This window comes from Pseudomonas sp. S2_C11 (genome assembly GCF_054668395.1).
The window spans coordinates 5,040,023-5,097,693 of record NZ_CP162765.1; the positions used below are offsets into that span (position 1 = coordinate 5,040,023).

45 protein-coding genes, 1 tRNA gene and 2 pseudogenes (2 of these 48 running past the window's edge) are annotated in these 57,671 nt (G+C 60.5%); 27 read left to right on the forward strand and 21 right to left on the reverse strand.

Annotated features, from left to right (window positions below):
* On the forward strand, positions 1 to 500 hold the 3' portion of the coding sequence (locus AB4N48_RS22675) for a methyl-accepting chemotaxis protein (RefSeq protein WP_371915145.1). It extends 265 nt beyond the left edge of the window; only the last 500 of its 765 coding nucleotides appear in the window; its start codon lies off the left edge, out of view; the stop codon is at positions 498 to 500.
* A 107-nt stretch (positions 501 to 607) separates the two neighbouring features.
* On the opposite strand, the gene AB4N48_RS22680 is transcribed toward AB4N48_RS22675, so the two are convergent.
* From AB4N48_RS22680 to AB4N48_RS22700, 5 genes are all read right to left on the reverse strand, one after another.
* Positions 608 to 1,210 (reverse strand): DUF924 family protein, encoded by a 603-nt coding sequence (locus AB4N48_RS22680; protein ID WP_056787260.1) that lies wholly within the window; start codon positions 1,208 to 1,210, stop codon positions 608 to 610.
* A 3-nt stretch (positions 1,211 to 1,213) separates the two neighbouring features.
* Positions 1,214 to 2,224 (reverse strand): class 1 fructose-bisphosphatase, encoded by a 1,011-nt coding sequence (locus tag AB4N48_RS22685; protein WP_016772098.1) that lies wholly within the window; start codon positions 2,222 to 2,224, stop codon positions 1,214 to 1,216.
* 340 nt (positions 2,225 to 2,564) lie between these two features.
* Positions 2,565 to 3,929, reverse strand: a complete 1,365-nt coding sequence (locus tag AB4N48_RS22690) for a DUF3999 domain-containing protein (RefSeq protein WP_460094347.1) — start codon at positions 3,927 to 3,929, stop codon at positions 2,565 to 2,567.
* Entirely contained in the window at positions 3,926 to 7,507 is a 3,582-nt protein-coding gene (locus AB4N48_RS22695) for a DUF2339 domain-containing protein (protein ID WP_460094349.1), read from the reverse strand. Before AB4N48_RS22695 ends, AB4N48_RS22690 begins: the two co-directional genes overlap by 4 nt.
* A gap of 251 nt (positions 7,508 to 7,758) precedes the next feature.
* The gene (locus AB4N48_RS22700; RefSeq protein WP_016772100.1) at positions 7,759 to 10,209 is read right to left on the reverse strand and encodes a glycogen/starch/alpha-glucan phosphorylase; all 2,451 of its coding nucleotides are present in this window, start codon (positions 10,207 to 10,209) and stop codon (positions 7,759 to 7,761) included.
* A 259-nt stretch (positions 10,210 to 10,468) separates the two neighbouring features.
* On the opposite strand from AB4N48_RS22700, the gene AB4N48_RS22705 reads away from it, so the two are divergent.
* Positions 10,469 to 10,906: a YkgJ family cysteine cluster protein gene (locus AB4N48_RS22705; protein ID WP_016772101.1), complete on the forward strand. Its 438-nt coding sequence runs from the start codon at positions 10,469 to 10,471 to the stop codon at positions 10,904 to 10,906.
* A gap of 213 nt (positions 10,907 to 11,119) precedes the next feature.
* Here the strand turns inward: AB4N48_RS22705 and typA are convergent, their stop codons facing one another.
* On the reverse strand, positions 11,120 to 12,940 hold the full coding sequence (typA, locus tag AB4N48_RS22710; RefSeq protein ID WP_016772102.1) for a translational GTPase TypA: 1,821 nt from the start codon (positions 12,938 to 12,940) through the stop codon (positions 11,120 to 11,122).
* A 139-nt stretch (positions 12,941 to 13,079) separates the two neighbouring features.
* Positions 13,080 to 14,534 carry a tRNA uracil 4-sulfurtransferase ThiI gene (gene thiI / locus AB4N48_RS22715; protein ID WP_024011233.1) on the reverse strand — a complete coding sequence of 485 codons (1,455 nt, stop codon included), beginning with the start codon at positions 14,532 to 14,534 and terminating at the stop codon, positions 13,080 to 13,082.
* Positions 14,535 to 14,861: 327 nt separating this feature from the next.
* Between thiI and glnA the strand changes: the two genes are divergently transcribed.
* From glnA to ntrC, 5 genes are all read left to right on the forward strand, one after another.
* Positions 14,862 to 16,268, forward strand: coding sequence for a type I glutamate--ammonia ligase (gene glnA, locus AB4N48_RS22720; protein ID WP_016772104.1), 1,407 nt, complete (start codon positions 14,862 to 14,864; stop codon positions 16,266 to 16,268).
* A 336-nt stretch (positions 16,269 to 16,604) separates the two neighbouring features.
* On the forward strand, positions 16,605 to 17,117 hold the full coding sequence (locus AB4N48_RS22725; RefSeq protein WP_406228058.1) for a DUF4124 domain-containing protein: 513 nt from the start codon (positions 16,605 to 16,607) through the stop codon (positions 17,115 to 17,117).
* Positions 17,114 to 17,737: a DUF4124 domain-containing protein gene (locus AB4N48_RS22730; RefSeq protein ID WP_122747959.1), complete on the forward strand. Its 624-nt coding sequence runs from the start codon at positions 17,114 to 17,116 to the stop codon at positions 17,735 to 17,737. Before AB4N48_RS22725 ends, AB4N48_RS22730 begins: the two co-directional genes overlap by 4 nt.
* 230 nt (positions 17,738 to 17,967) lie before the next feature.
* On the forward strand, positions 17,968 to 19,053 hold the full coding sequence (glnL, locus tag AB4N48_RS22735; protein WP_024011230.1) for a nitrogen regulation protein NR(II): 1,086 nt from the start codon (positions 17,968 to 17,970) through the stop codon (positions 19,051 to 19,053).
* On the forward strand, positions 19,050 to 20,486 hold the full coding sequence (gene ntrC, locus AB4N48_RS22740; RefSeq protein WP_016772108.1) for a nitrogen regulation protein NR(I): 1,437 nt from the start codon (positions 19,050 to 19,052) through the stop codon (positions 20,484 to 20,486). The genes glnL and ntrC overlap by 4 nt, the downstream gene beginning before the upstream one ends.
* 609 nt (positions 20,487 to 21,095) lie before the next feature.
* On the opposite strand, the gene AB4N48_RS22745 is transcribed toward ntrC, so the two are convergent.
* The 4 genes from AB4N48_RS22745 to AB4N48_RS22760 all read right to left on the reverse strand — a co-directional run bounded on the left by AB4N48_RS22745 (position 21,096) and on the right by AB4N48_RS22760 (position 29,017).
* Entirely contained in the window at positions 21,096 to 23,567 is a 2,472-nt protein-coding gene (locus AB4N48_RS22745; RefSeq protein ID WP_460094350.1) for a leucine-rich repeat domain-containing protein, read from the reverse strand.
* Positions 23,568 to 23,813: 246 nt separating this feature from the next.
* Entirely contained in the window at positions 23,814 to 26,279 is a 2,466-nt protein-coding gene (locus AB4N48_RS22750; RefSeq protein ID WP_460094352.1) for a leucine-rich repeat domain-containing protein, read from the reverse strand.
* A 119-nt stretch (positions 26,280 to 26,398) separates the two neighbouring features.
* Complete coding sequence (locus AB4N48_RS22755) at positions 26,399 to 28,390, reverse strand: leucine-rich repeat domain-containing protein (RefSeq protein WP_460094353.1); 1,992 nt, start codon at positions 28,388 to 28,390, stop codon at positions 26,399 to 26,401.
* A gap of 186 nt (positions 28,391 to 28,576) precedes the next feature.
* Positions 28,577 to 29,017, reverse strand: coding sequence for a hypothetical protein (locus AB4N48_RS22760; protein WP_056787242.1), 441 nt, complete (start codon positions 29,015 to 29,017; stop codon positions 28,577 to 28,579).
* Between AB4N48_RS22760 and AB4N48_RS22765 the strand changes: the two genes are divergently transcribed.
* Positions 29,016 to 29,471: a tRNA (cytidine(34)-2'-O)-methyltransferase gene (locus AB4N48_RS22765; RefSeq protein ID WP_150637976.1), complete on the forward strand. Its 456-nt coding sequence runs from the start codon at positions 29,016 to 29,018 to the stop codon at positions 29,469 to 29,471. The genes AB4N48_RS22760 and AB4N48_RS22765 overlap by 2 nt on opposite strands.
* Positions 29,472 to 29,566: 95 nt before the next feature.
* Here AB4N48_RS22765 and secB read toward each other — a convergent pair whose 3' ends face one another.
* From secB to AB4N48_RS22780, 3 genes are read right to left on the reverse strand one after another with little or no spacing between them, the layout of a single operon-like run.
* A complete protein-coding gene (gene secB, locus AB4N48_RS22770) occupies positions 29,567 to 30,052 on the reverse strand; it encodes a protein-export chaperone SecB (RefSeq protein ID WP_016772114.1) in 486 nt (161 codons plus the stop codon).
* A 57-nt stretch (positions 30,053 to 30,109) separates the two neighbouring features.
* Complete coding sequence (grxC, locus tag AB4N48_RS22775) at positions 30,110 to 30,364, reverse strand: glutaredoxin 3 (protein ID WP_016772115.1); 255 nt, start codon at positions 30,362 to 30,364, stop codon at positions 30,110 to 30,112.
* A 1-nt stretch (position 30,365) separates the two neighbouring features.
* The gene (locus AB4N48_RS22780) at positions 30,366 to 30,779 is read right to left on the reverse strand and encodes a rhodanese-like domain-containing protein (RefSeq protein WP_016772116.1); all 414 of its coding nucleotides are present in this window, start codon (positions 30,777 to 30,779) and stop codon (positions 30,366 to 30,368) included.
* Positions 30,780 to 30,932: 153 nt separating this feature from the next.
* On the opposite strand from AB4N48_RS22780, the gene gpmI reads away from it, so the two are divergent.
* The 5 genes and pseudogenes from gpmI (at position 30,933) to AB4N48_RS22805 (ending at position 37,620) form a co-directional block, all read left to right on the forward strand.
* On the forward strand, positions 30,933 to 32,462 hold the full coding sequence (gpmI, locus tag AB4N48_RS22785) for a 2,3-bisphosphoglycerate-independent phosphoglycerate mutase (RefSeq protein WP_256808494.1): 1,530 nt from the start codon (positions 30,933 to 30,935) through the stop codon (positions 32,460 to 32,462).
* 254 nt (positions 32,463 to 32,716) lie between these two features.
* A pseudogene (locus AB4N48_RS22790) lies at positions 32,717 to 34,001 on the forward strand (murein hydrolase activator EnvC family protein).
* A 31-nt stretch (positions 34,002 to 34,032) separates the two neighbouring features.
* Positions 34,033 to 35,352 carry a S41 family peptidase gene (locus tag AB4N48_RS22795; RefSeq protein WP_039756590.1) on the forward strand — a complete coding sequence of 440 codons (1,320 nt, stop codon included), beginning with the start codon at positions 34,033 to 34,035 and terminating at the stop codon, positions 35,350 to 35,352.
* Positions 35,353 to 35,354: 2 nt separating this feature from the next.
* Complete coding sequence (locus AB4N48_RS22800; protein WP_460094354.1) at positions 35,355 to 36,131, forward strand: divergent polysaccharide deacetylase family protein; 777 nt, start codon at positions 35,355 to 35,357, stop codon at positions 36,129 to 36,131.
* A 115-nt stretch (positions 36,132 to 36,246) separates the two neighbouring features.
* Positions 36,247 to 37,620, forward strand: coding sequence for a Vps62-related protein (locus tag AB4N48_RS22805; RefSeq protein WP_460094355.1), 1,374 nt, complete (start codon positions 36,247 to 36,249; stop codon positions 37,618 to 37,620).
* On the opposite strand, the gene AB4N48_RS22810 is transcribed toward AB4N48_RS22805, so the two are convergent.
* The 7 genes from AB4N48_RS22810 to AB4N48_RS22840 form a co-directional block, all read right to left on the reverse strand.
* The gene (locus AB4N48_RS22810; protein ID WP_256808503.1) at positions 37,601 to 38,356 is read right to left on the reverse strand and encodes a substrate-binding periplasmic protein; all 756 of its coding nucleotides are present in this window, start codon (positions 38,354 to 38,356) and stop codon (positions 37,601 to 37,603) included. The two genes, AB4N48_RS22805 and AB4N48_RS22810, sit on opposite strands and share 20 nt — an antisense overlap.
* A 73-nt stretch (positions 38,357 to 38,429) precedes the next feature.
* Positions 38,430 to 39,200, reverse strand: coding sequence for an imidazole glycerol phosphate synthase subunit HisF (gene hisF / locus AB4N48_RS22815; RefSeq protein ID WP_007897430.1), 771 nt, complete (start codon positions 39,198 to 39,200; stop codon positions 38,430 to 38,432).
* 9 nt (positions 39,201 to 39,209) lie between these two features.
* On the reverse strand, positions 39,210 to 39,947 hold the full coding sequence (gene hisA, locus AB4N48_RS22820) for a 1-(5-phosphoribosyl)-5-[(5-phosphoribosylamino)methylideneamino]imidazole-4-carboxamide isomerase (protein WP_056787231.1): 738 nt from the start codon (positions 39,945 to 39,947) through the stop codon (positions 39,210 to 39,212).
* Between the two features lie 42 nt (positions 39,948 to 39,989).
* On the reverse strand, positions 39,990 to 40,250 hold the full coding sequence (locus AB4N48_RS22825; RefSeq protein ID WP_460094356.1) for a DUF2164 domain-containing protein: 261 nt from the start codon (positions 40,248 to 40,250) through the stop codon (positions 39,990 to 39,992).
* Positions 40,251 to 40,889: an imidazole glycerol phosphate synthase subunit HisH gene (gene hisH / locus AB4N48_RS22830; protein WP_056787225.1), complete on the reverse strand. Its 639-nt coding sequence runs from the start codon at positions 40,887 to 40,889 to the stop codon at positions 40,251 to 40,253.
* The gene (gene hisB, locus AB4N48_RS22835) at positions 40,889 to 41,482 is read right to left on the reverse strand and encodes an imidazoleglycerol-phosphate dehydratase HisB (protein ID WP_016772125.1); all 594 of its coding nucleotides are present in this window, start codon (positions 41,480 to 41,482) and stop codon (positions 40,889 to 40,891) included. Before hisB ends, hisH begins: the two co-directional genes overlap by 1 nt.
* A 273-nt stretch (positions 41,483 to 41,755) precedes the next feature.
* The gene (locus AB4N48_RS22840; protein ID WP_460094357.1) at positions 41,756 to 43,420 is read right to left on the reverse strand and encodes an OFA family MFS transporter; all 1,665 of its coding nucleotides are present in this window, start codon (positions 43,418 to 43,420) and stop codon (positions 41,756 to 41,758) included.
* Between the two features lie 228 nt (positions 43,421 to 43,648).
* On the opposite strand from AB4N48_RS22840, the pseudogene AB4N48_RS22845 reads away from it, so the two are divergent.
* The 14 genes and pseudogenes from AB4N48_RS22845 to AB4N48_RS22910 form a co-directional block, all read left to right on the forward strand.
* A pseudogene (locus AB4N48_RS22845) lies at positions 43,649 to 43,865 on the forward strand (acetyl-CoA sensor PanZ family protein); the annotation flags it as partial.
* Between the two features lie 78 nt (positions 43,866 to 43,943).
* Positions 43,944 to 46,160, forward strand: a complete 2,217-nt coding sequence (locus AB4N48_RS22850) for an AsmA family protein (protein WP_460143620.1) — start codon at positions 43,944 to 43,946, stop codon at positions 46,158 to 46,160.
* A complete protein-coding gene (gene mutY, locus AB4N48_RS22855; protein ID WP_460094359.1) occupies positions 46,157 to 47,224 on the forward strand; it encodes an A/G-specific adenine glycosylase in 1,068 nt (355 codons plus the stop codon). The genes AB4N48_RS22850 and mutY overlap by 4 nt, the downstream gene beginning before the upstream one ends.
* Positions 47,221 to 47,493, forward strand: a complete 273-nt coding sequence (locus AB4N48_RS22860; RefSeq protein ID WP_016772129.1) for an oxidative damage protection protein — start codon at positions 47,221 to 47,223, stop codon at positions 47,491 to 47,493. Before mutY ends, AB4N48_RS22860 begins: the two co-directional genes overlap by 4 nt.
* A 91-nt stretch (positions 47,494 to 47,584) precedes the next feature.
* Positions 47,585 to 47,660, forward strand: a tRNA-Phe gene (locus AB4N48_RS22865).
* A gap of 402 nt (positions 47,661 to 48,062) precedes the next feature.
* Complete coding sequence (gene sbnA, locus AB4N48_RS22870; RefSeq protein ID WP_460094360.1) at positions 48,063 to 49,037, forward strand: 2,3-diaminopropionate biosynthesis protein SbnA; 975 nt, start codon at positions 48,063 to 48,065, stop codon at positions 49,035 to 49,037.
* A 5-nt stretch (positions 49,038 to 49,042) separates the two neighbouring features.
* On the forward strand, positions 49,043 to 50,074 hold the full coding sequence (gene sbnB / locus AB4N48_RS22875; RefSeq protein WP_460094361.1) for a 2,3-diaminopropionate biosynthesis protein SbnB: 1,032 nt from the start codon (positions 49,043 to 49,045) through the stop codon (positions 50,072 to 50,074).
* Positions 50,068 to 51,849: an FAD/NAD(P)-binding protein gene (locus AB4N48_RS22880; protein WP_460094362.1), complete on the forward strand. Its 1,782-nt coding sequence runs from the start codon at positions 50,068 to 50,070 to the stop codon at positions 51,847 to 51,849. Before sbnB ends, AB4N48_RS22880 begins: the two co-directional genes overlap by 7 nt.
* The gene (locus tag AB4N48_RS22885) at positions 51,846 to 52,460 is read left to right on the forward strand and encodes a glutathione S-transferase family protein (protein ID WP_150637956.1); all 615 of its coding nucleotides are present in this window, start codon (positions 51,846 to 51,848) and stop codon (positions 52,458 to 52,460) included. The genes AB4N48_RS22880 and AB4N48_RS22885 overlap by 4 nt, the downstream gene beginning before the upstream one ends.
* A 15-nt stretch (positions 52,461 to 52,475) precedes the next feature.
* Entirely contained in the window at positions 52,476 to 53,900 is a 1,425-nt protein-coding gene (locus AB4N48_RS22890) for an L-lactate permease (RefSeq protein ID WP_150637955.1), read from the forward strand.
* A gap of 27 nt (positions 53,901 to 53,927) precedes the next feature.
* Positions 53,928 to 55,406, forward strand: coding sequence for an aminotransferase-like domain-containing protein (locus AB4N48_RS22895; protein WP_252885149.1), 1,479 nt, complete (start codon positions 53,928 to 53,930; stop codon positions 55,404 to 55,406).
* Positions 55,407 to 55,428: 22 nt separating this feature from the next.
* Positions 55,429 to 55,773, forward strand: coding sequence for a hypothetical protein (locus AB4N48_RS22900; protein WP_056787206.1), 345 nt, complete (start codon positions 55,429 to 55,431; stop codon positions 55,771 to 55,773).
* 279 nt (positions 55,774 to 56,052) lie between these two features.
* Positions 56,053 to 57,111 carry a PDDEXK nuclease domain-containing protein gene (locus AB4N48_RS22905; protein WP_460094363.1) on the forward strand — a complete coding sequence of 353 codons (1,059 nt, stop codon included), beginning with the start codon at positions 56,053 to 56,055 and terminating at the stop codon, positions 57,109 to 57,111.
* A 106-nt stretch (positions 57,112 to 57,217) separates the two neighbouring features.
* A protein-coding gene (locus tag AB4N48_RS22910; protein ID WP_256584334.1) for an alpha/beta hydrolase family protein crosses the window boundary here: on the forward strand, positions 57,218 to 57,671 show its 5' portion. It continues 482 nt past the right edge of the window; only the first 454 of its 936 coding nucleotides appear in the window; its start codon is at positions 57,218 to 57,220; its stop codon lies off the right edge, out of view.

Sequence of the window (57,671 nt, forward strand, 5' to 3'; positions counted from 1 at the left end):
AAGTGATCACCAGCATTTCCCAGCAGACCAACCTGCTCGCACTCAACGCCGCCATTGAAGCCGCGCGTGCCGGTGAGGCCGGACGCGGTTTCGCCGTGGTCGCCGACGAGGTGCGCAACCTCGCGCACCGCACCCAGGATTCGGCGCAGCAAGTGCAGAAGATGATCGAAGAGCTGCAGGTCGGCGCACGCCAGGCGGTGAGCATCATGACCGAGAGCCAACGCGAGAGCGAAAGCAGCGTCGGCATCGCCAACCAGGCCGGCGAGCGTCTGGGCAGCGTGACCCAGCGCATCGGCGAAATCGACGGCATGAACCAGTCGGTGGCCACCGCGACTGAAGAGCAGACTGCTGTGGTCGAGTCGATCAACGTTGATATCAACGAGATCAACACGCTGAATCAGGAAGGCGTGGAAAACTTGCAGGCGACGTTGCGCGCGTGTTCGGACCTTGAGCAGCAGGCGGCGCGGTTGAAGCATCTGGTCGGCAGCTTCAGGATCTAAGCTGCAGCCTCAGGCCTCTTCGCGAGCAGGCTCGCTCCCACAGTGGAATGCATTTCAATTGTGGGAGCGAGCCTGCTCGCGAAAGCGGCATAAGCCGCACTGAAGATTCAGAATCTTGAGCCGGGCCTGGACAGAAACTCCAATTCCTCAGCCGTAGACTCCCGCCCCAACACCGCATTGCGATGCGGAAACCGGCCAAACCGGGCAATCACCTTCTGATGCCGCTCGGCATAGTCCAGGTTATCGGCAAACACCGCCCGCTCCGACTCTGGCTGTTCAGCCACCAATTCAATAAATCTGGAAACGGCTTCATTCTGCACCGCGAGGTTTTCGCAGTGTTCGAACACCAGATAAATGAACACACGCTGAATCGGTTTCAACTGCCGATCAAAATCCGCTGCAATGCCTTGCGCGACAAGCTTCTGTGCGCGCAGATCACCGGAAAATGCTTTGGGGGTGTCGCGATAGATCATGCGTGGCAGTTGATCAAGCAACAGCACCACCGCCAGCCAGCCTTCGGGACATTGCGTCCACTCAGTCAATTCGCCGGCCAGGGCCTGATCGACAAAGACCCCGAAACGCGTCTGCGCTTCGAGGTCCTGGCTGTTTCGCTTGCCGAACCACAACTTGCCCTTTTCGGCCGCCACTTCGTTCGCTGATTCGGCGTGTCCGAACCACCAGTCGAGCAACGGCTGCCAGGGCGCGTGCATGGTTTATTCCTTGTGGTAGGCCGTGGCGCGGGCGACTTCTTCTTTCGAACCGAGGAACACTGCAACGCGCTGGTGCAGGCCTTCCGGCTGGATGTCGAGAATGCGCTGGTGACCGTCGGTGGACGCGCCGCCGGCTTGTTCGACGAGGAACGACATCGGGTTAGCTTCGTACATCAAGCGCAGCTTGCCCGGTTTGGACGGCTCGCGGCTGTCGCGCGGGTACATGAACAGACCGCCGCGGGTCAAGATGCGGTGTACGTCGGCAACCATCGCCGCGACCCAACGCATGTTGTAGTTCTTCTTCAACGGGCCTTCTTCACCAGCCAGCAGCTCGCCGACATAGCGCTGCACCGGGGCTTCCCAGTGGCGCTGGTTGGACATGTTGATGGCGAATTCCTGGGTGGTTTCCGGGATGGTGATGTCTTCGTGAGTCAGTACGAAGCTGCCCATTTCGCGGTCCAGGGTGAAGCCTTTGACGCCGTCGCCCAGGGTCAGCACCAGCATGGTCTGCGGGCCGTAGATGGCGTAACCGGCGGCCACTTGCTGGGTGCCTGGCTGCAGGAACGCTTTTTCGTTCAGCGGCTCGTTCTGGCTCAGGTACTCGTTCGGGCAACGCAGTACCGAGAAGATCGTGCCGACCGGGGCATTGATGTCGATGTTCGACGAGCCGTCCAGTGGGTCGAACACCAGCAGGTACGCGCCTTTCGGGTATTTGCCCGGGATCTGGTAGGCGTTGTCCATTTCTTCGGACGCCATGCCGGCCAGGTGACCGCCCCATTCGTTGGCTTCGAGCAGGATCTCGTTAGAGATCACGTCGAGCTTCTTCTGCACTTCGCCTTGCACGTTCTCGGTGCCCATGCTGCCCAGAACACCACCCAGGGCGCCTTTGGACACGGCGTGGCTGATCTCCTTGCAGGCACGCGCCACCACTTCGATCAAAAAGCGCAGATCGGCAGGAGTGTTGTTGCTGCGGGTCTGCTCAATCAAATAGCGACTCAAGGTAACGCGGGACATGGACGGCTCCGGTGGAATGGGGGGCGGAAAACCCGCGCAGTTTACAGGGAGTCTGAAAACCTAGCGAGCGAAGACGCCGGCTAACGTGCGCCTGGGTGTATTTGCCTGTATGAGACGTGATTGTCGGTGGAGAGTTCAGGTGTCGGGTTGAGCGTAGTTGGAAATGGGGCGGGTGGTGGTTGAGTGATAGCGGCAGTCTGATGAATTTTTGTTGTTTGACCGGCCGCCATCGCTGGCAAGCCAGCTCCCACAGGATGTGTGGTGTACACAAAATATGTGAACGACCGAGATCACTGTGGGAGCTGGCTTGCCAGCGATTGGCGCGCAGCGCCGGCCATGCTCAGGTATTGGCTGGCGGTTTGCGCAACAGGCTGAACGCCATCGCCCCGAGAAACACCACACTGAGCAGCAACACTGCCCACAAGCCGAACTTCTTCCAATTAGTCCCGGCCACCGCAGCCGTCGTCGCCGCCGAAGTTTGCGTGGCCTTCGCTTCGTCCTGCACCGTCGCCTTGCCCAGGCTCGCCAGCTTTTCTGGCTTGAAATCCGGAATCAACGTTGCCAGCGGCAGGTTCGCCGTTTTCACCGTGGCATTGCCCAAGGCCAGGCTGTACGGCCCTTCGCCCCGGGCGAGGAAGATCACCTGCGTGGCGCGCACCGCGTATTTCAGGTCCGGCGCCTGCTCACCCAGACCGCCGCCGCGCTCATCCACGGTCAGCTTGAGTTGCTGCACGGTCTGCCCGGACAGCGGGATTTCGTTCTGGACCACGTCCTGATTGTTCTGGCTCAGGCGATACAGCAAACCGCTGCTCAGTGGCTGCCACGGCAAGTTGCTCTCGCGCCGGCCGGCCAACGTGACCGGCGCCAGACTGTTCGGCTGTTTCAGCTCGATCTGCACCCGCTCGACATTGAGCCCCATCGGCAACTGCCAGATGTATTCCCCGGATTTGCTGCTGTTGCCGGCCACGCTGGGCGACCAGACCAAAGGCAGCGGCAGGTTGCGCGGGTCGCTGCTTTTCAATTGCGCCGACGTCAGGACGGGCGCCGAACCCGGCGACTCCCACAGCAGGCGCACATAGCTCGCGGTCTGCCCCGGCAGGGTCACTTCATGCTGTTCGATGCGCTCATCGGAAAAGGTCAGCCGTGCCACTTGGCCCTCGCCCCAGGATTGCCAGTGCTGCAGATCGTCGCTGGCCTCGATACTGAAACGCTGGAAACCGTCGCGCTCGCTGGTCCAGTCGAGGATCAACTGCTGCAGCGGCGCCTTGATCGCGCTGGCATCGAGCAGCCAGCCGCGCAGCACTTCTTCGCCAGCCTCCAGTTGCGAGGACGGTTGCACTTCGACCAGGGTGCCGTTGGTGGTCGACTGCACGCGCACATTCGGCGCGCGCTCGCTGGCGTCGGCGGCGTTGTACAGCGGGAACCATTTGACCTCGTGCAGCTTGCCGTCGTCGCGGGTCTGCGCCGATTCGCGAGCCAAGGCGTAGGCCTGCGCTTCGCCGGCGGCGTTGAACACGCGCAAGTCACTGAGATCGGTCTGGCGCGCCTGCAATTGCGCGCTCAGCGGCAGGTCGAGGCGATACCACGGGCCATTGCCGCTCACCGTCAACGGCAACTGCGTGGCGAAGTCCGCCGGTTTTTCCTGAGCGCCAGCGACCATCACCACGCCCAGCGCCAACCAACCCAGATTCAGCATGCGACTCAAGATGCAACTCCTTCGGTTTCCGGCGCGGGTTTGTCCGCCGCCGGTCCAGCCTCGACGCCTTTGGGTGGCAGCGGCGCAAAGTAGCCGACCACCAGCAGCAACACGCCAACGCCGATAAACGAGACGATCCGGGCGAGGCCGCCACGGTTGCTCAGTTCGACAAAAATCAGCTTGGCCACCACCAGCGCGATCAGCGCCGCGCCGATCAGCCACACTTCGCGGCGATGGCGCAGATGGCCGCCGATCATCAGCCCCAGCGCCATCAACGTCCAGACGATCGACAGGCCGGCCTGCACCAGCATCGACGCGAGCAGTTGATCAACCTCGAACGGGATGCCGGCCCAGTGATGCGCCGCGCGGGTGACCAGCGCGGTGCAGAAGGCGAACAGCGAAACCCCGGCGATCAGTTGCGTAGCCTTGTCGGCATGATCCTGACGGATCGACAGCTGCGCGACGGCGCTGCGCGACCAGGCATAAACGCCGAACAGCGCAAACAGCAGACCCAGCTCCAATGGGTTGAGCAGCGGCACGTAAGGCAATGGTTCGGCATTGCCATCGCTGACGCCATTGGCCAGCCAGAACCACGCCAGCATCAGCACCGCCAGCGGTGCCGCTGCGTACAAGCGGTACTCGCGGGCAAATGCGGCCACCGGCCACGGCCACGAACGGGGAGCAGCCATCAGCAACAGATAGAGGCTCGGCAGAATCGCCCAGCCCAGCCACCGCCACGCGTTGTACTGCTCGGACAACAACAGCAGGCCGTAACGCAACTCCAGCGCCAGCACGCCAATCAACAGCCAGCAACCGAACACATGGGCCGCGCTCAATGCGCGCGCCGGCAACACCGAAGCCAAGCGGCGCAGGCTGAAGAAATGCACCGCGAACAGCGCCGGCCACGCCAGCCAGCCGAAGTCGGCGGCCGGGTGGTAGCGCGAATGCCAAGAGCCGAGCAAAACCAGCGTCGCCGCCGGAATCAGCAAGGTGCAGAGCAACCCCAGCGCCGGCCATTTCAGACGCAGCGACAACAGCGTCCACAGCGCAACACTGATCGCAGCGACCAGCAGCAACAATGTGCCTTGCAGGTTCGGCGAAGCGAAACGCAGGATCTCGCTGACCCACGCCAGCGTCCACCAACCGGCGCCCCAGACCAGCAGCACTTGCGACAAGCGTTGCAAACTCAAGGCATCAAAAGCACTGGCATGGTTGCCCAATTGCAAGCGCCACGCGCCGATCAGCGCGGCCAGCCCCAGCACCAGCGGCGTCCAGAATCCGCCATGGGCCAATGGTTTCAATCCTTCGCTAGACAACGGCCCGAGCCATTCGGGGCCGGCGAGCAGAAACGCTGCGCTGCCGACCACCTGCAACAGCAGGCCGAAAACGAAACTCAGACGCTGTTGCAGGTACAGGCTCAGCCAGATGATCAGCAAACCGCTGGCCGCCCACACCGCGCTCGCGGTTTGCCACGGCAGCACGAACAGCACCGCCAGATTGATCAGTACCAAGCCGGCCAGCAGCACCACCGACAAGCCGCGCAGCAGGCGCACATCGCCGCGCACCATCTCGTCCCGCGCCGCCAGCAGCATGCCGCCAATCAAGGCCAGACCGATCAGCGATGCACTGAGCAAGCCGCTCCAGCCAGCGCTGAACACCGCCGTCGAATCTTCGCCGGCCGTTTGCAGGCGCAGCAGGAACAACGCGCCGCCCAGCAACTGCACGGCGAACGCGGTAAACAGGAATGTGCGCGATTGAATTCGCAAGCCAACAAACAAGGTCGCCAACCCGGCCAAGGCCCAACTGATCGCTGTGCCCTGGATGAACAGGAACGACGGCGCCAGCAGATACAGGAACGTCAGGCCCAGACACGCCAGCAGCGGCAGGCCTTGCTTTTCCCACGGCAATGTTTGCTCGGGCGTAGCCTTGCGCAGTTGGAAGAAACTGAACAGCAGCGCGGCGCCAAGCATCAGCGCGCCCAGCGGTGCGCCGTCGAGCAGGCTGCTCTCGCCGAGTTGCAGCTGGCTGAGAAACGCCAGTGCCGAACCCAGTTGCAGCAGTAAGGCAAAGGCCCGGGCAAACGGTCGATGCTGACGCAAGCCGAGCCAGAAAATCCCCGCGCCTTCCACGGCCCACGCCGCAGACGTCCAGCGCGCATCGAGCCCCAGCGGAATCGCCAGGCTGGCAAAAATCACTCCCAGCGCCAGGCAGGTTTCACCTAGCAGCATCGCGCGCCCGCCCATCAAAACTTTGGCCAGCGTCATATAGATCATGCCCAGCGCCAGAGCACTGAACGCCGCCGCGAATTCGAGATGCTGCACCAGCGCAAACTGCAGACCGAAGCCAATGATCGGCGGGCCGAACAGCATGGTGCCGTCGACATAATCACCCTTGCGGGCCGACCATTGCAGCAGCGCCTCGCGATCAGCCTCCGCCGGAGCATCCTGCAGGTCGCGCAATTTGCGCCGGGCGAACAGCAGGCCGATGGCGAGGTACATAAGGAAAAACACAATCAGGAACGGCTCGGTGCTCCACAGCAGTTCCGCCGTGTAGGAACGCAGACCCCAGGCGAAACCGATACCGAAGGTCCCGACAAAACCGATCAGGTTGAGCAGGCGCCAGGCCTTGAACCAGGCGATGGAGAGAATGCCGGCGTTGAGCAGAGCGAAATAGCTGAACAGTGCGACGTGATTGCCTTCGCCGGTAGAAGTCAGAATCGGCGCAGCGAAACCACCGAGTGCCGCCGCTGCGGCCAACCCCAGCGCGTCCTGGGTAATCGCCAGAATGGCCGAGAACACCGTCACCGCGACCAGCAAACCAAGTGCAGCGGACGGATCAAGCAACGGATGCAGACGCATCGCCGCAAACACCGTCAGGTACAACACCGCGATCCCGGTGCCTTGCAGCATCAATGCATAGTTGCTGTTGCGTCGGCGCAACCACCAGCCCAGCGCAAGCAGAGCCAACGCCGCTGCCGCGACGCCGGTGTAACGCAACTCGATCGGCACCACCATGCCTTCGGTGGCGTAACGCAGTAAAAATGCCAGACCGAAAAACAGCAGCACCACACCGACGCGCAGCACGGTGTTGCCGCCAAACAGCCAGTTGCGCGCAGCGCTGATGCCGCGCTCGATCAGGTTCGGGCCACGGGGTTCGGCGGGTTTTTGCGTTGGTGCAACGGGAGCCGGTTCGGCGCGCCAGACATCGGCCGGCAGCGACTGGCTGGTTTCGCGGGCGACGGCGGAGATCGGTTCGAGTTCGGGGGGCAGTTCCCAGATCAGCTCAGGGGGCGGGGCTGCCTGCTCAGCCACGTCGACGGGCGCGGCGACTGGCTCGGCTTCAGGTGGCGGCGCGGGCGCATGGGAGGGCGAACCTTCCAGCACAAACAGCCGCTGGGCCACGCCTTGCAAGGCTTCGCGCACCTGCTCGAGTTGACGCTGTTGCTCCGCCGCCTGCGAGCCAAGGCGCGCGATGCGCAGCATCTGGCCGATGACCAGCCCCAGCAGCGCACCTAACAGCGCGCCGCTGAATGACTCGTCGAGCAGTCCACCGAGCACCAGCCCGATCAACATGAACATCCATTGCATGGTCGATATCCCTAAGCAGCCCCGGGGCGGGGCGAGTCCGGCGATGGCTTCAGTCTAGGCACAAACCGTGTGGGAGCGAGCCTGCTCGCGAAGGCGGATTGTCAGCCAACATTTCTGTTTAACTCGACGATCGCTTCGCGAGCAGGCTCGCTCCCACAGGGTACGGCGGTAATTGATGCCTTTAAACCGGCGCTCAGTATATCGATCCGGCCCAACAAACGTTGGGCCTTGCGCAGATTTGTCGGGGAAAGTTACTCCAGCGCTTTCCAGATATCCGTGGCGTACTCGCGAATCGTCCGGTCGGAAGAGAACCAGCCCATCCGCGAGGTGTTGAGCACCGCCGAACGCCACCAGTTCTGCGAGTCGTGCCAGTGCGCATCGACACGCTTCTGCGCTTCCCAGTAGGAGTCGAAGTCGGCGCAGACCAGGAAGCGGTCATAGTCGATCAACGAGTCGATCAGGCCGGTATAACGCGAGGTATCGTCCGGCGAAAACACACCGCTGCGAATCGCTTGCAGCACATCGTTCAAACGATGGGAGGCGGCGATGTCGGGTACAGCGCTGAACTCGTGGTTCTGCTTGCGCGCTTCAACCTGTTGCGCACTGAGGCCGAAGATGAACATGTGCTCGGCACCGATGCGCTCGCACATTTCCACGTTGGCACCGTCGAGGGTGCCGATGGTCAGCGCGCCGTTGAGGCCGAACTTCATGTTACTGGTGCCCGACGCCTCGAAACCGGCGGTGGAAATCTGCTCGGACAAGTCCGCCGCCGGGATGATGCTTTCGGCCAGGCTGACGTTGTAGTTGGGCAGGAACACCACTTTCAGCAGACCACGCACGGTCGGGTCGTTGTTCACCACCCGAGCAATGTCATTGGTCAGCTTGATGATCAGCTTGGCCTGGTGATAACTCGCCGCCGCTTTACCGGCGAAGATCTTGACCCGTGGCACCCAGTCGACTTCCGGCTCGGCACGAATCGCCTGGTACAACGCCACGGTGTGCATCAGGTTGAGCAACTGACGCTTGTATTCGTGGATACGTTTGACCTGCACGTCGAACATCGCCGCCGGGTTGACCGCGATCCCGAGGCGCTCGTGAATCAGATAGGCCAGCGCCTTCTTGCTGTGCAAACGCTGCTCGGCGAAGGCTTTGCGGAACGCGGTTTTCTCGGCGAACGGCTCGAGTTCGAGCAGGCGCTCTTCAGGATGATCGAGCAGGTCCGGGCCGAGGGCATCGACCAGCATCGAAGTCAGTTCCGGGTTGGCCTGATACAGCCAGCGGCGGAAGGTGATGCCGTTGGTTTTGTTGTTGATCCGCTCCGGATAGAGCTTGTGCAGTTCGGCAAATACGGTTTTGCGCATCAGCTGCGTATGCAGACCGGACACGCCGTTGACGCTATGCGAACCGAGGAACGCGAGGTTGCCCATGCGCACCCGGCGGCCGTTGTCTTCTTCGATCAGCGACACCGCACGCAACACGTCGAAGTCATGAATGCCCTTGGCCCGCAACGAATCGATGTGCTGTGCGTTGATCAGGTAAATGATCTGCATGTGCCGTGGCAGCATGCGTTCCATCAGCCCGACCGGCCAGGTTTCCAGTGCTTCCGGCAGCAGCGTGTGGTTGGTGTACGACAGCGTGTCGACGGTGACTTGCCATGCTGCGTCCCACGCGACGTCGTAGACGTCGACCAGTTGGCGCATCAGCTCGGCCACTGCAATCGAGGGGTGAGTGTCGTTGAGCTGGATCGCCGCGTGATCACCGAGGGTCAGCACCGAGGTGTGCATGTTGCGGTGACGGCGCAGCAGATCCTGCAGCGAAGCGGCGACGAAGAAGTATTCCTGACGCAGGCGCAGCTCTTGCCCGGCTTCGGTGCTGTCGGCCGGATAAAGGACGCGGGAGATACTCTCGGCGCGGGCCACTTCCGCCACGGCGCCCAGGTGGTCACCGGCGTTGAAGCGCTCCAGGTGCAGATCTTCCATGGCGCGGGCACGCCACAGACGCAGGGTGTTGACGCTCGCCCCGCGCCAGCCGACCACCGGCGTGTCATAAGCAATTGCGCGCACGGTTTCCGCTGGCGACCAGACCTGACGAGTCTTGCCGGAGGCATCGGTGACGGTTTCGACGCTGCCGCCGAAGCCGATCGGGTACGCCACTTCCGGCCGTTCAAATTCCCAAGGGTTGCCGAAATCCAGCCAGTGTTCGGTCTGTTCCTGTTGCCAGCCATCGACAATCGCCTGACGGAACAAGCCATGCTCATAACGAATGCCATAGCCATGGCCGGCGATGCCGAGGGTCGACATGCTTTCCATGAAGCACGCCGCGAGACGACCGAGGCCGCCATTGCCGAGCGCCGCGTCGGGCTCCAGCAGGCGGATGCGCTCCAGATCGACGCCCAGTTCGGTCAACGCTTCACGGGCGACGTCGAGCAGCCCAAGGTTGCTCAGGCTGTCGTAGAGAAGGCGGCCGATGAGAAATTCCAGCGAGAGGTAATAAACCCGCTTCTGGCCTTTGCGATAGATCTGCCGGGTGTGGTCCATCCAGTGTTCGACCATGTGATCACGCGCAGCCAGGGCAATGGCTTCGAACCAGTCATGGTCGAAGGCGTGATCGGGGTCTTTGCCCACGGCGTAGGTGAGTTTGGTCAGGACGGCGTCGCGGAACGCGGCCACCTCTGCTTCGCGAACTAGTGGTTCTTGAGTCATCAACAGGACCTCGAGCGAGCGGGAATTTTCTGAGCCTAGACGGTCTGACCGGCGGTAACGGCTCTGGTTCGGCAGTATTTGCCCGGACTGTGCACCAGTCCGACATAACCCTGGCGGATGAGCCAATGAATGCAGGGGCCGTGCCGTCCTGTCGGGCAAATTGCAGTCGTTGCGAAAATATCCGGCGAAAGGTTGTTCAAAATTCCACCGCTCCCGGTATGATCGCGCGCCCTGATGCATACACGCCTGGTAACTCCCGATGATGAAGCCCAACCTGATCGCCGCCGCCGAGATTGATCGTCTCGATACGTGGGCCAAATACTCGGCGCCGATGTGCGGCTCGTGCATGTCCAGCTGCTGCACGCTGCCGGTCGAAGTGAAGATCAAGGATCTGGTGCGCATCGGTGTGGTCGACGAGTTCGAACTGGGCGATCCGCCAAAGAACATCGCCAAGCGTCTGCAAAAGGAAGGTCTGGTCGAGCGCTTCAATCAGAAGTCGGGGATCTTCACCCTGCAGCGCATGAGCAACAACGACTGCTATTACCTGGATCGTAAAACCCGCCTGTGCACCATTTATGACAAGCGCCCGGACACCTGCCGCAACCACCCGAAGATCGGGCCGCGGCCGGGGTATTGCGCTTATAAGCCGAAAGAAGTCGAGCGGGTGCAGAATTTCCGGGCCATCGACAAATTTTGATCGGCCTTGAGATTTTCAGCGGCTGACCGGCCGCCATCGCTGGCAAGCCAGCTCCCACAATGATTGTGGTCGAACACATATTTTATATACGACCCAAAACCCTGTGGGAGCTGGCTTGCCAGCGATGGGGCCAGCACAAATATCGCTAAACGCCAGACAAACAAAAACGCCCCCGGTCTCGCGACCGGGGGCGTTTTCTATTCCAGGGCTGGATTACGCCTTGGCTTTCTTGGCAGCGCGGGTGCGCTCGCTTTCGTCGAGGATCTTCTTGCGAAGACGGATCGACTTAGGAGTGACTTCGCACAGCTCGTCTTCCTGGATGTATTCCAGAGCCTGTTCCAGGGTGAAGCGAACAGGTGGGACCAGAGCGATGGTTTCGTCTTTACCCGAAGCACGCATGTTGTCGAGCTTCTTGCCTTTGGTTGGGTTCACACCCAGGTCGTTGTCGCGGCTGTTCTGACCAACGATCTGACCGTTGTAGATCTCCTGGCCGTGTTCTACGAACAGCTTGCCACGAGCCTGCAGGGTTTCCAGCGAGTAGGTCAGAGCCTTGCCGGTTTCAACCGAAACCAGAACGCCGTTCTGACGGCCGGACATGTGGCCCGACTTCACTGGAGCGTAACGGTCGAAGATCGAGGTCAGGATGCCAGCACCGTTGGTCAGGGTCAGGAACTGGTTACGGAAACCGATCAGACCGCGAGCAGGGATGTTGTATTCCAGACGAACACGGCCCTTGCCATCCGGCACCATGTTGCTCAGGTCGCCCTTACGCAGACCCATCTCTTCCATGACCTTGCCCTGGGATTCTTCAGGGATGTCGATGGTGACGTTTTCGAACGGTTCCTGCTTCACGCCGTCGACTTCACGGATGATCACTTCAGGACGGCCCAGGGCCAGCTCGAAGCCTTCGCGACGCATGGTTTCGATCAGTACCGAGAGGTGCAGCTCACCACGGCCGGAAACCTTGAACTTGTCAGCGGAGTCGCCTTCTTCAACGCGCAGTGCAACGTTGTACAGCAGCTCTTTGTCCAGACGATCCTTGATGTTACGGGAGGTCACGAACTTGCCTTCTTTACCGCAGAATGGCGAGTCGTTTACCTGGAAGGTCATGGAAACGGTTGGCTCGTCAACGGTCAGCGGCTTCATCGCCTCGACGGTGTTGATATCGCACAGAGTGTCGGAGATGAACAGCTCGTCGAAGCCGCTGATGCAGACGATGTCGCCAGCTGCTGCTTCGTCAACGTCGATGCGGTGCAGACCGTGGTGACCCATCAGCTTCAGGATACGACCGTTGCGACGCTTGCCGTCGGCGCTGATAGCGACAACCGGGGTGTTCGGCTTGACGCGACCACGAGCGATACGGCCAACACCGATAACACCCAGGAAGCTGTTGTAGTCCAGAGCGGAGATCTGCATCTGGAACGGACCGTCACGGTCAACGGCCGGAGGCGGAACGTGGTCGACTACTGCCTGGTACAGCGGAGTCATGTCTTCCGCCATGGCGGTGTGGTCCAGACCGGCAATACCGTTCAGGGCCGAAGCGTAAACAACCTGGAAGTCCAGTTGTTCTTCGGTCGCACCGAGGTTGTCGAACAGATCGAAGATCTGGTCCAGAACCCAGTCCGGACGCGCGCCTGGACGGTCAACCTTGTTGATGACCACGATTGGACGCAGGCCGGCTTCGAAAGCCTTCTTGGTCACGAAACGGGTTTGCGGCATAGGGCCGTCTTGAGCGTCAACCAGCAGCAGAACGGAGTCGACCATCGACATTACGCGTTCAACTTCGCCGCCGAAGTCGGCGTGGCCCGGGGTGTCCACGATGTTGATGTGGTAGCCGTTCCAGTTGATGGCGGTGTTCTTCGCCAGAATGGTAATACCGCGCTCTTTTTCCTGGTCGTTGGAGTCCATCACGCGCTCGTCGTTGAGCTCGTTGCGCTCCAGGGTGCCGGATTGACGCAGGAGTTTGTCTACCAGGGTGGTTTTACCGTGGTCAACGTGGGCAATGATGGCGATGTTGCGTAGATTTTCGATCACTTGTGTATCTCGATCAGAGGATTCGGTTTGCTGACAAGTCATGGCAGCGATTAGCAGTAGTGTCCGGCATGGCCGTTACAGCTTGACGGCGGTGTCGGGGGGCCGGTGACGCAGGCCACAGGCAAACAGCCCCGGGCACTTAGCTCGGTCGATAAACGCGCACATTGGCATGCCCCTCACTGAGCAAATGGTGGGCATGCAGGCGACTCATCACGCCTTTGTCGCAATACAGCAGGTACTGGCGAGTAGGGTCCAGTTCCTTGAAACGTGCGTTCACTGCATAGAACGGCATCGTCTGTACCTCTATGCCGGCGAGCTCCAGCGGGTCATCCTCGGCGGCATCCGGGTGGCGGATGTCGATGACGATCTGACCGGCCAGCGCTTCGCTGACTTCTTCAATTTGCAAATCCTGGCCCAACTCGTCGATTACCCGATCGATCGGCACCAGTTTGGCGTTGGCGAGCGCACGCTCGAGTACCGCCATGTCGAATTCTTTCTCTTCGTGCTCAACCCGGCCACGCTTGGCGGCGGTCTTGGGGTTGACCGAAATCACGCCGCAGTATTCCGGCATGTGCCGGGCGAAATCGGCGGTGCCGATCTCGTTGGCGGTGTCGATGATGTCCTGCTTGTGCGCGACGATCAGCGGCCGCAGCACCAGCTTGTCGGTCACGCAGTCGATCACCGACAGGTTCGGCAGCGTCTGGCTCGACACCTGGGAGATCGCTTCACCGGTCACCAGTGCATCGATGTGCAGGCGTTCGGCGATCTCGGACGAGGCGCGCAACATCATACGCTTCAAAACCACGCCCATATGACTGTTATCGACTTTGCCGAGAATTTCGCCCAGCACTTCCTCGAACGGCACACTGACAAATAGCACGCGTTGCGAGCTGCCGTACTTCTTCCAGATGAAGTGCGCGACTTCCATCACGCCCAATTCGTGGGCACGCCCGCCAAGATTGAAGAAGCAGAAGTGCGCCATCAGGCCGCGACGCATGATCTGGTAAGCCGCCACGGTCGAATCGAAGCCGCCGGACATCAATACCAGCGTCTGCTCCAACGCGCCGAGCGGGTAGCCGCCGATGCCGTTGTGCTGGCTGTGAATCACGAACAACCGTTTGTCGCGAACTTCGATACGGACTTCGATTTGCGGTGCTTTAAGGTCGATTCCGGCCGCACCGCACTCGCGACGCAGCTTGCTGCCGACGTATTTTTCCACGTCCATCGAGCTGAAGGCATGCTTGCCTGCGCGCTTGCAGCGCACCGAGAAAATCTTCCCGGCCAGTGCATCGCCGTAGTGCTGTTTGCACTTTTCGGTGATGTCGTCGAAGTCGCCCAGCGGGTACTCGTCGATCTGCAGAAAATGCGCGATACCCGGCATGCAGGTCAGGCGCTCGCCCATCTCTTTCAAGGCTTTGGGGTCGGTAACGCGGGTTTCCAGCTCGAGATTGTCCCACACGCCGTTCACCACCACGGCCGGGTCCAGGTCACGGAGCACGGTGCGGATGTTCTTGGCCAACTGGCGGATGAATTTCGTCCGGACAGGTCGGCTTTTGATGGTGATCTCGGGGAAGACTTTTACGATAAGTTTCATGAAAACAGCGCGCGAACGGCCAGCCGAAAAAGGGGGGCGCGGATTATAGCGGAAATTGCTCAAGGTTTAACCAGTTAATGTGCAGAAGGTTTTGCTTGCACCAAAACAGGTCATTTCTGAATTTAAACGCAACATTAAGGGGCGGGATTTGTCGATTCAGTACCTCACACGCCTTAATAAGCGTGAATTTGGGGCAAAAAACCCATGCTGGGGCACTGGCATGCAATTTGCTCCCTTGTGAGGCAGGTTGCCTTGGCAGAGTATTCGCGCCGGCATCACCATTATTAAGGGCATCCACTACCCGCCCTAATTCACCCGGAGGACACTATGTCGAAGTCGGTTCAACTCATCAAAGATCATGACGTCAAGTGGATTGATCTGCGCTTCACGGACACCAAAGGCACTCAGCACCACGTGACCATGCCGGCTCGCGATGCGCTGGATGACGACTTCTTCGAAGTCGGCAAGATGTTCGACGGTTCCTCCATCTCCGGCTGGAAAGGCATCGAAGCCTCCGACATGATCCTGATGCCGGTCGACGAAACTGCCGTGCTCGATCCGTTCACCGAAGACCCAACCCTGATTCTGGTGTGCGACATCATCGAGCCTTCGAGCATGCAGGGCTACGATCGCGACCCACGTGCGATCGCCAAGCGCGCCGAAGAGCACCTGAAAGCCACCGGTATCGGTGACACCGTATTCGCCGGTCCAGAGCCTGAGTTCTTCATCTTTGACTCGGTCAAATTCAAGTCGGACATCTCCGGCTCGATGTTCAAGATCTACTCCGAGCAAGGTTCGTGGATGTCCGACCAGGACATCGAAGGCGGCAACAAGGGTCACCGTCCAGGCGTGAAAGGCGGCTACTTCCCGGTTCCACCGTTCGACCACGACCACGAAATCCGTACCGCCATGTGCAACGCACTGGAAGAAATGGGTCAGTCGGTTGAAGTTCACCACCACGAAGTGGCGACTGCCGGCCAGAACGAAATCGGCGTCAAGTTCAACACCCTGGTGAAGAAGGCTGACGAAGTTCAGACCCTGAAATACGTTGTGCACAACGTTGCCGACGCTTACGGCCGCACCGCGACCTTCATGCCGAAGCCACTGTACGGCGACAACGGTTCGGGCATGCACGTACACATGTCGATCTGGAAAGACGGCAAGAACACCTTCGCAGGTGAAGGCTATGCCGGCCTGTCCGATACCGCTCTGTACTTCATCGGCGGCATCATCAAGCACGGTAAGGCCCTGAACGGCTTCACCAACCCGGCGACCAACTCCTACAAGCGTCTGGTGCCAGGCTTCGAAGCTCCGGTAATGCTGGCCTACTCGGCTCGGAACCGTTCCGCTTCGATCCGTATTCCTTACGTGTCGAGCCCGAAAGCCCGCCGTATCGAAGCACGCTTCCCGGATCCGGCTGCCAACCCGTACCTGGCCTTCGCAGCACTGCTGATGGCCGGTCTGGACGGTATCCAGAACAAGATCCACCCAGGCGATGCCGCCGACAAGAACCTGTACGACCTGCCGCCTGAAGAGGCGAAAGAGATTCCACAGGTTTGCGGCAGCCTGAAAGAAGCCCTGGAAGAGCTGGACAAGGGCCGCGCGTTCCTGACCAAGGGCGGCGTGTTCTCCGACGACTTCATCGACGCTTACATCGCGCTGAAATCGGAAGAAGAAATCAAGGTTCGCACCTTCGTGCACCCACTGGAATATGAGCTGTACTACAGCTGCTGATCCGGTAGCGCTGCGTAAAGCGGCGTGACAAAAGAGGCCTCCTTCGGGAGGCCTTTTTTATTGCCCGGCGCAACGCATTTTCCATGTGGGAGCGAGCCTGCTCGCGAAGGCGGTGGGTCATGGATCGTTTGATCGTTCCCACGCTCCGCGTGGGATGCAGCCCGTGACGCTCTGCGTCACTGGACGCGGAGCGTCCCAGGAGGCATTCCCACGCAGAGCATGGGAACAATCCATGTTTTGGCTACCAGTCTTTTCAATTCCAGTTATTAACGGTTTTGGCCAACCGCCCCACCTGTCCTATGCTGCTACCCATCGCTTCCAATCCCGGTCGATTTCATGGGTCGCACGTTTCTCTACATTCTGCTGCTGATCACCCTGCCCGCCGCTGCGCAGATCTACAAGTACACCGACGCCAACGGCAACACTGCTTACAGCAATCAGCCGCCGGACGGCGTGCAGGCGCAACCGGTCGAGTTGCCGCCGCTCAATCGGGTCGAGCCGCAAGCACCGAGTGCGCCGCAAGCACCCACCGCAGAACAACCGCAACCACCGCGCAACGCCTATGAAATCCTCGAACTCGCCGGTCTGCCCACTGACGAGGCCCTGCGCGCCAACAACGGCACCTTTACGGTCAATGTCCTGATCAAACCGCGCCTGCAATCGCCGCATCAACTGAGACTGGTGCTGGACGACGAGCCCTATGGCCAGCCGAGCAACGTACCGGTTTTGCAGTTGGTGAACATCGATCGCGGCGAGCATCGCCTGGCCGTGCAGGTGATCGACGGCCAGACCGTCATTCAGCAGAGCCCGCCAGCCGTCTTCACCGTGCAACGGGTGCATAGACCATGATCCGCGCGGGGCTGGTACTCGTTCTGGCGCTGATGTCGACGTACACCTTGGCGGAGGTCTTTACCTATGTCGACGCACAGGGCAACCGCGTCTATACCGATCAGCCGCGCGCCAACGCCAAGCGAGTGCCGATTGCGACGAGCAATCGCATGGCTGTCCCTGCCAACACCGCAGCGCCGATCACCACAGCGAAAAAATCCGCCGAACCAGCGCCCTTTCACTACGACATGCTGCGCATTCTGATCCCGGAGCCCGATGCCACTTTGCGCAGCAGCGCCGGCGAGCTGATCGTCAGCGTCACCAGCGAGCCCGGCCTGCAAAGCGGCCATCGTTATCGCCTGCTGCTGGATGGCAAGGCCACTGGCGAGCCCGGCGTCAGCCCGGTATTTGCGCTGAGCAATATCGATCGCGGCAGCCACAGCCTTTCGATCGAAATCCTCGACGCCGCCGGGCGTACCGTGGAACGCACTGCCAATCAGCCGTTCCACATGCTGCGCATTTCCCTGGCGCAGAAACGTCAGGTCAAACCCTGCGTTGCCGACGACTATGGCGTGCGCCCGGAATGTCCGCTCAAGGACAAACCTGAAGAGCCGAAAAATCCATTCCTGCGCTTCTTTTAACCTCCGCCAGCCGCGCGCACTCTATTGGTGCACTAAACTGCATCTCGCCCACAACCCAACCCATTTTGGTTCGAAACTTCCCGTTTGAGCTGGCTTCGTGCCATACAAACGCGCGTCAAACGCCTGTTTCAGGGGTTAAACGCTTCTTTTCGGAGCCTTGGTTTGGTTTTTGCATTTTCCCGACATCAGCGCTTTGTTCTCGCGCACGCCTTGCTCCAAAAGGGGTCCAGATGACCATAAGCGACGCTATTCACCGTTTGCTGCTCGACAACCTGACCACGGCGACCATCCTGCTCGACGCCGAATTGCGCCTGGAGTACATGAACCCGGCGGCGGAGATGCTGTTGGCCGTCAGCGGTCAGCGCAGCCACGGCCAGTTCATCAGCGAGCTGTTCACCGAATCCCCCGAGGCGCTCAATTCCCTGCGTCAGGCCGTGGAGCAGGCGCACCCTTTCACCAAGCGTGAAGCGATGCTCACCGCCCTCACCGGCCAGACGCTGACCGTGGATTACGCGGTCACGCCAATCCTCAGCAACGGCGAGACTTTGCTTTTGCTTGAAGTGCACCCGCGTGATCGCCTGTTGCGCATCACCAAGGAAGAGGCGCAGCTGTCCAAGCAGGAAACCAGCAAGATGCTGGTGCGCGGCCTCGCCCACGAGATCAAGAACCCTCTTGGCGGCATCCGTGGCGCAGCGCAATTGCTGGCCCGCGAACTGCCGGAGGAAAGCCTGCGCGATTACACCAATGTGATCATTGAAGAGGCCGACCGCCTGCGCAATCTGGTCGATCGCATGCTCGGCTCGAACAAACTGCCGTCGCTGGCCATGTGCAACGTCCACGAAGTGCTCGAACGCGTCTGCCATCTGGTCGAAGCCGAAAGCCAGGGCTGCATCACCCTGGTGCGTGATTACGACCCGAGCATTCCCGACGTCCTGATCGACCGCGAGCAAATGATTCAGGCGGTGCTGAACATCGTGCGCAATGCGATGCAGGCCATCAGCAGCCAGAACGAGCTGCGCCTGGGCCGCATCAGCCTGCGCACCCGCGCCATGCGCCAGTTCACCATCGGCCACATCCGCCATCGTCTGGTGACCAAGATCGAGATCATCGACAACGGTCCCGGCATTCCGGCGGAACTGCAGGAAACCATTTTCTTTCCCATGGTCAGCGGCCGCCCGGATGGTACCGGGCTGGGCCTGGCCATTACCCAGAACATCATCAGTCAGCACCAGGGCCTGATCGAGTGTGAGAGCCATCCAGGCCACACCACCTTCTCGATCTTCCTGCCACTGGAACAAGGAGCCACATCGACATGAGCCGTAGTGAAACCGTGTGGATCGTCGATGACGACCGTTCTATCCGTTGGGTCCTGGAAAAAGCCTTGCAGCAGGAAGGCATGACCACCCAGAGCTTCGACAGCGCCGATGGCGTGATGAGTCGTCTCGCCCGGCAGCAGCCGGACGTGATCATTTCCGATATCCGCATGCCGGGCGCCAGTGGCCTGGATCTGCTGGCGCGGATTCGCGAACAGCACCCACGGCTGCCGGTCATCATCATGACCGCTCACTCCGATCTGGACAGCGCTGTCGCCTCCTATCAGGGCGGCGCTTTCGAGTACCTGCCCAAGCCGTTCGACGTCGATGAAGCGGTATCGCTGGTCAAACGCGCCAACCAGCATGCGCAGGAACAGCAAGGCCTGGAGGTTGTGCCGGCGCTGACCCGCACCCCGGAAATCATCGGCGAAGCGCCGGCGATGCAGGAAGTGTTTCGCGCCATCGGGCGCCTGAGCCACTCCAACATCACCGTGCTGATCAACGGCGAATCCGGTACCGGTAAAGAACTGGTGGCCCACGCCCTGCACCGCCACAGCCCACGCGCGGCCTCGCCGTTCATTGCGCTGAACATGGCGGCGATCCCCAAGGATCTGATGGAATCCGAGCTGTTCGGCCACGAGAAAGGCGCGTTCACCGGCGCGGCGAATTTGCGTCGCGGTCGTTTTGAACAGGCGGACGGCGGCACGCTGTTTCTCGATGAAATCGGCGACATGCCGGCGGACACCCAGACGCGTCTGTTGCGCGTGCTGGCCGATGGCGAGTTCTATCGCGTCGGCGGTCATGTGCCGGTCAAGGTCGATGTGCGCATCATCGCTGCGACACACCAGAATCTCGAAACACTCGTCCACGCCGGCAAATTCCGTGAGGACTTGTTCCACCGCCTGAACGTGATCCGCATCCACATCCCGCGCCTGTCGGATCGTCGTGAAGACATTCCAACCCTGGCCCGGCACTTCCTCAGCCGCGCCGCGCAGGAACTGGCGGTGGAGCCCAAGCTGCTGAAAAGCGAGACCGAGGAATACCTGAAAAACCTGCCTTGGCCAGGCAACGTGCGTCAACTGGAGAACACCTGCCGCTGGATCACCGTCATGGCCTCCGGTCGCGAAGTGCACATCAGCGACTTGCCACCGGAACTGCTCAACCTGCCGCAGGATTCGGCGCCAGTGACCAACTGGGAACAGGCCCTGCGCCAATGGGCCGATCAAGCCCTGGCTCGCGGCCAGTCGAGCCTGCTCGACAGCGCAGTGCCGGCGTTCGAGCGGATCATGATCGAGACGGCACTGAAGCACACCGCAGGACGTCGGCGTGATGCGGCGGTGCTGTTGGGTTGGGGGCGGAACACCCTGACGCGCAAGATCAAGGAACTGGGGATGAAGGTTGATGGTGGGGATGATGATGAGGGGGAAGAGGGTTAACGCTTAAGGGTTGCTGTGTACTCAGGATCGATCCCCCTCACCCCAGCCCTCTCCCGGGGGAAGGGAGCAATCTCGGGTGGTTTCGAGGCCTGGGTTCGGCTCGGTATCTCAGGTCGGCGTAACTGACCGGGCAACTCGGTCAGTCCCCTCTCCCTTGGGAGAGGGTCAGGGTGAGGGCCACCGTGCACCGCATCAATGCACGATGACCCGTGATCGCGCAGAGCCCGATTCTCATCGCCCAGTTCCGCAGTGCCGAAAAACCCAGACTTGAAATAAGCGAAAGCCCCGTATTCCGGGGCTTTCGCGTTTTCGAAGCATTTCTTGTTACAGCAAATCAAAACCTGGCACGCCGCCTGCAATATCTATCTCAGGTGATTCGATTCACCACCCGTTTCGGGGACCTTGGTACAGGCAGGCCGGGGATTCCCCTCTTTACACCGGGCTCACAGCGCAAAGCAGCGAGCCCACCGTTTTGGGATCCTTGGTACAGGCAGGCCGGGGGTTCCCTCTTTACACCGGGCTGACGCTGCAAGCGAAGCCCATGCTTTTGGGAACCCTGATACAGGCAGGTCAGGGATTCCCGCTTTTACACCGCAATGCGTCCCGCCCTTATTCGAACCTGGGGCGCTCGGGCACATGATGTGGGGGCTGGTTTTGCCATGTCGGGTCAAACCTCCTTACTTCCTCCTCCAGCCTGTCCAGCATTTTCCCCGGGCTGGGTTCAGTAGACGCAATGTTCAGCAAACTTTCTTGCTCACCTACGCTGGCCTTTTGGAAGCTTTCAATAAACGACCAGAACCGGCGCTGCAAAAGCAGACGCTCAACCTGAAATTCCGGCGTACGCACCAGATTTCTGAGTTGTTTGATCATTGCGGGGTTCGCTTGAAGGACAAATGAATCCCACAGGGCAGACTTTTCAGCGCGTTGCGTTTGGGGGACATGGTGCAGCCATGGACTGTCCGCCAAATCAGCCTCGATTCTCCCAAGCCACAGATCGGTTCCCGTCTGCCGACGTGCAGCTATCAATCGTCGAAGAGAAGCGGGGTCGGCAATCGGACTGCCAGTCAGGTCAAACCCTTTTCTCAGCTCAATGGTTTCGGGAATGGCTCTGATCGCGGTATAGGCCAGATTCAAACGTGTCCTGGGAATATCGGATGTCACACCATCCGGGAATTCTCTTATACGAGTTCGGTGGAGATCGACTTCCCGCAACGCCGTCATTCCCCGCAGTGAGGGCGCCACAGCCAGCCGACTTTCCGACAAATTCAATATCTCCAGCCGCGACGGACCGTTCTGCAAACCAAGCCCGGGCGGCGGCGAGGTTATGAACGTATTGGCCAGATTCAACTCTCGCAATCCGGACATGCGAGTCACATCAGGTGCTTCTGTCAAATCGGGATTATGGTACAGGTCAAGCACCTCCAACCGTGACGCCACGGGCCATTGATCCAGCCCGACAGGGGGACGACTCAAACCACAGGAACGTGCGCGCAAGACCCGCAACTCGCTCATGCCACGCACTGAAAAAAGCGGCCAGATACTGCAGTGCGTCAGGCTCAACTCCCGCAAACGGGTCAATCGCGTGAAATGCTCAAGGCCGTCCGACGGGAGCCATAGTCTGGCTTCCTGCATCGTCAGGACTTTCAACGCCGGGAGTTTATCGATTTCGGCCAACAGTTCATGACACTTGCCATTGAATCTGCGGATTTCGAGGGTTTCAATGTGGGAAAGCATCGAGAACAATTTTCCCAGACTTTTCGAAGGACTTCCTTCCAGGCCTAGAGATACGACGGATCTGAGCGGAACGGAACAACCCGGTAGCGCCAGATTGCGCCGACTTCCCAGGTCGAGCTCCAGCTTGAAACCGACCAGCCGCCCGTCGCGGTAGACTTTTTCCGAATGCTCTCCCTGCCATTTGAACAACCGACGCACGTTGGCCCCTATTGCCAGTCGGCGCCTGCGTTCGGCAATGTCCAGGCCTTTGTAACCCGTCTCCCAGGCAGTGATCTCACGGTTCAATCGAGGAAACTCCAGCTCAAGCCGCTTGAGTTCGACTTCTGCGACACCCGCTTCCCCATACCTTGCGATGAAATCATCGGCATGTTGATCCGTCGCATCAGTAAAATAGCGTCTGACCAGTGCCCGTGTGGTCGCAACCAGAACCAGCGGCTGTCCCCCAGAGGGGCCTGCGCCGGTGAGCCAGGGGCGGTGAAAGTTGAACGGGTTGGCAGGTGCTTGAGCAGCGCCATCCATCCCGCCGCGCAAACCTGTGAGGATGCAAACCCAGGTGTTCTGCTCGCTGCGGGTGATCGCCAGGGTTTCACCGCCCAGGCTGGCGCGGTAAATGTTCACGCTGTCGGCAGCGACGGGATCGTTGGGTTTGACCAGGCGCCAAACCCTGTATTCCGGGCGGGAGGCATCCAGATCCTGCATCACCTGATACGCCTGCTCATGGATGACCACATAGAGTTTGCCATCGTGACGTATCACGCCGTCGCTGCCCGATTGTGCGCCACTGACATCCAGCCCGGCATGAAAGCCATCCAGGCTTTGGGCGGTCAGGGGGTTGGTGCGGGTGCTGAAGTCGCTGTGCGGATGCCAGATGCCGCTTTCGCTATCGCGCAACATCCATGGGCCGCAAGGGTACAACTCGCCTGGATGTCGAGCGCGATACCATCCCGTATCCGGATCAGCTGCGACGAGAACGAGGCCGCTGCCAGGGACGTCAACATAACGGCGATTTTTGTACAACCTGAAGCCTTCGCCATCAGCGTCAGGCAATTCGGTGGTTGATGTTATCCGGTAAGTCTCCAGCGACCGGTGTATCACAGGAGAGATGGCAGCAACCTCCGGTGCCGGGCGAACCTCGACCACCGGCGCCGGCAGGATCGTATTCGGGCCTGCGTCGTCGCCAGGTTTGGTGCTAAGCGACTTCAGATCATCGAGACCAGCCCACGGGACCGTGCCATCACGGACGGGCATATCCGCCGCTGTGAAATCCTTGTCCGAGCTTCGCTTCGGGAACGTGTGGACATCCGTATCAACGTGGGTGCTGCCCCCGCGAGGTGGTTTTAGTGGCATGTTTTTCATCCTTGAAAAGTCGCCCCGCCATTCATGCTCAGGCGGGGGGGTCGGCATCCTGCCGGTTAGCTGGGAAGACCAACGATAGCCTGCGTAAACGTTGACGCGCAGCGGAAAAACAGACGGCTCCGGTGGGAAATGACGCTAGCAAATGTGGGAATGGCAGGGCAGGCCGAACGTCATCAGCCTGCGCTTTTGTGCAGGGGTGATGATGCCGGCATCGTGCCGCCTGCGGTTTGCACCCCCCTATGCAAGCCGCGGCCGCTTGGGCAAATGATGCGGGGGCTGGTGCTGCCAGGTTGAGTCGAACTTCGTCATTTCCTCTTCAAGCCTTTCCAGCATTTTTCCGGGACTGGACTCCGTTATCGCGATGTCCCGCAAAGCGTCTTGCTCACCAAGACTCGCCTTTTGGAAATGTTCCAGAAACGCCCAGACCCGACGCTGCAGAAGCGGCCGCTCAACCTGAAACTCAGGCGTGCGGACCAGCTCTCTGATTTTGCCCATCATGGCAACATTCGTCTGATCGATTAACGAGTCCCAGAGGGAAATCCGGGCGGCGCGTTGCGCCTGTGGAACATTGTGCATCCAGTGGTCTATGACCAGATGGCTCGAAGCTCGTCCCAACCAGATGTCCGTTCCTGTTTGCCGACGTGCAGCAATCAATCGCCGAAAGTAGACAGGATCGGAAATCAACGTGCCGGTAAGGTTGAAACCCTCCCTGAGTTCAACAGCTTCGGGGATTGATTCGATCCGGGTATAACTCAGATCCAGACGTGCTCGGGGAACCTCGGAGTTCACGCCGTCCGGGAAAGTTTTTATCGCGGTATGGCTCAGGTCAACGTCCAGCAACGCCGACATTGCGCTGAGCGACGGCACCGCGGCGAGTGGGGTGCTGGATAAATTCAAGACCTGGAGTTGCGAAGGACCGCTCTGCATGCCAAGCCCGGGTGGCGGCGCGGATATGCGGGTATGGGACAGATCCAATACTCGCAATTCGGACATCTGGGTCACATCAGGCGGATGTCGCAGTTCGGGATTGTGGTACAGATCAAGCACCTGCAACCGTGACGCCACGGCCACCTCATCCAATCCGAAAGGCAGACGGAGCAAGCCACAGGAACGTGCGCGCAATACCCGTAACCCGGTCATCCCTCGCACTGAAAGATCGGGCCAGATACCACAGTTGATCAGGCTCAACTCTTCCAGCCCGGTCAATGTGGCGAAGTGGTCGAGGCCTGTCGACGACAGCAACAGACTGCTTTCACGAATTTCCAGGACTCTCAACTGTGGGAGCTTGTCGAGTTGGGCAAGCAATTTCTGGCCGTCGATTCTGCGTGTTTGCAAGGTGTCCATGCGCGGGAACATCGACAACAGATCTCCCAGATTCCTAGAGGTGCGTCCCTCCAGGCCAAGAGACACAACAGATCCGAGTCGAGTCGAAAAAACCGGAAGGGCGAAATTCCCCCGCGCGCCCAAATCCAGTTTCAACCTGAAGCCGATCAGCCGGCCATCCCGGTAGACTTTTTCCGAACTGTCGCCCTGCCACTTGAACAATCGACGCACGCTGGCACCTATTGCCAGTCGCCGAATGCGCTCGGCACTGCTGTCACCCCTGTAGGCAGTCTCCCACGCAGTGACCTCACGGTTGAGTTGAGGAAACTCAAGCTGTAGCCGTTTTAGCTCCACCTCAGCCGCACCTGCCTCAGTAAATCGGGCAATGAAATCATCGGCATGCTGATCGGTGGAGTCGGCGAAATAGCGTTTTACCTGCGCCCGCGTGGTCGCGTCTGCGACCACCGCTTGCCCCCGTGAAGGGCCGGAGTCAGTGAGCCAGGGGCGATGAAAGTTGAACGGATTGGCACCTGCAGCCTCATTGCGCTGCATGCCCCCGCGTAAACCAGGAAGGATGGAAACCCAGGTATTGCGCTCGTTCCGGGTAATGGCCAGCGTCTCACCACCGAGGCTGGCGCGATAAATGTTTGCGCTGTCGGTGGCGCCGGGATGACTGGGATCAACCAGACGCCAGACCTTGTATTCCGGGCGAGACGCAGCAAGATCCTGCAAAACCTGATACGCCTGTTGATCAATGACCACGTAGAGCTTGCCAGCGTGACGTACCACGCCGTCGCTGCCGGGGGCGACGCCGCTGAGATCCAGCCCGCTGCGAAATCCCTGCAAACCCGCAGCGGTCAGAGGATCGGTGCGTGCGTTGAAGTCGTTGTGCGGATGCCAGAGGCCGCTGCGGCTATCCCGCAACATCCATGGACCGGTGGGCAGCAACTCGCTGGGGAGTCGCGCGCGATAAAATCCGCTGTCCGGATCCACCCCTACCAGAACGATGCCGCCGCCAGACACATCCACATACTGACGTTTTTTGTACAGCCTGAAGCCGTCACCGTCAGCTGCCGGCAGTCCGGCCGGTGATCGCATTGCGTAACTGTCCAGCGACCTGGCGATGACGGGAGGACTTGGATTGGTGTGCGGCGCAGGGCGAACCTCGACCATCGGCGTCGGCAAGGTCCTGTCCGCGCCGACAACATCGCCCGGCAAGCTGCCCCGCAGCTTCTGATCATCGCCACGAACCCAGGGGGCGGTGCCATTGAGATCGGGAGTGCGCACCAGTGCGAAATCCTTGTCCAGACGTCGGGTCATGGCCGGGTGAACATCCGTGTCCACGCGGGTGCTGCCACTGCGGGGTGGTTTTACTGGCATGTTTTCATCCTTGAAAGTCGTCCCTGGCATTTATCCCAGAGACGATGGGGGGGTGGCATTGCTGTTACAGACGGGCCGAGGTTTGCCGCTTTTGCATCGGCACTGCGTACTCCTGCGAGTTACTCGAACCTGGGACGCTTGGGCAAAGGGTGCAGCGGCTGACTCTGTCGCCCTCCGTCATAGTTGCGGATTTCATTCTCCAGCCTGTCCAGCATTCTCCCGGGACTCGTTTCCGTATAAAGAATGGCGTCGAGCCTGGCCCGCTCGTTGACTTCGGCGCTGTCATACATTTCCAGAAACCACCACACGCGCCGCTGCAGAAGCGGGCGCTCCACGTGAAACTCGGGCGTTCGACTCAGTCGACGAAGAATGCCGGTCACTGCCAGTGGCATTGCGGCGTTATGCCTGTCCCACAGCGCTTGTTTTTCCGCTATCTGTTCCTGTGGCACATTGCGTAGCCAGAGATCGGCAGTTACATCGCTGCTTTCCTGCCCAAGCCAGATATCGGTGCCTGTCTCTACACGTGCTCGTATCAACCGCCGTAAAGAGGCCGGGTCCATTATCGGATTGCCGATGAGATTGAAGCCCGCTCTGAGCTCCACGGATTCGGGGATCGACCTGATGTGATTGTCCGCAAGATTCAGTTCTCTTGCGGGAATCCTGTCGGTAATGCCCTCGGGAAATCTTTGCAATCGTGTATTGGAAAGATCCAGCTCCTGCAGTGCGGTCATGTGTTCGAGTGAGGGGCTGATCGAAAGCGGATTGCCCCCCAGTCTCAACACTTCCAGCGTCGACGCCACGTCGATGGCCTCAAGTCCGGAAGGCAGCAGGTGTATTCCGGTGCGGCTCAGATCCAGCACCCGCAGTTCAGTCATCCCTCTGATATCAGCTGCCACTTGCAAAAAGGTGACTTGCTCCTGATGCCGCATCTGCATGTCCAGGCTGTTCACCGGGGCCTCGAAGGTGTTGCAAAGCCATAGCTCGTTTAGCCTGGCAAGGCCTCGTACGGAAAAGTCAGACGTCAATTCACAGTCCTGCAGGTGCAGCCTTTGCAAACGCGGGAATCTTTTCAATTGCTCGGCAAAGCGCGAATCCAGCCTGAATTTCGAATAAGCCCGTTCGATCACGTTCCATCCTTGAAACCGCCCTTCCACTTCGATTGCCTGACTGGTAATGGTCAGACTTTCAAGATTGGGAAACTGTGCGCAAAACACGTCCGGGTCCAGCCGGCCACGGCCTCTTAAAGTCAGAGAAACCACTGAGCTGAATTTCAAGGAAAGCGGTTTTTGAACTGGCCATATCGTCAGATCGATTTCCAGCTTGAAGCCCACATGCCGCCCGTCACGGTAGACGCGCTGTTCGGGCTGACCTTGCCATCGGTACAACTGGCGAAACGTCGCCCATATATTCCGCGCCTCATGTAACTCCTTGTCCGATGAAATGCGACCTCGACTGATCGGCAGGTCAAAACGCGTCGAGTCCAATTGCGCCAGCCCAAGCTGAATATGCTTGAGCTCAAGCTCTGCCACGTCCTTGTCATCGAACCGGGCGATGAAGGCATCCGCGTCCTCGTCGGTCGTGTCGGGCAGGTACTTGCGGATCTGCTCCCGGGTAGTTGGTTCCACGACTTCACGCGCATACCAAAGTCCGCTGTGCACATCGCGCAGCATCACCGGGCCGGATGGGAGCAACTCGCTTGGCCGCCGGGCTCGATACAGACCCGTCGCAGGATCCACTGCGACAGGCACCAGGTCGCCGTTGACCAAGTCTGCGTAGGTTCGCCGACTGATCACCCGCAAACCCTCACTGTTGACCTGTGGAAGTATCGCTCGGGCGTTGGTGACGTAATTGTCCAGCGAAGGCTGGGTAGCGGGAGGGCGAATACCTTCTGCGAGTGCGCGCACCACAACGGCCGCGGCAGGGGGTATGGCACCCAGGGTCGCATCACTGGATGATTCGGCGCGCGGCAGCAAATGGTGCTGAGCAAAATTCACATCGACGCCTATGCGACCCGGGTGGCCGTGGAGCGAAATGTCGGCGTCCGCAGCCCGATGCAGGCTGCCCGGAACGTCCACGTGGGTACCGCCACCGCGAGGGGGTTTTACTGGCATGTTTTCATCCTTGAAAAAGACGCCCCATGCTGTCGAGCAAGGGGACAACGGGTTTCGGCATCCTGCCGTTTGAAGGGGCAAACGATAGCGTGGACGAGCATCGGACGGAGATGGGAAAGGGAGACGGCCGCAGTGGGAAACGACCTCAAACAGTGTCGGAGCGCGCCCAGTGATGAGGACTTGCCCCTAGGGCTCGCTCAAGCGGATCTCCAGCCGCCAACGATCATCGACCTCGCTGCCAACCCAGTCGCCCTGCAACGGGCGCGCTGCCAGCACCGTCAGCAATAACCCTCCATCGCTTTTGCGCGTGCGCCAGTTGACGTCCTTGCCGTTGAGCCTGAGCTGGCCCTTCTGCGGTCGACCTTCGGCCTGAAACAGCAGCGCGACGGTGCCATCGATAATCTCGCCGTGCAGTTTCGGCTCGTTGTTGAACCACACCACCAGGCCACCATCGGTGACCTCGACACGCTCCAGCACGCTTGGATCGGGCGTGGTCAGACGGCCGATCATCAAGCCGATCATCAAGCCGACAATCGCCAGCGAGCCGATGACTCGCGGGAATAGTTTCGAACGGTTGTCCACAGGCGGCGTAGAATGCCGCTCATCTTTACCTTCGGAGCCGTGCATGTTTCACGTCATCCTTTTTCAACCAGAAATTCCGCCGAACACCGGTAACGTTATCAGGCTGTGCGCCAACAGTGGCTGCCACCTGCATTTGATCGAACCACTGGGTTTCGAGATGGACGACAAGCGCCTGCGCCGTGCCGGTCTCGACTACCACGAATATGCCACGTTGCAGCGTCACGCTGACCTGGCCAGCTGTCTGGAAAGTCTGGGTAACCCGCGCGTGTTCGCTTTCACCACCAAGGGTTCGCGGCCGTTCCATGATGCCGCGTTCGTGCCCGGCGACGCGTTTCTGTTCGGCCCGGAAAGCCGTGGCCTGCCGGCGGACGTGCTCGACTCCCTGCCCGCCGAACAGCGCCTGCGCCTGCCGATGCGCGAAGGCTGCCGCAGCCTGAACCTGTCCAACACCGTGGCGGTCGCCGTATACGAAGCGTGGCGGCAGAACGACTTCAAATAGTTTTCGCCTGACCAAAACAATCGCGGGCAAGCCCGCTCCCACAGGAATGTGCAAACCTGTGGGACCGGGCTTGCCCGCGATGCGTATCCGAGCCTTTATTGAACGGTCGGGGTCTCGCCGCTTTCCTGCATGCGCTGCAGCTCTTGCGCGTACAGGGCGTCGAAGTTCACCGGGGCCAGCATCAGCGCCGGGAACGAACCGCGGGTGACCAGGCTGTCCAGGGTTTCGCGGGCGTACGGGAACAGGATGTTCGGGCAGAATGCACCGAGGGTGTGGCTCATCGAAGCCGCGTCCAGATTCTTGATCAGGAAGATACCGGCCTGTTGCACTTCAGCGATGAAGGCCACTTCTTCGCCGTTTTTCACGGTAACGGAAAGGGTCAGCACCACTTCGTAGAAATCGCCTTCCAGCGCTTTCTGGCGGGTGTTCAGATCCAGACCGACCGCCGGATCCCACTGCTGGCGGAAGATCGCCGGGCTTTTCGGGGCTTCGAAGGACAGGTCGCGTACGTAGATGCGCTGCAAGGAGAATTGCGGTGCGGTTTCTTCTTCGCTGGCTGCAGTGTTCTGTTGGTCAGTCATCTCAGATCCTTATCGATCTTGGGTCTTTTAGGGAGTGCTGTACGTGGGTGCAGCCGTTCAGCCCTTGAGCAGCGCGTCGAGTTTGCCGGCGCGCTCCAGGGCGTATAAATCATCGCAACCGCCGATGTGCTTTGCGCCGATCCAGATCTGCGGCACGGACGTGCGCCCGGCCTTTTTGGTCATTTCGGCACGCAGCTGCGGCTTGCCATCGACCTTGATCTCTTCGAAGGCCACGCCTTTGCTGGCGAGCAGATGCTTGGCGCGCGAGCAGTAAGGGCAGTAATCGCTGGAATAGACGATGACTTCACTCATGTCATTTCACCAGCGGCAGGTTGTCGCCTTTCCAGCTGGAAATCCCGCCGGACAGCTTGGCGGCGGTGAAGCCGGACTTCATCAGCTCGCGGGCGTGGGTGCCGGCGGTCTGACCGAGGGCGTCGACCAGAATGATGGTCTTGGCCTTGTGTTTTTCCAGCTCCCCGACGCGGGCGGCCAGTTTGTCTTGCGGGATGTTCACCGCGCCGACGATGTGGCCAGCGGCGTAATCCTTGGCCGGACGGATGTCCACCACCACGCCTGCATCTTTATTGACCAGTGCGGTCAGCTCGCCGGTGCTCAGGCTTTTGCCGCCGCCCTGCATCGTGTGCGCCAGCAACAGAGCCAGAAGTACGACGAAGATACCGACAAGAATGTAGTGGTTAGTGGCAAATTCAATCAGGTGAGCAACCATCGAAGGAGGTTCCAGGGCGTTAAAATGTCGGCCAGTATACACAGCCACTATGGTCGGCCAAACCCCGTCCGGCGGTGACGCGGTCGGAACTTCGCTTTAAACTCCAACTCCGTTTTCCATCGCCCTCTTCTTTATCAGCCACGAGTGGATTCCATGACGACTACGCCCAAACCTTTGGTCCTGATGATTCTCGACGGCTTCGGTCACAGCGACAGCCCCGAATCCAATGCTGTGTTCGCGGCAAAGAAACCCGTGCTGGATCGTCTGTGGGCCACCGTGCCGAACGGCCTGATCTCGGGCAGCGGCATGGACGTCGGTCTGCCGGACGGCCAGATGGGCAACTCCGAAGTCGGCCACATGAACCTCGGCGCCGGGCGCGTGGTGTATCAGGACTTCACCCGTGTGACCAAAGCGATCCGCGACGGCGAATTCTTCGACAATCCGACCATCTGCGCCGCTGTGGATAAAGCCGTGGCCGCCGGCAAAGCCGTGCACTTCATGGGCCTGCTGTCCGATGGCGGCGTGCACAGCCATCAGGATCACCTGATCGCCATGGCCGAGCTGGCCTTCAAGCGCGGCGCCGAAAAAATCTATCTGCACGCCTTCCTCGATGGCCGCGACACGCCGCCGAAAAGCGCCGCTTCGTCGATCGAACTGCTCGACGCGACTTTCCAGGCATTGGGCAAAGGCCGGATCGCCAGCATCATCGGCCGCTATTTCGCCATGGACCGTGACAACCGTTGGGATCGCGTCGCCCAGGCCTATAACCTGATCGTCGACGGCAATGGCGAATTCAACGCCGCCACCGCTCAGGAAGGTCTTGAAGCTGCCTACGCCCGTGGCGAAAGCGACGAATTCGTCAAAGCCACTTCCATCGGTGAGCCGGTCAAAGTCGAAGACGGCGATGCCGTGGTGTTCATGAACTTCCGTGCCGACCGCGCCCGCGAGCTGACCCGGGTGTTCGTCGAAGACGATTTCAAGGAATTCGCGCGCGCCCGTCAGCCGAAACTGGCCGGTTTCGTCATGCTTACCCAGTACGCCGCAAGTATTCCGGCACCGTCGGCCTTCGCCGCCGGCAGCCTGGAAAACGTTCTTGGTGATTACCTGGCAAAAAACGGCAAGACCCAGCTGCGCATCGCTGAAACCGAGAAGTACGCTCACGTGACCTTCTTCTTCTCCGGCGGTCGTGAAGAACCGTTCCCGGGCGAAGAGCGCATCCTGATCCCGTCGCCGAAAGTCGCCACCTACGACTTGCAGCCGGAAATGAGCGCGCCGGAAGTCACCGACCGTATCGTCGACGCCATCGAAAACCAGCGCTACGACGTGATCGTGGTCAACTACGCCAACGGCGACATGGTCGGCCACAGCGGTGTGTTCGATGCAGCGGTCAAAGCGGTCGAGTGCCTCGACACCTGCGTCGGTCGCATCGTTGAAGCGCTGGAAAAAGTCGGCGGCGAAGCGCTGATCACCGCCGACCACGGCAACGTCGAGCAAATGGCTGATGAATCCACCGGTCAGGCGCATACCGCGCACACCACCGAGCCGGTGCCGTTCATCTACGTCGGCAAACGCGACCTGAAAGTGCGCGAAGGCGGCGTGCTGGCGGACGTAGCGCCGACCATGCTGATGCTGCTGGGTCTGGAAAAACCGGCGGAGATGACCGGGACTTCGATTCTGGTCTGAGCCGAATCCGGAAAACACCGCAAAAACCCTGTGGGAGCTGGCTTGCCAGCGATAGCAAGCTGACAGCCAGCATTTATGTTGAATGTGCAGCCGCCATCGCTGGCAAGCCAGCTCCCACAGTGGTTTGTGCTGGTTTCGAAGATTATTTTCAGCTGTATCTCCAGCCAGTTATCACACAGCCCCAATTGGGCGTTTTTTTTGCAGCCTCGGGCGGGCATACTAGGCCGTCCCTTACCCTGGTGCCGCCCGCCCCTATGCTTCGCGTCCTGATCGCCCTTGCTCTGACCTGTCTGCTCCAGCCGGCCTTCGCCGACGAGCGCGCGCAAACCCAACAGCAGTTGGAGGCCACGCGTCAGGATATCGCCGAGCTGAAAAAGCTTCTGGGCAAGCTGCAGGAAGAAAAGTCCGGCGTGCAGAAAGAGCTCAAGGGCACTGAAACCGAGATGGGCAAGCTGCAGAAGCAGGTCGACGCGCTGCAGAAAGAACTGCAGAAAAGCGAATCCGAGCTGCAGCGGCTCGATGCAGAGAAAAAAACTCCAGAGCGCGCGCACTGAACAGCAGCGACTGATCGCCATTCAGGCCCGAGCGGCGTACCAGAACGGCCGCCAGGAATACCTCAAGCTGCTGCTCAACCAGCAGAATCCCGAGAAATTCGCCCGCACCCTCACCTATTACGACTACCTGAGCCAGGCACGCCTGGAGCAGTTGAAGAACTTCAACGAAACCCTGCGCCAACTGGCCAATGTCGAAAAAGACATCGGTCTGCAGCAAGCGCAGTTGCTGGTGCAGAAAAGCGACCTCGACACGCAGCGCGAAGCACTCGAGAAAGTCTGCAAGGAGCGCCAGCAGGTTCTCGCCAGACTCAATGACGACGTCAAGGCCCGCGACCAGAAACTCGCCGCCCGCGAGCAGGATCAGGCAGACCTGTCTAAAGTCCTTAAAACCATTGAAGAAACCCTGGCCCGTCAGGCTCGTGAGGCAGAAGAAGCGCGGCAGAAAGCGCTGATCGCCCAGCAGGAAGCGGAAAAAAAGCGTTTGCGTGAGGCGCAGGCTGAAAACAGCGACGCCCCACGAAAACCCGCCAGATCAAGCCCCGGCGCGCTGGTATCGAGCAGCGGCGAAACGTTTGGCGGGCCTTTTGCTGCAACGCGGGGAAAACTTCCGTGGCCGGTTGATGGTCGATTACTCGCACGCTTCGGTGAAAGCCGTGGCGACGACGCCCGCACCAAGTGGGATGGCGTGATGATCAGCGCCTCCGCCGGCAGCCAGGTGCACGCCGTACACGGCGGGCGCGTGGTGTTCGCCGATTGGCTGCGCGGTGCCGGTTTGCTGGTGATTCTTGATCACGGCAACGGTTTTCTGAGTCTTTACGGCCACAACCAGACGCTGCTCAAGTCGGCGGGTGATGTGGTCAAGGCGGGCGAGTCGATTTCCACTGTCGGTAACAGTGGCGGTCAGGACACGCCAGCGCTGTATTTCGCAATTCGTCAGCAGGGTCACCCGAGTGATCCGGCGCAATGGTGCCGTGCGCAAGGATAAGCGCACCACCTAATTCAGGAGTTCGTTCGACATGCTGCATTTGTCCCGCCTTACCTCGCTGGCCCTGACGATCGCCCTGGTGATCGGCGCGCCTCTGGCGTTCGCCGCGCAACCGGCCCCGACCGTCGCTCCGGCAGGCACTGCCGCGACCGCCAAGGCGCCGTTGCCACTGGAAGAGCTGCGCACATTCGCCGAGGTCATGGACCGGATCAAAGCCGCGTACGTCGAGCCTGTGGACGACAAGACCCTGCTGGAAAACGCGATCAAGGGCATGCTCAGCAACCTCGATCCGCATTCGGCCTACCTTGGCCCGGAAGATTTCACCGAGCTGCAGGAAAGCACCAGCGGTGAATTCGGCGGTCTGGGCATCGAAGTCGGCGCCGAAGACGGCTTCATCAAGGTCGTCTCGCCGATTGATGACACGCCAGCGTCGAAGGCGGGCATCCAGGCTGGCGACTTCATCGTCAAGATCAACGGCCAGCCAACCCGTGGCCAGACCATGACCGAAGCCGTCGACAAGATGCGCGGCAAGATCGGCCAGAAAATCACCCTGACCCTGGTTCGCGATGGCGGCACGCCGTTCGACGTGACCCTGGCCCGTGCAGTGATTCAGGTCAAGAGCGTCAAGGCGCAGCTGCTGGAATCGGGCTACGGCTATATCCGCATCACCCAGTTCCAGGTCAAGACCGGCGAAGAAGTCTCCAAGGCTCTGGCCAAGCTGCGCAAGGACAACGGCAAGAAGCTCAACGGCATCATCCTCGACCTGCGCAACAACCCGGGCGGCGTGCTGCAATCGGCGGTTGAAGTGGTCGACCATTTCATCACCAAGGGCCTGATCGTCTACACCAAGGGCCGCATCGCCAATTCCGAGCTGCGCTTCTCCGCCACCGGCAAGGATGAAAGCGAAGCGGTACCGATGGTCGTGCTGATCAACGGTGGCAGTGCCTCGGCTTCGGAGATCGTCGCCGGCGCCCTGCAGGACCAGAAACGTGCCGTGGTCATGGGCACCACCAGTTTCGGCAAGGGCTCGGTGCAGACCGTGCTGCCGCTGAACAACGACCGCGCGCTGAAGATCACCACCGCGCTGTATTTCACGCCGAACGGCCGCTCGATCCAGGCTCAGGGCATCGTGCCGGACATCGAAGTGCGCCGCGCGAAGATCACCAACGAAGCGGACAGCGAATACTTCAAGGAAGCCGATCTGCAAGGTCACTTGGGCAACGGCAACGGCGGCGCCGACAAACCGAGCGGCTCCGGCGGCAAGGCGAAAGCGATGCCGCAGGATGACGATTACCAGTTGGCCCAGGCCCTGAGCCTGCTCAAAGGCCTGAGCATCACGTCCGGCCGCTGAGGATGTTGTTGCGTTCCCTCTGCGTTCTGTTGTGCTGTCTGGCGGGTCTTGCCCAAGCAGAGCCCGCCAGTTCCTCGCCGCACAAGGCCTACCTGACACTGATCATCGATGACCTGGGGCAGAACCTGCCCCGGGATCGTCGCGTGCTCGCCCTGCCCGGCCCGGTCACGGCGGCGATCATGCCCGATACCCCCCACGCCACCGAATTTGCCCGCGAAGCCCATCGCGCCGGCAAGATCGTCATCCTGCACATGCCCATGGACCCGGCCACCGGGCCGTACGCCTGGCACCCGGAACTGCCCCTCGAAGAACTGCAGAAACGCCTGAATGCTGCGTTCGAAAAAGTCCCGTTCACCGCCGGCATCAACAATCACATGGGCAGCCGCATGACCGCGCAGCCTGTGGCGATGGCGTGGTTGATGGGCGAATTGCAGCGTCGGCACAAGTTCTTCGTCGACAGCCGCACCAGCGCTCAAACGGTCGCTGCGCAGCAGGCGCAGAAGATCGACCTGGCCAGCGTTTCCCGTGATGTGTTTCTTGATGATGAGCGCACCGAAGCGGCCATTGCCACTCAGTTGCAGACCGCGATCGCCCTGGCGCACAAACAGGGTTCAGCGGTGATGATCGGCCATCCGTATCCGCAGACCCTGGCGGTGCTCGAGCGCGAATTACCCAAGCTCAAAGCGCAGGGCATCGACTGGATCGATATCAAGCAGATGATCAGCGTGCGCAGCAACCGCGCCATGGCTGGCCATGGCAAGGATGGCGTTTACCGGTAACACCCGGTCACGTTGCAATACATAGTTACCACCGAACGCCCCTCCCCCTTCCGGATAGTGAGACCTGCAACAGGTCGCGACTCCTTTGAGTCGCTTGCAACTATCAGGAGTGCCCATGACAAACAACGCCCCGATTATCCCGCCCGTTGGGCGGACTGAACCGATCCGCATCGATAACCTGCTGATCAACTTCACAACAGAATTTCTGCGCATCTGGGATACCAACGGTTTGTCGGCCAGACCCGCGTCGTTCTGGCGCCCGACTCCGGCTCCCGACGCGCTGCCCGGTTATTTCCCCTTGGGCGACTTCGTCACCAGAGGCGTTGGCAACATCAACGGCGAACGCGTGGTCGCGGTTGTTTGTGAGGCAGACATTGCCAGCACTGACCCCACCAAAGGCAGGGCACTGCGACGTCCCGATGATTACGAGCTGGTCTGGAAGGACTCCGGATCAGGCTCGAAACGAGATCTGTCGATCTGGCGACCGCTAGCTCCCGCAGGCTACGTAGCGCTGGGGTCGGTGTGCTCGAACGATCATGAAAAACCTTCGCTCAACGCGGTGCGCTGCGTTCGCGAAGACCTGGTGATCGCGTCGAATACCACCGATCTGATCTGGGACGACAAGGGCAGCAAGGCCCGACAGCGCGTCAGCACCTGGAGCGCCGTTCCTCCAGCCGCTTTGCCGGGCGAAGTCTACTTGGCATCGGGCAGTTTTTTCAGCTTGAGTGACTACACCCGACCGGCCAGTTTCCCGGTCTACTGCTTGCGCTTGCAGATCGGCCTGCAGATGTCTACACGACCATCGCCACCGGTGCTCTGCGGCGAGACGCCAACACCTGTAGAGCCAACGGACGATGCGACTTACACCGCCAGCCTCCCCTGGTTCACGGTCAACGATCCGCGTTACACCGCCGCTGAGCAATGGCGTCACTCGCCCTTCTATCTGCTTGAACGCAAGGATCGCTACATCCTCGTCGGTCACGCACGCAACAGTGGCAACGACAGCCAGATATTCAGGTGGAATGCGCAGCGCGCCCAGCGTACTGGCGGCTTGCGTACTTTCACTCAAACCACTTGCATCGAATTCGGCGCGCAATGGCAAACCCGACAGCACGGCGCGCTGATGTTTTCCGCACGGCTGGGCCACGATTTCACCCAATGCGAACTGCATTCGAATGAATGGCTCAATACTGCGACCATCGAAGTGGTTGCGGTGGTGGACAAAAACCGCTCAGTGGCCGCCTACCTGGCCCAGAGCGAATACAGACTGGTGCGCGCGGACGGCACGGCAGTGACGGATGGTTTCATCTACACCGATGGCAATAGCCTTCACATCAGCCAGTACGCACCCACCGAGCCTGCAACCATCGTCGCGTCGGAGCCAGAGGCGGTCGAAGATCAGACTGTGCTTGCGCCTGCGACCGAGGGCGAAATCAGCGCCTCCCAGCCAGAGCCCGACGAGTCAGCCGTTACAGATAGCGCGCCATGATTTCATCGACCACGCCTTCCTTGCGCAACTGATCCAGCGCGGTCTGTAGCTTGTTGACCACCTCATCGGAGACGTCCTTGTTCAGCGCCAGGTACAACTCGGCGCTGTTGAAGCGCAGCACGGTCTTCAGGCCGGTCACGCCATCCTGCCGCGCCAGATAACGGCCGGCAGGATCACCCGTGGCCCACAGATCGATCTGGCCATTGAGCAGTTTTTTTGCGTTGTCCTGATCGCGCAGCACTACTACCGGTTTGAGGCCTTGCTTGGAGAGCGTCTCGGCAATCGCATCGCCCTTGTAGGCGCCGATCTTGTATTTGCGCGCATCATTGAGGGTTTCGAGGGTGATCTTGCTGTCAGCCTTGGCCAGCAGGATCCAGTCGTCCGGGCCGATTGGGCCGACCCATTTGAACAGTCTTTCGCGATCGGGCAGGCGCGCCATGACGAAGGCCCCGTAGCCGGGATTCTCCAGGGCGAGTTTGTAGACACGCTCCCAGGGGAAACGCAGGGTCAGGCTGTAAGTGAGGCCGGCGCGCTGGAACATCTCGCGAACGATGTCCGTGGCAATGCCGTTGATGTTGTCGCCCTGGGCAAAATTCTTGCCGTTCTTCGCCATGTTGTACGGCGGGAAGTTCTCGGTGAGCAGCACCAGATCGGTGTCGGGACTGGTTTCGGCCCGGGCATTGCTGATGAACAACAACGAGGCGCTGGCGAGAACAACAAGCAGGCGTTTGATCATGTCGGGCTACCGGAATCCATGGCGTGCCCAAGAGTGCCTTGGGCGCGCCATGCTGTCCACTGGCCTGTACGCTTTAGCGCATGACGATGCCGCGATGGGCCATGTAGGCCTTGGCTTCCTGCACGGTGTATTCGCCGAAGTGGAAAATACTCGCCGCCAGCACCGCACTGGCATGACCTTCGAGAATGCCATCGGCCAGATGCTGCAGATTGCCGACACCACCGGAAGCGATCACCGGAATGCCCAGCGCGTCGCTGATGGCGCGGGTCACGCCGAGGTCGAAACCGTTTTTCATGCCGTCCTGATCCATGCTGGTCAGGAGGATCTCGCCGGCACCGAGGCCTTCCATTTTCTTCGCCCACTCGACTGCGTCGAGACCGGTCGGCTTGCGCCCGCCGTGGGTGAATATTTCCCAGCGCGGGGTTTCGCCGGGACCGGAAACTTTCTTGGCGTCGATGGCAACGACGATGCACTGCGAGCCGAAATGCTGCGCGGCCTCGCCGACGAACTCGGGGTTGAACACGGCGGCGGTGTTGATCGACACCTTGTCCGCGCCGGCATTGAGCAGATTGCGGATGTCTTGCACGGTACGCACGCCACCGCCGACGGTCAGCGGGATGAATACCTGGCTGGCCATGCGCTCGACGGTATGCAGCGTGGTGTCACGGCCATCGACGCTGGCGGTGATGTCGAGAAAGGTAATCTCGTCGGCGCCCTGCTCGTCGTAGCGACGAGCAATTTCCACCGGGTCACCGGCGTCGCGGATGTTCTCGAACTTCACGCCTTTGACGACCCGGCCGTTGTCCACGTCCAGGCAAGGGATGATGCGTTTGGCCAGCGCCATGGTCAGTCCTCAGCCTTGGTACGAATCGCAGAAAGCTTGCGCTTCGGCGACATCGAGAGTGCCCTCATAGATCGCCCGGCCGGTAATCGCGCCGATGATGCCCGGTGCCTTGGCGTCGAGCAGCGACTTGATGTCACCCAGGTTATGGATGCCGCCGGAAGCGATCACCGGAATCCTGGTGGCAGCGGCCAGCGCGGCGGTGAACGGTACGTTGCAGCCCTGCATCATGCCGTCTTTGGCAATGTCGGTATAAACGATCGAGGATACGCCGTCGGCTTCGAACTGCTTGGCCAGGTCAATGACCTGCACGGTGCTGATCTCAGCCCAGCCGTCGGTGGCGACGAAACCGTCTTTCGCATCCAGACCGACAATGATCTTGCCCGGAAACGCACGGCAGGCTTCAGCAACGAACGCCGGATCTTTTACGGCTTTGGTACCGATGATCACGTAGCTCACGCCCGCCTTGACGTAGTGCTCGATGGTTTCCAGCGAACGAATGCCGCCACCGATCTGGATCGGCAGGGTCGGGTAACGCTTGGCGATTGCGGTAACCACTTCGCCGTTGACCGGCTGGCCTTCGAACGCGCCGTTCAAGTCGACCAGATGCAGACGGCGGCAACCGCCCTCCACCCACTTGGCAGCCATGCTCACCGGGTCATCGGAGAACACCGTGGAATCTTCCATGCGGCCCTGGCGCAGACGTACGCAGGCACCGTCTTTGAGATCGATAGCGGGAATAATCAGCATCTGGCAAACCTTAAAATTGGAATGTTCAGCTTGGCTCGGGAATCAGTTTTTCTCGAGCGCCCACAGGTCGCTTTCGATGCTTTCAAACCGTTCCTTGAGGTGGGTCTGCACATCGAAAATCGCCCTGTTGTAATAGTGCGGAGCAATCTCGCGGGTAAACAGCTCAAGAATTTCCGCCGCTTCGAACGAACCCAGGTCCAGTTCGAAACGCTCTTCCATGAACCGCTGGATCTTGCGATTGGCCTCGCTCTCCTGCTCGGGAGTGAGGGTCAGGATCGGCGGTCTGGACTTCTTGACAGCCATTTACCAGCGACCGTCCCACGCAGCGAAGTTCTGCAGCAGTTGCAGGCCGTGGGTATGGCTTTTCTCCGGGTGGAACTGCACGGCGAAACGCGAACCGTCGGCCAGCGCTGCGGCGAAATCGACACCGTAATGACCGCTGCCCACCACCTGCCGCGCATTGGCGGCGGCGATGTAGTAGCTGTGCACGAAGTAGAAACGCGCCAGATCCGGGATGTCATGCCACAGCGGGTGACTGATCTTCTGCTTTACCTCGTTCCAGCCCATGTGCGGGACTTTGAGGTGCTCGCCGTCTTCGTGCAGATCCTTGCCGAAGAATTTCACCGCGCCCGGAAACAGGCCGATGCAGTCGACGCCGGCGTTCTCTTCGCTGGTATCGAGCAAGGCTTGCATGCCGACGCAGATGCCGAGGAACGGCCGATCCTGGCTGACCTCACGGACCAGCGAGTCGAAGCCGAGGCGACGGATCTCCGCCATGCAATCGCGAATCGCGCCAACGCCCGGGAATACCACACGGTCGGCTTCTCGAATCACGTTCGCGTCGCTGGTAATCAGCACCTTGCCGGCGCCGACGTGCTCGAGCGCTTTGGCCACCGAGTGCAGATTGCCCATGCCGTAGTCGATAACTGCAACCGTCTGCATTACAGAACGCCTTTGGTCGACGGCATTTGCCCGGCCATGCGCTCGTCAAGCTCGACGGCCATGCGCAGCGCGCGGCCGAAAGCCTTGAACACGGTTTCGATCTGGTGGTGAGTGTTGGTGCCGCGCAGGTTATCGATGTGCACGCTGACCAGCGCGTGGTTGACGAAGCCCTGGAAAAACTCCTGGAACAGGTCAACGTCGAAACCGCCGACGGTGGCGCGGGTGTACGGCACGTGCATCTGCAGGCCCGGACGACCGGAGAAATCGATCACCACGCGCGACAGCGCTTCATCGAGCGGCACGTAGGCATGGCCGTAGCGACGGATGCCTTTCTTGTCGCCGATGGCTTTGGCGAACGCCTGGCCGAGGGTGATACCGACGTCTTCCACCGTATGGTGGTCGTCGATATGCAGATCGCCCTTGCATTCGATATCCAGGTCGATCAACCCGTGACGGGCAATCTGATCCAGCATGTGCTCAAGAAAAGGTACACCGATATCGAATCGGGCCTTTCCGGTGCCATCAAGGTTGATCGAGGCTTTGATCTGGGTTTCCAGAGTGTCGCGCTCGACAGACGCCTTACGTTCGGCCATCACCAGCTCCGCAAAATCATTGGGCGAAAAAGGCAGCCATTATAGGCACGCGAGGCGCAAACAGAAACACGAGAGGTGAGATGCCTGACGGATAGAACGCCCGGCTGTCGCGGGTAGACATGTCCATACAAGCCATTACAGGCATGCCAGAAACAAATGTGGGAGCGAGCCTGCTCGCGAATGCGGCAGGCCAGCCAACATTGATGTCGACCGGTGCTCCGTCTTCGCGAGCAGGCTCGCTCCCACAGGTTCGGCGTTTATTCAGCTAACACCTTAGTGAAACAGTACCGCCGTCTTCTGCAGGGTCACCCACACACCCCACGCCAACGGAATACCCACCAACAGCCATGCCGCGATCGCCAGAGGCTTGGTGCCCGGCGCCGCTTTCCACTCCAGAACGGTGCTGGCGTCAGCACCTTTGTCGTGGCCCAGCGCCTGTTCGGCGGCCAGTTCAGCGTCGGTCATGAAGTACTTGTCGGCCACCGGGCGCACCATCAGATTGCACAGAAAGCCCAGAACCAGCAGGCCGGCGAGGATGTACAGGGTGATGTCGTAAGCGGCAGCGCGTTCCACGCCGATACTCAACTGATATTCACGCAGGTAGTTCACCAGCACCGGACCGAGCACACCGGCAGCGGCCCAGGCAGTCAGCAGACGACCGTGGATCGCACCGACCATCTGCGTACCGAACAGGTCGGCCAGATACGCCGGGACCGTGGCAAAACCACCGCCATACATCGACAGGATGATGCAGAACGCCGCCACGAACAGCGCAACGTTGCCTAGATGGCCCATGTTCGGAATCAGCGCATACAGGGCAAAACCCAATGCGAAGAACACGAAGTAGGTGTTTTTGCGCCCCAGGTAGTCCGAGAACGAAGCCCAGAAGAAGCGGCCACCGATGTTGAACAGGCTCAGCAGACCGGTGAAGCCCGCTGCGATCGCCGCGATCGAGGCCAGTTGGCCAGCGTCGAGTTGACCGAACGGCACATCGACGCCCAGCAGTTTGCCGCCGAACACTTCCTGCAACAGTGGCGAAGCCATGCCGAGGATACCGATACCCGCCGACACGTTCAGGCACAGCACCAGCCAGACCAGACGGAATTGCGGAGTTTTCCAGGCTACATTCACGTGGACGTGACGGTTGGTGATCATTGCGTTGGAAGCTTTCTTCGCCGGAGCGGTCCAGCCTTCAGGCTTCCAGCCGGTTGGCGGCACGCGGTAGGACAGTGCGCCACCGATCATGAACACGAAGTAAATGGCCGCCATGGCCACGAAGCTCTGCCATACGCCCACGCCTTCTGACGAAGCGAAGTGGCTCATCAGTGCAGTCGCCAACGGTGCACCGACCATCGCGCCGCCACCGAAGCCCATGATCGCCATGCCGGTTGCCATGCCGCGCTTGTCCGGGAACCACTTGATCAGGGTCGACACCGGCGAGATATAGCCCAGGCCCAGACCGATACCGCCGATCACGCCGGAGCCGATCCACATCAGCCAGATCTGGTGGGTATAGATACCCAGCGCGGAAATCAGCAGACCGCCGCACCAGCACAAGGCCGAGACCACGCCCGCTTTACGAGGCCCGGCGTGTTCCAGCCAGCCACCCCAGATCGCTGCCGAGCAGCCGAGGAAGATGAAGAACAGCGTGTAGATCCAGCCGAGCATGGAGATCGGCCAGTCGCAGTTCGACGAAAATACCTGTGCGATGAAGCTCATGTCCGGCGCGCAAGCCACCGGTGCGGTAACGCCCAGTGCCTTGGACAGCGGCAACCAGAACACCGAGAAGCCGTAGGCCATGCCGATGCACAGGTGAATGGCCAAAGCGGCCGGTGGAACCAGCCAACGGTTGAAACCGGGCTTGGCGATGATGCGTTCCTTGGACAGGAACGCAGGCTGGTCGGCTTTGAGGCCGTCCGCCGTGATGCTCGTGCTCATTGTGTATCCCCCAATTGTTAGTATGGTTCGCCAGCCACTGCTCACCCTCGGCCTTATGCACGCAGGCATGACCGTTTTTTTAGGTGAAGCTCCTTGAAGGCGCGACGTTAAGTCGCAGACGGGCGGACGAACTGGCGAAGGTTACCATTCTCAGGTGACAGAAAAACCAAACTGATATCACCTTTTTTCAAGTCATCTGTTCTCGTACGACTCGGGAAGCCGCCAACCCCGCGTCTGCAAAGGCACCACGCCGTTTGCTACTTGTCCCATTTATGCGTGCGAAAAGTTACCCGTCGCCTTGGCGGGGCTGAACGACTGGTGAACCAAGCGCAAAAAATGGCGTCGCAAGCGGGGCCGGATTGCGCCCTCTGGCGCCCGCCGGGCATCCTCAAGCGCAGGCCCGGTGGCGAAGTTGCAGGTGCCGCCGCCGACCCTCGGCAGATGACGCCACACCGAACCGGGTGCCGGCAGCGCTATACTCCCCGGCCAAATGACGAATTCGACTAACTACAAGGACTCGCCCATGAAAGCGTTCGGCAAAATCCTGGGTCTGGTACTTCTCGGGCTGTTGCTGATCATTGTGGCGGCAGGTTTTGCCCTGACCCACCTCTTCGATCCCAACGACTACAAAGACGAGATCCGCCAGATAGCCCGCGACAAGGCCCACATCGAGCTGACGCTCAATGGCGATATCGGCTGGAGCCTGTTCCCGTGGCTCGGCCTGGAATTGCACGAAGCCAGCGTCGCCACCCTGGCCAAACCTGCCGAACCGTTTGCCGACTTGCAGATGCTCGGCCTGTCTGTGCGCGTGCTGCCGTTGTTGCGCCGCGAAGTGCAGATGAGTGACGTACGCGTCGAAGGCCTCAACCTGCGCCTGAACCGTGACAAAAACGGCCACGGCAACTGGGAAGACATCGGCAAGGTGCCTGTGGCGCCTGGCTCGACTCCACCCGCCACACCGGGCGCGACCACCAGCGAGCCGACCGTCGCCGTAGAAAAACCGGCGCAACCGATCCGCCTCGACATCGACAGCCTGACCGTCAACAACGCCCGCGTTGAATACACCGATGAGCTGACCGGCAAGCAGTTCAGTGCCGAAAGCATTCAGTTGAGCACCGGCCCGGTGCACGACTCGACCAATATCCCGGTAAAAGCCACCGCGTTCCTCGGCACCAACCAACCGGTGCTGCGCGTGCGCACCGAGCTCAACGGCGAGCTGCGCTTCGAGCGCGCCCTGCAACGCTACAAGTTCGAAGACTTGAAGCTGACCGGCGAACTCGCTGGCGATCCGCTGCAAGGCAAAACCATGACCTTCTCCGCTCAAGGGCAGTTATTGCTGGATAAAGCAGCGAACGTCGCCGAATGGACCGGCATCAAAATTTCCGCCAACCAGTTGCGCGCCCTGGGCGAGTTGAAAGCCAACGACCTCGACAAGACGCCACAGATCAGCGGCGGCATTTCCATCGCCCAGTTCGATTTGGCGAAATTCGTCGACAGTATCGGCCAGACACTGCCGGCGATGGGCGAAGGCAGCCTGAGCAAGGTCGAACTGGTCAGCCGCGTTGCGGCCACCCCGACCAGCCTGTCGTTCGACAACATCAACCTGAAACTCGATGACAGCAGCTTCAGTGGCCGCATCGCCGTCGAGGACTTCGCCAAACAGTCGCTGCGCGCGATTCTCAAGGCCGACACGTTCAACGTCGACCGCTACCTGCCACCGAAATCGGCTCAGGCCAACAGCGCCACGCAAACCCGTCAGGCCGAAGTCGCCAGCACCGAGGCCGGCGCCGTCGCAGGCACCACGCCGCTGCCGGACAAACCGAGCAAAACCGCCTGGAGCACCGAGCGCCTGCTGCCGGTCGAGCGCCTGGCCAAACTGGACGTGGACGCCGACCTGACTTTCGGCCAACTGACCCTCGACAAACTGCCAATCCAGAACGCCGCGCTCAAAGCCACCGGTCAGGGCGGCCTGCTGACACTGACTAACCTGAGCGGTGATCTGTACAACGGCGGTTTCGTCGCCAACGGCACGCTCGACGTGCGCCCAAGCGCGCCGGTACTGAACCTGCAGACCCGGCTCAATCGCGTCCCGGTGGAAAAAATCATCGAAAGCCAGGGCAAGACTCCACCGGTCAAAGGGCTGGTGACGCTGACCAGCAGCCTCACCGGCAGCGGCAACAGCCAACAGGCGCTGATCGACACGCTCAACGGCAACGCCAGTTTCGTCATCAACAACGGCGTGTTGCTCAATGCCAATCTCGAACAGCAATTGTGCAAAGGCATCGCCACCCTCAACCGCAAGACCCTTAGCGGCGAGCCTCGGGGCAAGGACACGCCGTTCGAGGAGCTCAAGGGCAACCTGACCGTGCGCAACGGCGTCGCCAGCAACCCCGACCTGAAAGTGCGTATCCCTGGCATGACCGTCAACGGTGACGGCGACATCGACCTGCGCGTGCTCGGCATGGATTACCGCGTCGGCATCATCGTCGAGGGCGACACCAGCGCCATGCCTGACCCGGCCTGTCAGGTCGGCGAGAAGTTCGTCGGCATCGAGTGGCCGCTGCGCTGCCGTGGCCCGCTGGAACTGGGCGCCAAGGCCTGCCGTGTCGACAATGACCGTCTTGGTCAGGTCGCCAGCAAAATGGCCGGCAACAAACTCAGCGAAAAGATCGACGAGAAACTGGGCGACAAAGTCAGTCCGGAACTGAAAAACGCATTGAAGGGGCTGTTCAAGCGATGACAGCGGAGCAGTTTTCCACGGCGGTGCTGGAATGGTTCGACCGCCATGGCCGCCACGATTTGCCGTGGCAGCAGGACATCAATCCGTATCGGGTCTGGGTGTCCGAGATCATGTTGCAGCAGACTCAGGTCAGCACCGTGCTCAACTATTTCGAGCGTTTCATGGCGGCGCTGCCAACAGTCCAAGCTCTGGCCGAAGCGCAGGAAGACGAGGTGCTGCACCTCTGGACCGGGCTGGGTTACTACACTCGCGCACGCAATCTGCAGAAGACCGCGAAGATCGTCGTCAGCCAGTACGCTGGCGAATTCCCGCGCGACGTGGAAAAACTCACCGAGCTGCCGGGCATCGGCCTGTCCACCGCCGGGGCGATCGCCAGCATCAGCATGGGCCTGCGCGCGCCGATCCTCGACGGCAACGTCAAACGCGTGCTGGCGCGCTTCACTGCGCAAGAGGGCTACCCTGGCGAGCCAAAAGTGGCCAAACAGCTCTGGGCCAACGCCGAGCGTTTCACCCCGCACGATCGGGTCAACGCTTACACCCAGGCGATGATGGATCTTGGCGCCACACTCTGCACGCGCAGCAAGCCGAGCTGCCTGCTGTGCCCGCTCAAGCGTGGCTGTGAAGCGCACATGCTTGGCCTGGAAACACGTTATCCGATTCCCAAGCCACGCAAGGCCATCCCGCAGAAACGCACGCTGATGCCGATGCTCGCCAACGGCGAAGGCGCGATTCTGCTTTACCGCCGCCCGTCGACGGGACTGTGGGGCGGTTTGTGGAGCCTGCCGGAACTGGATGATCTGGAAGATCTGCAGCATCTGGCCGATCAGCACTCGCTGACCATGGGCCAGCAGCAGGCGCTGCCGAGCCTGATTCACACCTTCAGCCACTTCCAGTTGTCTATCGAACCGTGGCTGGTTCGGGTGCAGGAAGCCAGCCATCACGTGGCCGAGGCCGACTGGCTCTGGTATAACCTCGCCACCCCGCCGCGCCTGGGCCTTGCTGCCCCGGTCAAGACCTTGCTCGAGCGCGCGGCCGCCGTATTGAATGCAGGAGAATCGCCATGACCCGCACCGTAATGTGCCGCAAGTACAAAGAAGAACTGCCCGCGCTGGAGCGAGCCCCTTTCCCGGGCGCCAAGGGCCAGGATATTTTTGACCACGTCTCGGCCAAGGCCTGGGCCGACTGGCAGAAACACCAGACCCTGCTGATCAACGAAAAGCGCCTGAACATGATGAACGCCGAAGATCGCAAATACCTGCAGGGCGAAATGGACAAGTACTTCTCCGGCGAGGAATACGCCAAGGCCGAAGGCTACGTGCCGCCAGCCGAATAACCCGCAGATTTCGTAAGCGACGGAATTAATTTAAGAAATTTTCAAAAAGTCGTTGACGTAAATCCGAAAAACCCTTTTAATGCGCACCGTTGCCCAGATAGCTCAGTCGGTAGAGCAGGGGATTGAAAATCCCCGTGTCGGCGGTTCGATTCCGTCTCTGGGCACCAAATACCGAAAACCCTGAATCGCAAGATTCAGGGTTTTTTTATGCCTGCGATTTGATTCCCCTCCCCTCGTCCCGCTTCGATACACCCGGATTCCAGCTGTACTGGAAAAAACCCGAAATCTGTATCTCTCCGCGCAGATGGCGTTTCGCCAATACTTCAAGCGAGCCTTGGCGAGCCAATGACTGGCTCTACTTTGCGCCCCGCAACACTCTGGACTCCTGTAGCCCTCAGAGCGCAAACCCTGATTTTTTGAATCGATCGGCGTCGCCCGCAAGGTCACTTCCTGTCCAGCAAAAAATCTGAACCCAACCCACAGGCGAACTGCAGTTACTGCTTTTCAAACATTCCAGGATGAATGCTGGCGCCCCCGTGCGCCCGGCAAAAGAGCGAAACGGACGACGTATGATCAAGCAACTCATCAATGAAGACAGTTATGTGCAGATCGGCGATCTTTGCAGCGCAACGATCCAGCTGAAAATCGAAGGACTGAATCCCGCCGGCTCCATCAAGCTGAAGACCGCGCACGCGCTGATCACTGATCTTGAAGTTCGCGGACTGATCAACCACAAGACCCGCCTTATCGAATCCTCATCGGGGAATCTGGGCGTTGCGCTGGCCATGGTCTGCGCCGCCAAGGGTTACCAGTTCGTTTGCGTAATCGACCCGAATATTTCCGCGCCGAACCGCAAGCTGATTCAAGCCCTTGGCGCGCAAATGCTCATGGTCGATCAGCGTGACGAGAACGGCGGTTACCTGAATTCGCGGATTCGCCTGATCGAACAACTGGTCGCTGACAACGCCGACTACATCTGGCTCAACCAGTACAAGAATCCGACCAACCCCCTCGCCCACTATCAAGCGACTGCCAGGTCCATCGCGCGCAAATTTGCGCACGTGGATTACCTGTTCGTCGGCGCGGGAACCACTGGCACGCTAATGGGCTGCAAGAGCTACTTCGCCGAACATCATCCGCAGACCAAAGTCATTGCCGTCGATACCGTCGGCTCGGTGACGTTCGGCCTGCCGGGCGGCACGCGCCATATTCCGGGGCTCGGCACCAGCCGCCTGCCGGAGATATTCGAGTCGTCGGGCATTCACGACTTCCTGTCGATTCCCGAGGAACAGACGATCAAGGTCTGCCGTTGGCTGGCGCAACGCTACGGCCTGCTCTTCGGCGGCTCCACCGGCACTGTGCTCGCCGGCATCCGCCAGTGGGCGCCGCATATCCGGCCCGACGATGTCGTGGTGGCGATCTCCCCCGACATGGGTGAGCGCTATCTCGAAACCATCTACTCCGACGACTGGGTCACCCAGCGGATCGGCGCAACCGCACTGCAGCCCCTTTTCCCTGAAATCGCTCTGGCACTCTCGGCGTAATCCTCATGACCACACAGAATCCGATCCAGCCGTTCCACGTCATCCCCGGCGCTGTCGTCAAAGACATCCTCAACGGGCTGCGGCATGCAACCATCGACATGGTGGCGCAGACCTACCTGACCCACGAACGTGGCGAAACCGTTAACCCCGACAGTTACTTTTTGCGTTTCCCTGCGCAACCGGCGAACCGGATCATTGCGCTGCCGGCGGCCATCGTCGACAGCAAGGGCGATCAATCCGTCTCCGGGATCAAGTGGATTGCCAGTTATCCCGACAACATCAAGTCAGGCATTCCGCGCGCATCTGCCGTGCTGATTCTCAACGACCCGCAGACCGGTTATCCCTACGCCCTGCTCGAAGGTGCGCTGATCAGTGCCGTGCGCACGGCGGCGTCGGCGGTATTGGGTGCCTGGTGGCTGAATGGCCAGAACCGCCACGCGGCGACACTTTCGATCATTGGTGGCGGGGTAATCTCAAGAAATATCCTCGAGACTTTCGTCGCGGACGACTGGTCCTTCGACAGCGTGGGCATTCACGATCTCAACGCCGAATCGGCGCAAGCCCTCGCGGAATTTGGCGAACAACTGGGCCTGCCGGATGTGCGTCTGCTGTCGCTCGAAGACGCACTGACAGCCGACATCGTGGTGTTCGCCACCAGCGCGGGCGAGCCCTACGTAAAAGGCCAGGGCACGTTCCGCCCGGGGCAGATTGTTCTGAACATCTCGCTGCGGGATATCGGCGCCGAAATCATCGAGGAAAGTTACAACTACTTCGACGACATCACCCATTGCCTGAAGGCCAATACCTCACCGCATCTGGCCGAGCAGCAATACGGCCATCGCGACTTTGTCACCGGCACAGTGGCGCAGCTGATTCGCGGTGACCTGCATGTCGCCCAAGACAAACCGCTGATCTATTCGCCATTCGGCATGGGCATTCTCGATCTCGCGATTGGCCGGATGATCCACGACATTGCGGTGGCGGCCGGTACGGCAATTGCCATCCCGTCATTTTTTGGCGAGGAGCGCAGATGGTGAAGGCACCTGTGCACATCGGCCTGGTCGGCTGCGGTTCGCGCGGATTGTCGATATTCGAGCGCCTGTTGAGCCGCGCCGAGGAACGCCCGCAACAACCGGTGGTCATCGACATCTTCGAGCCCAACGTGCTCGGCAGCGGCGCGCACTGGCCCGATCAACCGGACTACCTGTTGCTCAACACCGTCGCCGGTCAGCTCGGGGTATTTCCCGACGCAGCAGCGTTCGGTGATCTGACCGACGCCCGGGAACGACCAGGGCCGGACTTTCTCGCGTGGTGCAGAGCCCGGCGCGTCAAGGTTGACCCCGACAGCGGCCTGCTCGCCGCCGACGGTCGCGACGTCGAGCCGGAGGATTTTCTGCCACGGCACCTGCTCGGCGCTTATCTGGCCGACGCCTTCTCGCGGATCCTCGCGACCGCACCCGCTTGGGTCACGGTCAATCTGAATCGGCATCAGGTCACGGCGGTCGAGCGCCGCGAGAATCAGCAATACCTTCTGCTAACCGCCGACGGCGCTGCGGTGACGGTGGATCGTCTGGTGCTGACCGTTGGCCACACCGGACGCCTGCGCCTGGCGGGGCAGAACCGGGTCGACAACGTTTACCCGCTGCCGGGCAGCCTCACCACCGTCGAGCCCGGCGAAACGGTGTTGATCGAAGGGTTGGGCCTGGGCGCCATGGACACCCTGGCGGCGCTGACGGCTGGCAGAGGCGGGATCTACAAACCCATGGCTGATGGCAGTCACACTTACCAACCTTCGGGTCAGGAGCCGGTGATCTTCATTCAGTCGCGTGACGGGCTGCCGTTTCGCACGCGTCCCAATGGCTTGATCGGCTGCCCCCGCCATAGCGCCGTGCTGCTCACGAGCGAGCGTATCGAATCGTTGCGGGTCAACGCGCACAACCGCCGACTGGATTTCGAACGGGACATTCTGCCGCTGATGCTGCTGGAGATGCGTGCCGCTGCGGTCGCCGTCCTGCATAAACCCTCAGCGCCGCAACAGCTGCTTGAGCAGCTCAGAACCGTCAGCGTTGTCGGCCCAGCAGGGGTTGTCGCCTGCGAAGCTTTGCTGCGCGAGTTCGAAACGATTGCCGGGGCAATCAATCCGCTGGAGCTGATCTGCCACGCACTGCCCGACAGCGTGACGCCTTACAACTATCACGCATGGATTTACGACACCCTCGAAGCCGACTTGCATGAAGCACGTCTGGGACGCGGCGCGTCGCCGATCAAAGCCGCCATCGAAGTCTGGCGCGACTTGCGTGACCGGCTGCGTGAGGCGGTCGATTTCGACGGGCTCACCGAAGATTCGCATCGGCAGTTCTATGGCCGCTGGCACAAGGCGATCAACCGTCTGGTCGCCGGCCCGCAGAAGGAGCGCCACGCCGATCTGCTCGCGCTGTGTGATGCCGGTTTGCTGACCTTTCTCAAGCCCGGCTCACGCCCCGCGATCGATCACTTCAAGCGAGTCGCCGGTTACGTCCAGAGCAGCGGCGTCACCCACAGCGACTGCGCACCTGTGCGCGACCTCGCGCGCCTGGGCCTTGTGCGTCCGCGCACCGATGTGCCGGGCATCGACGGCATCGATGTCGACGCGGCGTCCAACCCCAAGTCGAACAGCGGCGAAGCGGTGCGTGACATCTGGGTGCTGGGACCGCTCGCCGAAGGCTCTTGCTATTACAACCACTACGTCACCTCGGCGGGCGCACCTTCGCGGCTGTTCATGGACGCCCATCGAGTCGCCACCGCCATCCTTGAGACAGGAACTCGCGCATGAAACTCTACTATCAGACGCATTCGCCGTACGCCCGCAAGGTGTTGGTGCTGGCTCACGAACTTGGCATCGCATCGAGCCTTGAGGTGATACATCACGAGACCAGCCCGACTTCACCGAACGCGACCATTTACCAGGCCAACCCCTTGGGTAAAGTGCCGGTGCTGATGCTGCCCGACGACACCGCACTGTTCGATTCCATCGTGATTTGCGAATACCTCGATGACCTGAGCAACGGCCGTAAATTCATCCCGGCCAGCGGCCCCGAGCGCTACAAGGCGCTGCGCCTGCAGGCATTGGCGCAGGGCATGTGCGACGTCGGCATCAAGCTGCGCTGGGAAGTCGAGCGGCGCCCCGAGGCTTTGCGCTATCCGGCGTACGCGGACGGCCAGGCCTACAAACTCAAGGAGGCGTATCGCTTCATCGAAGAGCACGTCGACCTCAATGGCCCGATCACCGTTGGCCACATCGCCTTGGCGACCGCGCTGGACTGGATCGCTTTCCGTCAACTCTCGGACTTCTCGGCGCAAGCACGCCTGAGCGAGTGGTATCAGACGTTCTGCCAGCGCGCGTCCATGCGGGCGACCGAGTACAGCGGACAGACGCACGATTAAGCCAAGGAAACCGCTATGAGCTCTCTCTTGCTGCAAATGTCACCGATCGCGCTGGTGATCGCGCTGATCCTGATCCTCCGGCGTCCGCCGGTACAGGCCGCGCTGGCCGGTGTGGTGCTGGTCCTGGTGCTGTGGGCACTGGGCGCTGCCGGGCCGGTGTCGGCGGCGATCTCCTCGGCGATTTTTCAGGACACCACGATCCTGTTTCTCAGCACCGCGTGCGTCATCGTCCCAGGGCTGGCCTTCGTCATTCTGGTCGAGCGCGGCGGCGCGCCACAGGCCATCGGCGCGTGGGTCAAGGAACTCGGCTGGACACCCCCGGCGCAGGTGATTTTCATCGTGCTGGGTCTGGCGCCGCTGCTGGAAGCGATGACCGGCTTCGGCGTTTCGCTGATCGCCACGGTGCCGCTGCTGATGGGGCTTTTCACTCGCCAGTCGGGGATGAAAATCGCCCTCGCCGGCATGGTCATCATGCCGTGGGGCACGCTGGGTCTGGCAACGGTGATCGGCGCCTTGCTGGCACATTTGCCGGCGCAAACCCTCGGTAGCCATTCAGCGCTGATCAGCGCGCCGGTGTTCCTCTGCCTGGCGTCGCTGGCCTTGTGGCAGGCCGGCATCCGCAGGATTACTCCGTGGCTGGGGCTGATCGTCGTGACCGCCCTGTTCGTTGCCGTGCTGTATTGCGTCAACCTGTGGGTCGGCCCGGAAGTTTCCGGTGTGCTGGCCGGGCTGGCCGTGGCTTGCGTCGGCCTGGGCATCTCCTGGGCGCAACGGAAAAAACTGGTGCGCTGGCCGAGCGCGGCATGGCCTTATCTGGCCTTGCTGGGAGTGATTGTGGCGTCGCGCGGACTGTTCGTGCTGTCGGGTTGGGATGGCCTGTGGGTCATCAGGGGCGAACACGTTTCATGGAAGCCGCTGGCGTCTCCAGGGCTGGCGCTGCTGATCGTGACCGTGCTGATGGCGTTCAGGCAAACCGCGAGCGCGGGTTTCCCGTGGCCAGCGCTGTTCAACCGGGCGAAGTTTCCGGTCACGACAATCTTCCTGTTCCTGCTGCTGTCCCAGGTGATGGTCAACGCTGGATTCCTCGTCGAGGCGCAAAGCGCATTGCAATCCATGTCGGGTATTTCGCTGGCGCCGACGATCGCTCTGCTGGCGGGGATTGCCGGTTATGTCACCGGCTCCAACGTCGGCGGCAACACGCTGGTGATGCCGTCCATTGCCGCGCTGAGCAGCGAACACGGGGCGTGGCTGGCGGCAATGGTCAACAGCGCCGCCGGCCATGGCGCACTTGGCTCGCTGTCGATCCTGTCATTGATCACCGGACTTGCCGGGGCCAACCGCCAGGAAGAAAACAGCCTGATCCGCTTCGCCTTCGGTCTGGTGGCGCTGAACATCGTCATAGTTGCTGCAACGGGGATCGTTTTGCTCTACTTTCTGTGAATTGTTTCGAATCATCACAGAGAACTTATGGACAGGTTTGATTTGCCGGACAAGCGCTGGCGGATAGTCAAGGACTGGATTATTCGCCAGATCGACAGCGGTGACCTGGCGGCCGAAGCGAAACTGCCGTCAATCCGCGTTCTGGCGCGGATGTTCGAGACCAGCATCACCACGGTGCAGCGGGCGCTGGCCGATCTCGAGGCCGACGCCTACGTCTCGACGGTACCGCGCGTCGGCTACTTCGTCTCGGCATCAGGGCGGGCAAAACCGTCCGGCGCTTTCGACTTTTCCAGTGTCACCGTCAACGTCAATCATGCGGTGGTTGCGATGCTCTCCGAGGCGGCCTCGCGCACCACCGCATCGCTGAATTCGGCCGTCCTGCACAGCGATCTCACGCCCAACGTGTTGCTCAACAAATGCCTCTCGGTGTTGGCCGCCAGGACCGACAACGCGCTGAGCGGTCTGGTCGCGCCACCCGGCCTTCCCGCGCTGCGAAGGCGTATTGCCGGCCTGATGCTGACTCGCGGAGTGGTATGCGGGCCGGACGACATTCTGGTGACATCGGGCGACACCATCGCTCTGGAACTCGCCCTCGAAGCAGTCGCGTCGAAAGGCGCTACCGTCGCCATCGAAACCCCGACCTATTACGGCATTCTGCAGACCATCGAACGCCTGGGCATGCGCGCCTTGCCGATCCGCACCCACGGGCGTACGGGCCTGGATGTCGATCATCTGGAAGAAGCGCTGAAGCAAAAAAAGGTCGCGGTGATTTTTCTCAACCCGACGCTGCAGAATCCGCGTGGTTTCATCATGCCCGACGAAGCGCGCGCGCGACTTTCCAGGATCGCCCGGGAAGCGGATGTGCCGATCATCGAAGACGACATCTTCTTCGACCTGGTGCCCGAAGCTGATCGACCGCGCGCCCTCAAGAGCTACGACAGCAGCGGCCAGACGATCTACTGCTCGTCCTTTTCCAAAACCATCGCGCCGGGTTATCGCGTCGGCTGGTGTCTGGCCGGCAAATACCGCAATGCCATCCTCGCGCAGATGTTTTCGCGCAACCTGGCCGTTTCCAGCCTGGCGCAAAATGTTCTCAATGAATTCATCGGCCGTGGCTACATGGACGAGCACTGCGCCAGATTGAGGTCGCAACTCTCTTCGCTGGCGAGTTTTGTCGAAGCGCTGGTGCGCACGGATTTCCCGCTCGGGACCGTCTATGTGCCACCGCGCGGCGGTTTCATCCACTGGGTCGAAATGCCTGCACACACCGACATGCCGGCGCTGCAGCAACTGGCCACGGAGCGTGGTTGCCACGTGGCTGGCAGCGGCATATTTTTCGCCGACGGCCAGGCCTCCACAGGCGTGCGCATTTGCCTCGGCACTACGCTGACCCCGGCGGTGATCGGCATTCTCAAGGTGATCGCCGAATGCGCCCACCTTGCCGCACGCCCGACGAGCCCGCGGCAGATGCCGACTGAACAGCTGCAAGAGCTGGCAGTTTCCTGACCGACTTGCGCGAGCCTCGCTTATGAATCAGAAAAGAACCCGTATTCGCTTGCCGCATCCCCCGCCGTATCGCCCGAGCCACTGGACATTCTGGCTGACGGTGCTCGCTGGCGTGCTGATTGCCTTAGCCGTGTGTCTTTCGATCTACATGCTTATCGAAAGCTGGATCAGCGGTTCCATCACCACCAACAATCGCGGACCGCGCAGCACCTACACCTTGGCACTGCAACCTCGGCGATACTGGTTCGAGTTCATGTGGCAGAGCTTCTGGACCGCGTTCATGTTGGCCATCGGTGTGTTCGGGCTGTGGATTTATCGCAAAGGGCGGGTGCGTGAGCAGAGGCCGAAGGGCAAGCGCTCGCGATGATGCAACTGGGGCGCTTTTTTGAAGCAGCCTCTTACCTGCCTGTTCTTTCATTCCAGCGCAACACCAGATCGCTCACCGCAGCGCTGCCAACTCTGCGGCGATTGACTGGGCAAAAGCACGAAATGGACTACGGACATTTACCCTGTTACGCGCCTTCCGGTGGCAATGTCCTGCAACGCCTGTCCCACCCTTCCTTCCGAACTCGCAGGTTCGCCCGACATACCTGCGCCGCCTTCCCCGGCATGCTTGCGTCTCTGTTTCCAGAATGCGGAAGACCCGATGAGCCAGCTCAAACCTGCTGATACGCAAGACCATAAAATCGATTCACTGCTGGGCGAACTGGGCGAGCTGATTCGCCAGGCGCGGCAAAAAGTGCTACGCGCGGTCGATACGATTCAGGTGCAGACTTGTTGGCAAATCGGCCGGCATATCGTCGATTTCGAACAAAAAGGCGCTCAGCGTGCGGGTTATGGCCAGCAGTTGCTCGCGCTGCTGGCGAAGGATCTAACGGGGCAATTCGGGAAGGGATTTGATGAGCGCAATCTGCGATATATGCGTAGCTTTTATCAGTCTTTTCCAATTTGGAACGCAGTGCGTTCCGAATTGAGCTGGACCCACTACCGCCGCCTGCTACGCGTCGAAAGCGAGAAAGCGCGCCTGTGGTACATGAACGAATGCGCCGACCTCAACTGGTCAAGCCGCGCCCTTGATCGTCAGATCCTGACGCTCTACTACGAGCGCCTGCTGATGAGTCAGGACAAAGCCGAGGTGGTCGAGGAAGCCACGACCAACATCGACGCGATGAAATGCAATCCGCGGGAATTCATTCGCGATCCGGTCATGCTCGAATTCCTCGGCCTGCCCTCGGCAGGCAAAGTCAGGGAAAGCGGACTCGAACAAGCCCTCATCGATCACTTGCAAAGCTTTCTGCTTGAACTTGGCAAAGGCTTTTCCTTTGTCGCCCGCCAACAACGCATCAGCACTGACGGCGTTGACCTCTATATCGATCTGGTGTTCTACAACTACCTGCTCAAGTGCTTCGTGATCATCGACCTGAAACGCGGCAAGCTCAGCGCCCGCGATGTCGGGCAGATGGACATGTATGTGCGCATGTACGACGAGCTCAAGCGCAGCGAAGGTGACAAGCCAACCGTCGGTATCATTCTCAGCGCGGAAAGCAATGGCTCGGTGGCGCGCTATTCCATGCTCAAAGGCAATGAGCAACTGTTCGCCAGCAGCTACAAGACGATACTGCCGAGCGAAGAAGAGTTACGTGCTGAACTCAACCGCGAACAGGCGTTGATCGAAGAACGCATGCTCATTCAATCCAGTGAATGAACCGGCCGGATTGTTCTTGATCAGCGCGGCGACTATGGTTGGCACCTAACCGCCGAGGTCAAGCGCCATAGGCAGCAAGCCCCCATTCGAGTTGGAAGACGCAGAGTTGAGCCAACCAGTTTTGACTGCAGCTGAAGGCACGTCCTTCAAGGAAACTGCCGACGACGGCTACGCACTCGGCGGCTTCACCTGGCGCCACAGTTCGCCCGATCCTCAGCGCCCGGTAGTCATCATCAACGCCGCCACCTCGGTGCGCTGTCGGCACTATTCACGGTTCGCGGCCTACCTGTTCAGCCATGGCTGCGATGTGATGACCTACGATTACCGGGGCATTGGCGAATCACGCAGCGAATCGATCAAAGGGCTGCGCGCTTCGTGGACTGACTGGGGCGCTCTGGATTTCGAAGCGATGCTCAAACGCGCGCAGCGGGAGTTTCCCGGTCAGCCAATCGATGTGGTCGCCCATAGTTTCGGCGGTTGCGCGGCGGGCTTAGCGGAGTCGGGCAAGGTGATCCGACGGTTGGTAACCGTCGGTGCGCAGTTCGCTTATTGGCGCGATT

What these genes read in the sequence shown, in the direction of transcription:
- AB4N48_RS22680 (WP_056787260.1), bottom strand. Translation starts at nt 1,210, where the DNA reads ATGCACGCGCCCTGGCAGCCGTTGCTCGACTGGTGGTTCGGACACGCC.
- AB4N48_RS22685 (WP_016772098.1), bottom strand. Translation starts at nt 2,224, where the DNA reads ATGTCCCGCGTTACCTTGAGTCGCTATTTGATTGAGCAGACCCGCAGC.
- AB4N48_RS22695 (WP_460094349.1), bottom strand. Translation starts at nt 7,507, where the DNA reads ATGCAATGGATGTTCATGTTGATCGGGCTGGTGCTCGGTGGACTGCTC.
- AB4N48_RS22700 (WP_016772100.1), bottom strand. Translation starts at nt 10,209, where the DNA reads ATGACTCAAGAACCACTAGTTCGCGAAGCAGAGGTGGCCGCGTTCCGC.
- AB4N48_RS22705 (WP_016772101.1), top strand. Translation starts at nt 10,469, where the DNA reads ATGATGAAGCCCAACCTGATCGCCGCCGCCGAGATTGATCGTCTCGAT.
- thiI (WP_024011233.1), bottom strand. Translation starts at nt 14,534, where the DNA reads ATGAAACTTATCGTAAAAGTCTTCCCCGAGATCACCATCAAAAGCCGA.
- glnA (WP_016772104.1), top strand. Translation starts at nt 14,862, where the DNA reads ATGTCGAAGTCGGTTCAACTCATCAAAGATCATGACGTCAAGTGGATT.
- AB4N48_RS22725 (WP_406228058.1), top strand. Translation starts at nt 16,605, where the DNA reads ATGGGTCGCACGTTTCTCTACATTCTGCTGCTGATCACCCTGCCCGCC.
- AB4N48_RS22730 (WP_122747959.1), top strand. Translation starts at nt 17,114, where the DNA reads ATGATCCGCGCGGGGCTGGTACTCGTTCTGGCGCTGATGTCGACGTAC.
- glnL (WP_024011230.1), top strand. Translation starts at nt 17,968, where the DNA reads ATGACCATAAGCGACGCTATTCACCGTTTGCTGCTCGACAACCTGACC.
- ntrC (WP_016772108.1), top strand. Translation starts at nt 19,050, where the DNA reads ATGAGCCGTAGTGAAACCGTGTGGATCGTCGATGACGACCGTTCTATC.
- AB4N48_RS22745 (WP_460094350.1), bottom strand. Translation starts at nt 23,567, where the DNA reads ATGCCACTAAAACCACCTCGCGGGGGCAGCACCCACGTTGATACGGAT.
- AB4N48_RS22750 (WP_460094352.1), bottom strand. Translation starts at nt 26,279, where the DNA reads ATGCCAGTAAAACCACCCCGCAGTGGCAGCACCCGCGTGGACACGGAT.
- AB4N48_RS22755 (WP_460094353.1), bottom strand. Translation starts at nt 28,390, where the DNA reads ATGCCAGTAAAACCCCCTCGCGGTGGCGGTACCCACGTGGACGTTCCG.
- AB4N48_RS22765 (WP_150637976.1), top strand. Translation starts at nt 29,016, where the DNA reads ATGTTTCACGTCATCCTTTTTCAACCAGAAATTCCGCCGAACACCGGT.
- AB4N48_RS22760 (WP_056787242.1), bottom strand. Translation starts at nt 29,017, where the DNA reads ATGCACGGCTCCGAAGGTAAAGATGAGCGGCATTCTACGCCGCCTGTG.
- secB (WP_016772114.1), bottom strand. Translation starts at nt 30,052, where the DNA reads ATGACTGACCAACAGAACACTGCAGCCAGCGAAGAAGAAACCGCACCG.
- grxC (WP_016772115.1), bottom strand. Translation starts at nt 30,364, where the DNA reads ATGAGTGAAGTCATCGTCTATTCCAGCGATTACTGCCCTTACTGCTCG.
- AB4N48_RS22780 (WP_016772116.1), bottom strand. Translation starts at nt 30,779, where the DNA reads ATGGTTGCTCACCTGATTGAATTTGCCACTAACCACTACATTCTTGTC.
- gpmI (WP_256808494.1), top strand. Translation starts at nt 30,933, where the DNA reads ATGACGACTACGCCCAAACCTTTGGTCCTGATGATTCTCGACGGCTTC.
- AB4N48_RS22795 (WP_039756590.1), top strand. Translation starts at nt 34,033, where the DNA reads ATGCTGCATTTGTCCCGCCTTACCTCGCTGGCCCTGACGATCGCCCTG.
- AB4N48_RS22800 (WP_460094354.1), top strand. Translation starts at nt 35,355, where the DNA reads ATGTTGTTGCGTTCCCTCTGCGTTCTGTTGTGCTGTCTGGCGGGTCTT.
- AB4N48_RS22805 (WP_460094355.1), top strand. Translation starts at nt 36,247, where the DNA reads ATGACAAACAACGCCCCGATTATCCCGCCCGTTGGGCGGACTGAACCG.
- AB4N48_RS22810 (WP_256808503.1), bottom strand. Translation starts at nt 38,356, where the DNA reads ATGATCAAACGCCTGCTTGTTGTTCTCGCCAGCGCCTCGTTGTTGTTC.
- hisF (WP_007897430.1), bottom strand. Translation starts at nt 39,200, where the DNA reads ATGGCGCTGGCCAAACGCATCATCCCTTGCCTGGACGTGGACAACGGC.
- hisA (WP_056787231.1), bottom strand. Translation starts at nt 39,947, where the DNA reads ATGCTGATTATTCCCGCTATCGATCTCAAAGACGGTGCCTGCGTACGT.
- AB4N48_RS22825 (WP_460094356.1), bottom strand. Translation starts at nt 40,250, where the DNA reads ATGGCTGTCAAGAAGTCCAGACCGCCGATCCTGACCCTCACTCCCGAG.
- hisH (WP_056787225.1), bottom strand. Translation starts at nt 40,889, where the DNA reads ATGCAGACGGTTGCAGTTATCGACTACGGCATGGGCAATCTGCACTCG.
- hisB (WP_016772125.1), bottom strand. Translation starts at nt 41,482, where the DNA reads ATGGCCGAACGTAAGGCGTCTGTCGAGCGCGACACTCTGGAAACCCAG.
- AB4N48_RS22840 (WP_460094357.1), bottom strand. Translation starts at nt 43,420, where the DNA reads ATGAGCACGAGCATCACGGCGGACGGCCTCAAAGCCGACCAGCCTGCG.
- AB4N48_RS22850 (WP_460143620.1), top strand. Translation starts at nt 43,944, where the DNA reads ATGAAAGCGTTCGGCAAAATCCTGGGTCTGGTACTTCTCGGGCTGTTG.
- mutY (WP_460094359.1), top strand. Translation starts at nt 46,157, where the DNA reads ATGACAGCGGAGCAGTTTTCCACGGCGGTGCTGGAATGGTTCGACCGC.
- AB4N48_RS22860 (WP_016772129.1), top strand. Translation starts at nt 47,221, where the DNA reads ATGACCCGCACCGTAATGTGCCGCAAGTACAAAGAAGAACTGCCCGCG.
- sbnA (WP_460094360.1), top strand. Translation starts at nt 48,063, where the DNA reads ATGATCAAGCAACTCATCAATGAAGACAGTTATGTGCAGATCGGCGAT.
- sbnB (WP_460094361.1), top strand. Translation starts at nt 49,043, where the DNA reads ATGACCACACAGAATCCGATCCAGCCGTTCCACGTCATCCCCGGCGCT.
- AB4N48_RS22880 (WP_460094362.1), top strand. Translation starts at nt 50,068, where the DNA reads ATGGTGAAGGCACCTGTGCACATCGGCCTGGTCGGCTGCGGTTCGCGC.
- AB4N48_RS22885 (WP_150637956.1), top strand. Translation starts at nt 51,846, where the DNA reads ATGAAACTCTACTATCAGACGCATTCGCCGTACGCCCGCAAGGTGTTG.
- AB4N48_RS22890 (WP_150637955.1), top strand. Translation starts at nt 52,476, where the DNA reads ATGAGCTCTCTCTTGCTGCAAATGTCACCGATCGCGCTGGTGATCGCG.
- AB4N48_RS22895 (WP_252885149.1), top strand. Translation starts at nt 53,928, where the DNA reads ATGGACAGGTTTGATTTGCCGGACAAGCGCTGGCGGATAGTCAAGGAC.
- AB4N48_RS22900 (WP_056787206.1), top strand. Translation starts at nt 55,429, where the DNA reads ATGAATCAGAAAAGAACCCGTATTCGCTTGCCGCATCCCCCGCCGTAT.
- AB4N48_RS22905 (WP_460094363.1), top strand. Translation starts at nt 56,053, where the DNA reads ATGAGCCAGCTCAAACCTGCTGATACGCAAGACCATAAAATCGATTCA.